The 55,236-nt window shown below is 68.8% G+C and carries 61 protein-coding genes (1 of these 61 only partly in view); 17 read left to right on the top strand and 44 right to left on the bottom strand.

The features are described 5' to 3' along the window. The 4 genes from VH571_RS13790 to VH571_RS13775 all read right to left on the bottom strand — a co-directional run. Window positions 1-993, bottom strand: the 5' portion of a protein-coding gene (locus VH571_RS13790; RefSeq protein ID WP_423265049.1) for a sensor histidine kinase. Its footprint begins 294 nt before the window's first position; only the first 993 of its 1,287 coding nucleotides appear in the window; the start codon lies at window positions 991-993; its stop codon lies beyond the left edge, outside the window. A gap of 216 nt (window positions 994-1,209) precedes the next feature. Next, complete coding sequence (locus tag VH571_RS13785; RefSeq protein ID WP_423265048.1) at window positions 1,210-1,899, bottom strand: response regulator; 690 nt, start codon at window positions 1,897-1,899, stop codon at window positions 1,210-1,212. Then, entirely contained in the window at window positions 1,896-3,086 is a 1,191-nt protein-coding gene (locus VH571_RS13780; RefSeq protein WP_423265047.1) for a sensor histidine kinase, read from the bottom strand. The genes VH571_RS13785 and VH571_RS13780 overlap by 4 nt, the downstream gene beginning before the upstream one ends. Window positions 3,087-3,093: 7 nt before the next feature. Further along, window positions 3,094-3,591, bottom strand: a complete 498-nt coding sequence (locus VH571_RS13775) for a hypothetical protein (RefSeq protein ID WP_123939636.1) — start codon at window positions 3,589-3,591, stop codon at window positions 3,094-3,096. A gap of 132 nt (window positions 3,592-3,723) precedes the next feature. On the opposite strand from VH571_RS13775, the gene VH571_RS13770 reads away from it, so the two are divergent. Beyond that, on the top strand, window positions 3,724-4,590 hold the full coding sequence (locus VH571_RS13770) for a spermidine synthase (protein WP_423265046.1): 867 nt from the start codon (window positions 3,724-3,726) through the stop codon (window positions 4,588-4,590). Window positions 4,591-4,701: 111 nt separating this feature from the next. On the opposite strand, the gene csrA is transcribed toward VH571_RS13770, so the two are convergent. The 13 genes from csrA to VH571_RS13705 all read right to left on the bottom strand — a co-directional run bounded on the left by csrA (window position 4,702) and on the right by VH571_RS13705 (window position 15,811). Then, window positions 4,702-4,968 (bottom strand): carbon storage regulator CsrA, encoded by a 267-nt coding sequence (gene csrA, locus VH571_RS13765; protein ID WP_055964882.1) that lies wholly within the window; start codon window positions 4,966-4,968, stop codon window positions 4,702-4,704. A 107-nt stretch (window positions 4,969-5,075) separates the two neighbouring features. Beyond that, window positions 5,076-6,134 (bottom strand): hypothetical protein, encoded by a 1,059-nt coding sequence (locus VH571_RS13760; protein WP_423265045.1) that lies wholly within the window; start codon window positions 6,132-6,134, stop codon window positions 5,076-5,078. 44 nt (window positions 6,135-6,178) lie between these two features. Further along, a complete protein-coding gene (locus VH571_RS13755) occupies window positions 6,179-8,173 on the bottom strand; it encodes a flagellar biosynthesis protein FlhA (RefSeq protein WP_233573023.1) in 1,995 nt (664 codons plus the stop codon). 47 nt (window positions 8,174-8,220) lie between these two features. Beyond that, window positions 8,221-9,366: an EscU/YscU/HrcU family type III secretion system export apparatus switch protein gene (locus tag VH571_RS13750; RefSeq protein ID WP_423265044.1), complete on the bottom strand. Its 1,146-nt coding sequence runs from the start codon at window positions 9,364-9,366 to the stop codon at window positions 8,221-8,223. Next, window positions 9,366-10,127, bottom strand: a complete 762-nt coding sequence (locus VH571_RS13745; protein WP_194600764.1) for a flagellar biosynthetic protein FliR — start codon at window positions 10,125-10,127, stop codon at window positions 9,366-9,368. The genes VH571_RS13750 and VH571_RS13745 overlap by 1 nt, the downstream gene beginning before the upstream one ends. Beyond that, window positions 10,127-10,402, bottom strand: a complete 276-nt coding sequence (gene fliQ / locus VH571_RS13740; protein WP_055964871.1) for a flagellar biosynthesis protein FliQ — start codon at window positions 10,400-10,402, stop codon at window positions 10,127-10,129. Before fliQ ends, VH571_RS13745 begins: the two co-directional genes overlap by 1 nt. After that, a complete protein-coding gene (gene fliP, locus VH571_RS13735) occupies window positions 10,402-11,439 on the bottom strand; it encodes a flagellar type III secretion system pore protein FliP (protein WP_423265043.1) in 1,038 nt (345 codons plus the stop codon). Before fliP ends, fliQ begins: the two co-directional genes overlap by 1 nt. After that, window positions 11,436-11,936 (bottom strand): FliO/MopB family protein, encoded by a 501-nt coding sequence (locus VH571_RS13730; RefSeq protein WP_055964869.1) that lies wholly within the window; start codon window positions 11,934-11,936, stop codon window positions 11,436-11,438. The genes fliP and VH571_RS13730 overlap by 4 nt, the downstream gene beginning before the upstream one ends. Before the next feature lie 3 nt (window positions 11,937-11,939). After that, complete coding sequence (fliN, locus tag VH571_RS13725; RefSeq protein WP_123939645.1) at window positions 11,940-12,638, bottom strand: flagellar motor switch protein FliN; 699 nt, start codon at window positions 12,636-12,638, stop codon at window positions 11,940-11,942. Continuing rightward, window positions 12,635-13,567: a flagellar motor switch protein FliM gene (locus VH571_RS13720; protein WP_233572919.1), complete on the bottom strand. Its 933-nt coding sequence runs from the start codon at window positions 13,565-13,567 to the stop codon at window positions 12,635-12,637. Before VH571_RS13720 ends, fliN begins: the two co-directional genes overlap by 4 nt. A 66-nt stretch (window positions 13,568-13,633) precedes the next feature. Then, entirely contained in the window at window positions 13,634-14,659 is a 1,026-nt protein-coding gene (locus VH571_RS13715; protein WP_423265042.1) for an OmpA/MotB family protein, read from the bottom strand. Beyond that, window positions 14,656-15,468, bottom strand: coding sequence for a motility protein A (locus VH571_RS13710; protein WP_423265041.1), 813 nt, complete (start codon window positions 15,466-15,468; stop codon window positions 14,656-14,658). The genes VH571_RS13715 and VH571_RS13710 overlap by 4 nt, the downstream gene beginning before the upstream one ends. Window position 15,469: 1 nt before the next feature. After that, window positions 15,470-15,811, bottom strand: a complete 342-nt coding sequence (locus VH571_RS13705; RefSeq protein WP_084816335.1) for a flagellar FlbD family protein — start codon at window positions 15,809-15,811, stop codon at window positions 15,470-15,472. 308 nt (window positions 15,812-16,119) lie between these two features. Between VH571_RS13705 and VH571_RS13700 the strand changes: the two genes are divergently transcribed. Together VH571_RS13700 and VH571_RS13695 are read left to right on the top strand one after the other, a co-directional pair. After that, window positions 16,120-16,668, top strand: a complete 549-nt coding sequence (locus VH571_RS13700; protein WP_423265040.1) for a hypothetical protein — start codon at window positions 16,120-16,122, stop codon at window positions 16,666-16,668. 38 nt (window positions 16,669-16,706) lie between these two features. Continuing rightward, window positions 16,707-16,883, top strand: a complete 177-nt coding sequence (locus tag VH571_RS13695; RefSeq protein WP_194600780.1) for a hypothetical protein — start codon at window positions 16,707-16,709, stop codon at window positions 16,881-16,883. Window positions 16,884-17,031: 148 nt separating this feature from the next. Here VH571_RS13695 and VH571_RS13690 read toward each other — a convergent pair whose 3' ends face one another. From VH571_RS13690 to VH571_RS13635, 12 genes are all read right to left on the bottom strand, one after another. Beyond that, entirely contained in the window at window positions 17,032-18,204 is a 1,173-nt protein-coding gene (locus VH571_RS13690) for a flagellar hook protein FlgE (RefSeq protein ID WP_055964861.1), read from the bottom strand. A 182-nt stretch (window positions 18,205-18,386) separates the two neighbouring features. Continuing rightward, window positions 18,387-18,833: a flagellar hook assembly protein FlgD gene (locus VH571_RS13685; RefSeq protein WP_055964859.1), complete on the bottom strand. Its 447-nt coding sequence runs from the start codon at window positions 18,831-18,833 to the stop codon at window positions 18,387-18,389. Between the two features lie 13 nt (window positions 18,834-18,846). Further along, a complete protein-coding gene (locus VH571_RS13680; protein WP_423265039.1) occupies window positions 18,847-20,580 on the bottom strand; it encodes a flagellar hook-length control protein FliK in 1,734 nt (577 codons plus the stop codon). Continuing rightward, a complete protein-coding gene (locus VH571_RS13675; protein ID WP_123939654.1) occupies window positions 20,577-21,320 on the bottom strand; it encodes a C40 family peptidase in 744 nt (247 codons plus the stop codon). Before VH571_RS13675 ends, VH571_RS13680 begins: the two co-directional genes overlap by 4 nt. After that, on the bottom strand, window positions 21,317-21,769 hold the full coding sequence (locus VH571_RS13670; RefSeq protein WP_423265038.1) for a flagellar FliJ family protein: 453 nt from the start codon (window positions 21,767-21,769) through the stop codon (window positions 21,317-21,319). Before VH571_RS13670 ends, VH571_RS13675 begins: the two co-directional genes overlap by 4 nt. Beyond that, entirely contained in the window at window positions 21,766-23,139 is a 1,374-nt protein-coding gene (locus VH571_RS13665) for a FliI/YscN family ATPase (protein WP_370275140.1), read from the bottom strand. The genes VH571_RS13670 and VH571_RS13665 overlap by 4 nt, the downstream gene beginning before the upstream one ends. Next, a complete protein-coding gene (locus VH571_RS13660; protein WP_423265037.1) occupies window positions 23,136-23,744 on the bottom strand; it encodes a FliH/SctL family protein in 609 nt (202 codons plus the stop codon). Before VH571_RS13660 ends, VH571_RS13665 begins: the two co-directional genes overlap by 4 nt. Continuing rightward, entirely contained in the window at window positions 23,737-24,762 is a 1,026-nt protein-coding gene (fliG, locus tag VH571_RS13655) for a flagellar motor switch protein FliG (RefSeq protein WP_423265036.1), read from the bottom strand. Before fliG ends, VH571_RS13660 begins: the two co-directional genes overlap by 8 nt. Continuing rightward, window positions 24,759-26,423: a flagellar basal-body MS-ring/collar protein FliF gene (gene fliF / locus VH571_RS13650; protein WP_123939662.1), complete on the bottom strand. Its 1,665-nt coding sequence runs from the start codon at window positions 26,421-26,423 to the stop codon at window positions 24,759-24,761. The genes fliG and fliF overlap by 4 nt, the downstream gene beginning before the upstream one ends. Continuing rightward, complete coding sequence (gene fliE, locus VH571_RS13645) at window positions 26,423-26,761, bottom strand: flagellar hook-basal body complex protein FliE (RefSeq protein ID WP_055964842.1); 339 nt, start codon at window positions 26,759-26,761, stop codon at window positions 26,423-26,425. Before fliE ends, fliF begins: the two co-directional genes overlap by 1 nt. Then, window positions 26,761-27,156: a flagellar basal body rod protein FlgC gene (locus tag VH571_RS13640; RefSeq protein ID WP_194600804.1), complete on the bottom strand. Its 396-nt coding sequence runs from the start codon at window positions 27,154-27,156 to the stop codon at window positions 26,761-26,763. Before VH571_RS13640 ends, fliE begins: the two co-directional genes overlap by 1 nt. After that, on the bottom strand, window positions 27,156-27,497 hold the full coding sequence (locus VH571_RS13635; RefSeq protein WP_055964838.1) for a flagellar basal body rod protein FlgB: 342 nt from the start codon (window positions 27,495-27,497) through the stop codon (window positions 27,156-27,158). The genes VH571_RS13640 and VH571_RS13635 overlap by 1 nt, the downstream gene beginning before the upstream one ends. A gap of 262 nt (window positions 27,498-27,759) precedes the next feature. On the opposite strand from VH571_RS13635, the gene VH571_RS13630 reads away from it, so the two are divergent. Further along, complete coding sequence (locus VH571_RS13630) at window positions 27,760-28,146, top strand: DoxX family protein (RefSeq protein ID WP_423265035.1); 387 nt, start codon at window positions 27,760-27,762, stop codon at window positions 28,144-28,146. 154 nt (window positions 28,147-28,300) lie between these two features. Here VH571_RS13630 and VH571_RS13625 read toward each other — a convergent pair whose 3' ends face one another. The 6 genes from VH571_RS13625 to VH571_RS13600 all read right to left on the bottom strand — a co-directional run bounded on the left by VH571_RS13625 (window position 28,301) and on the right by VH571_RS13600 (window position 32,774). Then, window positions 28,301-28,516, bottom strand: coding sequence for a hypothetical protein (locus VH571_RS13625; RefSeq protein ID WP_423265034.1), 216 nt, complete (start codon window positions 28,514-28,516; stop codon window positions 28,301-28,303). 214 nt (window positions 28,517-28,730) lie between these two features. Then, window positions 28,731-29,036, bottom strand: coding sequence for a hypothetical protein (locus VH571_RS13620; protein WP_123939668.1), 306 nt, complete (start codon window positions 29,034-29,036; stop codon window positions 28,731-28,733). Then, window positions 29,029-29,457, bottom strand: a complete 429-nt coding sequence (gene fliS, locus VH571_RS13615; RefSeq protein WP_055964824.1) for a flagellar export chaperone FliS — start codon at window positions 29,455-29,457, stop codon at window positions 29,029-29,031. Before fliS ends, VH571_RS13620 begins: the two co-directional genes overlap by 8 nt. A gap of 7 nt (window positions 29,458-29,464) precedes the next feature. Continuing rightward, window positions 29,465-30,847, bottom strand: a complete 1,383-nt coding sequence (gene fliD / locus VH571_RS13610; RefSeq protein ID WP_423265033.1) for a flagellar filament capping protein FliD — start codon at window positions 30,845-30,847, stop codon at window positions 29,465-29,467. A 128-nt stretch (window positions 30,848-30,975) separates the two neighbouring features. Next, window positions 30,976-31,824, bottom strand: coding sequence for a flagellin (locus VH571_RS13605; protein ID WP_194600811.1), 849 nt, complete (start codon window positions 31,822-31,824; stop codon window positions 30,976-30,978). 116 nt (window positions 31,825-31,940) lie between these two features. Beyond that, window positions 31,941-32,774 carry a sigma-70 family RNA polymerase sigma factor gene (locus tag VH571_RS13600; protein ID WP_423265032.1) on the bottom strand — a complete coding sequence of 278 codons (834 nt, stop codon included), beginning with the start codon at window positions 32,772-32,774 and terminating at the stop codon, window positions 31,941-31,943. Between the two features lie 539 nt (window positions 32,775-33,313). Here VH571_RS13600 and VH571_RS13595 point away from each other — a divergent pair. From VH571_RS13595 to VH571_RS13565, 7 genes are all read left to right on the top strand, one after another. Beyond that, entirely contained in the window at window positions 33,314-33,802 is a 489-nt protein-coding gene (locus VH571_RS13595; protein ID WP_055964810.1) for a flagellar protein FlgN, read from the top strand. Beyond that, window positions 33,802-35,220, top strand: a complete 1,419-nt coding sequence (gene flgK, locus VH571_RS13590; protein WP_423265031.1) for a flagellar hook-associated protein FlgK — start codon at window positions 33,802-33,804, stop codon at window positions 35,218-35,220. The genes VH571_RS13595 and flgK overlap by 1 nt, the downstream gene beginning before the upstream one ends. Next, complete coding sequence (gene flgL / locus VH571_RS13585; protein ID WP_055964804.1) at window positions 35,220-36,110, top strand: flagellar hook-associated protein FlgL; 891 nt, start codon at window positions 35,220-35,222, stop codon at window positions 36,108-36,110. The genes flgK and flgL overlap by 1 nt, the downstream gene beginning before the upstream one ends. Next, the gene (locus VH571_RS13580; protein ID WP_423265030.1) at window positions 36,107-36,538 is read left to right on the top strand and encodes a flagellar assembly protein FliW; all 432 of its coding nucleotides are present in this window, start codon (window positions 36,107-36,109) and stop codon (window positions 36,536-36,538) included. Before flgL ends, VH571_RS13580 begins: the two co-directional genes overlap by 4 nt. Window positions 36,539-36,599: 61 nt before the next feature. Then, complete coding sequence (locus VH571_RS13575) at window positions 36,600-37,760, top strand: hypothetical protein (protein ID WP_423265029.1); 1,161 nt, start codon at window positions 36,600-36,602, stop codon at window positions 37,758-37,760. Between the two features lie 3 nt (window positions 37,761-37,763). Beyond that, complete coding sequence (locus VH571_RS13570; protein WP_055964798.1) at window positions 37,764-38,219, top strand: SprT-like domain-containing protein; 456 nt, start codon at window positions 37,764-37,766, stop codon at window positions 38,217-38,219. Window positions 38,220-38,264: 45 nt separating this feature from the next. Next, on the top strand, window positions 38,265-38,918 hold the full coding sequence (locus VH571_RS13565; RefSeq protein ID WP_423265028.1) for a CGNR zinc finger domain-containing protein: 654 nt from the start codon (window positions 38,265-38,267) through the stop codon (window positions 38,916-38,918). Window positions 38,919-38,980: 62 nt separating this feature from the next. On the opposite strand, the gene VH571_RS13560 is transcribed toward VH571_RS13565, so the two are convergent. From VH571_RS13560 to VH571_RS13545, 4 genes are all read right to left on the bottom strand, one after another. Further along, window positions 38,981-39,274 (bottom strand): DUF427 domain-containing protein, encoded by a 294-nt coding sequence (locus VH571_RS13560; protein ID WP_055964793.1) that lies wholly within the window; start codon window positions 39,272-39,274, stop codon window positions 38,981-38,983. A 38-nt stretch (window positions 39,275-39,312) separates the two neighbouring features. Further along, the gene (locus tag VH571_RS13555; RefSeq protein ID WP_423265027.1) at window positions 39,313-39,858 is read right to left on the bottom strand and encodes a hypothetical protein; all 546 of its coding nucleotides are present in this window, start codon (window positions 39,856-39,858) and stop codon (window positions 39,313-39,315) included. Between the two features lie 110 nt (window positions 39,859-39,968). Continuing rightward, complete coding sequence (locus tag VH571_RS13550) at window positions 39,969-40,616, bottom strand: DUF1684 domain-containing protein (RefSeq protein ID WP_423265026.1); 648 nt, start codon at window positions 40,614-40,616, stop codon at window positions 39,969-39,971. Further along, window positions 40,613-41,140, bottom strand: coding sequence for a hypothetical protein (locus tag VH571_RS13545; protein WP_423265025.1), 528 nt, complete (start codon window positions 41,138-41,140; stop codon window positions 40,613-40,615). Before VH571_RS13545 ends, VH571_RS13550 begins: the two co-directional genes overlap by 4 nt. A gap of 1,150 nt (window positions 41,141-42,290) precedes the next feature. Between VH571_RS13545 and VH571_RS13540 the strand changes: the two genes are divergently transcribed. Together VH571_RS13540 and VH571_RS13535 are read left to right on the top strand one after the other, a co-directional pair. Next, window positions 42,291-44,714: a glycoside hydrolase domain-containing protein gene (locus VH571_RS13540; RefSeq protein WP_423265024.1), complete on the top strand. Its 2,424-nt coding sequence runs from the start codon at window positions 42,291-42,293 to the stop codon at window positions 44,712-44,714. A 68-nt stretch (window positions 44,715-44,782) separates the two neighbouring features. Further along, window positions 44,783-45,277, top strand: a complete 495-nt coding sequence (locus VH571_RS13535) for a hypothetical protein (protein ID WP_423265023.1) — start codon at window positions 44,783-44,785, stop codon at window positions 45,275-45,277. 411 nt (window positions 45,278-45,688) lie between these two features. On the opposite strand, the gene VH571_RS13530 is transcribed toward VH571_RS13535, so the two are convergent. Next, window positions 45,689-46,297, bottom strand: coding sequence for a hypothetical protein (locus VH571_RS13530; RefSeq protein WP_423265022.1), 609 nt, complete (start codon window positions 46,295-46,297; stop codon window positions 45,689-45,691). A gap of 292 nt (window positions 46,298-46,589) precedes the next feature. Here VH571_RS13530 and VH571_RS13525 point away from each other — a divergent pair, with 292 nt between their 5' ends. Next, window positions 46,590-48,422: a DEAD/DEAH box helicase gene (locus VH571_RS13525; RefSeq protein ID WP_423265021.1), complete on the top strand. Its 1,833-nt coding sequence runs from the start codon at window positions 46,590-46,592 to the stop codon at window positions 48,420-48,422. 176 nt (window positions 48,423-48,598) lie between these two features. Beyond that, the gene (locus VH571_RS13520) at window positions 48,599-49,537 is read left to right on the top strand and encodes an alpha/beta fold hydrolase (RefSeq protein ID WP_423265020.1); all 939 of its coding nucleotides are present in this window, start codon (window positions 48,599-48,601) and stop codon (window positions 49,535-49,537) included. 136 nt (window positions 49,538-49,673) lie between these two features. On the opposite strand, the gene VH571_RS13515 is transcribed toward VH571_RS13520, so the two are convergent. Continuing rightward, window positions 49,674-50,435, bottom strand: a complete 762-nt coding sequence (locus VH571_RS13515) for a GDSL-type esterase/lipase family protein (protein WP_423265019.1) — start codon at window positions 50,433-50,435, stop codon at window positions 49,674-49,676. A gap of 264 nt (window positions 50,436-50,699) precedes the next feature. Between VH571_RS13515 and VH571_RS13510 the strand changes: the two genes are divergently transcribed. Further along, complete coding sequence (locus VH571_RS13510; RefSeq protein WP_157510221.1) at window positions 50,700-50,882, top strand: hypothetical protein; 183 nt, start codon at window positions 50,700-50,702, stop codon at window positions 50,880-50,882. A gap of 43 nt (window positions 50,883-50,925) precedes the next feature. On the opposite strand, the gene VH571_RS13505 is transcribed toward VH571_RS13510, so the two are convergent. After that, window positions 50,926-51,573, bottom strand: a complete 648-nt coding sequence (locus VH571_RS13505; protein ID WP_423265018.1) for a TetR/AcrR family transcriptional regulator — start codon at window positions 51,571-51,573, stop codon at window positions 50,926-50,928. 73 nt (window positions 51,574-51,646) lie between these two features. On the opposite strand from VH571_RS13505, the gene VH571_RS13500 reads away from it, so the two are divergent. Continuing rightward, window positions 51,647-51,832: a multidrug transporter gene (locus VH571_RS13500; RefSeq protein WP_194600846.1), complete on the top strand. Its 186-nt coding sequence runs from the start codon at window positions 51,647-51,649 to the stop codon at window positions 51,830-51,832. Between the two features lie 214 nt (window positions 51,833-52,046). Here VH571_RS13500 and VH571_RS13495 read toward each other — a convergent pair whose 3' ends face one another. Together VH571_RS13495 and VH571_RS13490 are read right to left on the bottom strand one after the other, a co-directional pair. Then, a complete protein-coding gene (locus VH571_RS13495; protein WP_423265017.1) occupies window positions 52,047-53,597 on the bottom strand; it encodes a GMC family oxidoreductase in 1,551 nt (516 codons plus the stop codon). Beyond that, window positions 53,594-55,045 carry an alpha/beta fold hydrolase gene (locus VH571_RS13490; RefSeq protein ID WP_423265016.1) on the bottom strand — a complete coding sequence of 484 codons (1,452 nt, stop codon included), beginning with the start codon at window positions 55,043-55,045 and terminating at the stop codon, window positions 53,594-53,596. The genes VH571_RS13495 and VH571_RS13490 overlap by 4 nt, the downstream gene beginning before the upstream one ends. Between the last annotated feature and the right edge of the window lie 191 nt (window positions 55,046-55,236).

The following is a 55,236-nucleotide window of genomic DNA, read 5'->3' as shown; positions in this document are numbered from 1 at the left end:
GACGACATCGGCCGGCAGCAGCACAGCCGGGATCTCGTCGACGGGCGTGAGCTCCGCCGTCGGGTCGAGCGTCATCAGTGTGGCGGCGAGGCGATTGCGCACCTCGGCGAGGAGGACGGGCCGATCCCCGGTGGGCGTCTCGGCAGTGAGCGACGTCAGCCGGGCCATGCTCGCTCGCGCCATCGAGGCAGCGAGCCCGCGTGCGGCCGTCGTGTCGGCCTTGGCCGCGGACAGCAGCGTCGTGAGCACCCCGTCGTGCACGATCGCGTCGACCTCGACGCGCTCCACCTCGGTCGCGTGCTGCCGGACGGCATCGCCGTATCGGAGAACGGCCGCAGACTGGGCGGAATCGACGGCAGCCGCTGCACGCCGGAGCAGGGTGACGAGGATCAGGATGGCCGCACCGAGCAGGAACGCGTAGAAGCTCTCGAGGAGGGCGTGGTCGGCGGCGCCGTTACCCCCCGACGGCGTCTGCCGCACGACGAAGAAGATGGCCGGCACCACGACCACGTAGACCGCGGCGATCCACGTCACGAATGCCGACACGGCGGCGGCCATGACCAGGTTGCAGACGTACCAGAGCCAGGGCACGGAACTCTGCACCACGCTGTGGTCGAGAGTCGCGAACGGCCAGGTGATGAGAGCGGCGAGGTAGGCGATCGACACGAAGGTCGAGGCGAGGACGATGCTGCGGCCCAGAAGGCCGATCACGGCCATCACGGCGAACGAACCGTACAGCGCGACGACGAGCACGATCGTCCACACCGGTTCGAGCTCGTCTCGCTGCTGAAGCACGAAGGGGATCGCCTGCCCGCCGAACACGAGACAGAAGATCGCGAGGCTGCGACTCAGGATGCGCTCGATCAGCAGGCCCGTAACAGGCTTGGGCCCCCGGCGCGCGGACGGGCGCTCGAGCGTCGGCTCGCCGAGCGCGAGCGCGGTCGGAGGCGCTATCTGCGGCGCAGTCACAGGCGCGGACACGGGGACGGTCATGCGGTTCTCACGGGAATCGGTGGCGGGGAGCGGGTCGAGCTGACTGGCCGGTCAGATTACCGGACGGTTCGAACACTAATCGGCGAGAGGACTGGTGAGGAGCCCGAGGCGCAAAACGCACGTCTATTGGGGGTACGTGGGGCGTGTCGTCTCGGCGATCGATGCTCAGGCGAGAGCGAGAGCGAGAGCGAGCACGAGCACGAGCACGATCGACCCTCAGGCGAGAGCGAGCGCGATCGCCTGTGCCCTGGTCGAGACGCCGAGCTTGGCGAAGATCGTGTTGACGTGGGCCTTCACGGTGGCGACGCTCACGAACAGGCGTGCCGCAATCTCCGGATTCGACGCTCCCTCGGCGATCAGCGCGAAGACCTCTGCCTCGCGGGCGGTGAGAGCAGGGTGCCGGGTGCGGAGCGCGTCGGGAGAAGCACGCGGGGTCGCTGCGGGCGCCGAGTCGGTGACCCGGGTGGGCACGTCGGATCCTCGAGTCAGCTTGTCGACCAGAAGAGCCCCGACCGACGCGTCGAACGTCGCCTGCCCGGCCGCGACCGCGCGAATCGCACTGCTGAGCTCGACTCGACCCGCGTCTTTCGTGAGGTAGCCGCGGGCACCGGCGCGGAGGGCTCCGACGATCGACTCGTCGTCGGCGAAGGTCGTGAGCACGAGCACGGCGATCTCGGGGTGGGAGCGGACGATGAGCGCGGTGGCCTCGGCACCCGAGAGTCCGGGCATGCGGAGGTCCATCAGCACGACGTCGGGGCGCACCGTGTCGGCGAGGCCGACCGCCGCAGACCCGTCGGCGGCCTCCCCCACGATCTCGAAGCCCTCGACGAGCGACAGCAGTGTGACGAGGCCGTCGCGGACGATTGCCTGGTCGTCGGCGACGAGGATCCGGATGGCGGCGCTCACCGACCGACCCCCGCGGGCAGTTCGGCCACGACCAGAAACGAGTCGCCCTGTCGGCCTGCCTCGAGGTGAGAGCCGTCGCCCAGCTCGGCAAGGCGGGAGCGCATGCCAGGGAGTCCGGCACCGCCCCCCGGGCTCGCGGAGGCTCCGTGGCTCTCGTCCACCGTGTTCTCGATGACCGCGCGCAGGATCCCATCGCCTGCCTCGACCGAGAACGTCACCTGCACGGCACGACCCGGCGCATGCCGACGTGCATTGCTGAGGGCCTCCCGCAGCACCCCGGCCAGCGCCCTCCGGTGGGTCTCGTCGAGGAGGTCGAGGTGGCCTTCCCCCGCAACGATGATGTGGCCGCCGAGTTCGACGTGGGTTTCGAGAAGTCGTTCGATCGCCTTCGGATCGGCGGCGGCAGCCGCGGCACCCGCGTCCGTGGCGCCCCCGTCTGCGCTGGGGTCGCGCAGGGTGGCGACGGCGCGACGCGCCTCTCCGAGCCCCTCCGCCGCGAGAGTGCGGGCGGCCGCGACCCGGGTTGCGGCCTCGTCGGTGCGGCCGTTCTCGAGGAGCGCCTCGACGGCGTCGAGCTGGATGACGAGGCCACCGAGGCTGTGCGCCAAGAGATCGTGGATGTCACGGGCGATGGTGGCCCGATCGGTGAGGAATGCCGACCGGTTCCGCTGGCGTTCGAGTTCGAGCTCGCGCTCGGCCAAGGCGCGGTCCCGATCGACCGCGAGAGCGTTCTGGCGACGACTCACGCCCACGACGACACCGAGGGCGTACCCGGCCAGGATGCCGAGGAAGAAGGCGAGCGGTCGTTCGGCGGTGAGCCCCGCCACGACGGCGATCGTGAAGCCCGCCGCCCCGAGCAGCGGACCGGTGACGAACCGGTGCCTCGTCGTCGCCGTGACGCCGGCGATCGCGACGATCGCCGGCGTGATGAGGAGCGCATCCGTCGGCTGGACCATCGCCGAGCCCCCGGCGACCATGACCAACGATGCGACGTCGGCGACGACCTCGGACCGGGTGATCGCCCGAACCAGCCAGGCCACGACAGCGAGGAGGCTGACCCCGAGCACCACGGGCGAAGCGGACGCGTCGAGCGTCACGACCCAGAAGCCGACGACCACAGCCCCGACGCAGTTGAGCGCGGGGCTGAATCCCCGGGCATCGGGGTGGATCGGCGGGGCAGTCGTCACGCTGCCATCATGCCCTGCTGGCGACGGCGCGCGGCAGGCGGGCGTCGACCACGAAGGCGGCGGCGGCGCGGTTGGCCGCGACCGTGAGAAGGATCACGCCGGTGGCGGTGAGCAGGTGCGCGCCCAGCAGCCCGCCGACGACGTCGAGACCGATGCGGAAGGCGATGAGTCCGATCCACAGGGCCATTCCCGCACCGCCGGTCTTGGCCTCGATCGTGGTGCCCTTCGCGTCGGGTGCCGCAGCGCGGAACGTCGTGATGCGCCCCATGACGAGGCCGACCGCGACCGCGAGGACGAGCTCGACTGCGATGAGCGCCACGTCGACCGGACCGGCCGCCAGCGTCGTGGCCGCCGACGACAGATTGACGAGGCCGAGGATCCCGAGGATCGCCGGCAGACGCCAGACGCTCGTCCGGTCGACCCGGCGCCAGCGGAGCTGCTTCGAGCCGACATAGACGACGAGCGCGATTCCGAGGAGGACGTTGGTGAGCAGGTGAAGCGACATGGGGAGCCTTTCTGACGGGGCCGGTGGGGAGGTGATTCCAGCCTCGCCGCGTCGGGCCGTCGACCCCACCACCCCAGGGTGGAGACACCGGTGACCAGGGTGGAGATTCGCACCGCGTGGCAGGCTAGGCACATGGCCTCCCCCTCCTCGCCCGACTCCGACGCGCCCTCCGAGATCACGATCGGTGCGGGCCAGGCGAGGATCGACCCCGACAAGTACAGCCCCGGCTCGTTCACGCTGATAGTCGACGGAACGCCGCAGTCGCACGTCGACCTCGAGGATCCCACCCACCTCGTCTTCGAATACGTCCGCCGCATCGGTCACGCCATCGATACGCTGCCGGACGGCCCGATCACCGCCCTCCATCTCGGCGGCGGCGCTCTCACGCTGCCGCGCTACGTCGAGGCGATGCGGCCGGGCTCCCGCCAGCAGGTGATCGAGCTCGAGCAGGATCTCATCGAGCTGGTGCGCGCCGAGCTGCCCTTTCCGCGCGGAGCCTCGATCCGGGTCCGGTACGGCGACGCCCGTGCCGTGATGGAGAAGCTCCCGGCCGGCCTGCGCGGCACCGTCGACCTGCTCGTCGTCGACGTCTTCGGCGGATCGAGGATCCCCGCCCACGTCACCTCGCTCGAGTTCTACACGGCGGCTGCGGCTTTTCTGTCTCCGCGTGGGATCCTCGTGGTCAATTCGGCCGACGGAGCCGGCCTCGCGTTCGCTCGCGGCCAGGCGTCGACGCTCGCGACGGTGTTCGAGCACGTCGCGGCCGTCGCCGATCCGGGCACGCTCAAGGGGCGCCGGTTCGGCAACGTCGTACTCATCGGGTCACACGCCGAACTGCCGCTGGGCGAGATGCCGCGGGTGTATTCGGCGGATCCGCTGCCGGCGAAGGTCGTGGCCGGGCGCGAGCTGCGCGACTTCATCGCGGGGGCGCCGGTCGTGACGGATGCGACCGCCGTGCCGTCGCCGGAGCCGTCGCGGTCGGTGTTCGGAGGGCGCTAGCGGCGGGGGCCGATGCAAATTCGAAGGAAAAACGCGCGCCTGCAGGCTCGGATCCGCGAGAGTTCGTCGGCCGAGCGAGGTTTTTCCTTCAAATTTGAAGGAGAGGCGGGGCTACTTCGAGTCGGGCGCGGGCGGAGCGTCGGGGGCCGGCTTGTCGCCCAGCAGGTCGAGCAGGCGCGCCTCGGCGTCGTCGGAAGCGGCGGCCGCCTCGGCGTTGGCCTCGGTCACCGCCCGGACGACCTCTTCGCGCTGCACCTTGATGCCGCGAGGGGCGTCGATGCCGACGCGGATGCCGTCGCCTCGGGAATCGAGGATGGTGAGGACGATGTCGTCACCGATGAGGATCCTCTCCCCGACCTTGCGCGTAAGCACCAGCATCCCGCAAGACTACCGGCGCGGGGCGCTGCCGCAAGACGCCGTGCGGACTGAGCGACGGGCCGCGGCACGAGCGGTAGTCCGTACGACGCCGCGCGGCAGCACAGCGGCTACGCGTCGGCCCACCCGACCGGCAGGCCGAGCGCGCGCACCGTGTCGGGGCTCGACGTCTCGGCGATCCCCGTCACGGCGAGACCGTCGGCATCGATCACGGCCGTGACCGCGGCGACGAACCGCTCGGTGTCGGCGTGTTTGCGGGCGGCGTCGACGACGACCCAGATCTGATCGGGCGCCAGATCGCGGACGATGTCGGCGGCGCGGGAATCCCACCCCACGGCGACGAGGGTGGCCCGGTCGAGCTCGACCCCGGAGGCGCGCGCGTCGAGAGCACCCCGACGATCCGAGACGGCGACGAATCGGCCGTCGGCGCAGGTGCCGGCCACTCGCACCGCCGCCCGGGTGCGGCTCGACCCCTCGGCCATCGCCTGCACGGTGGCGGAGGTGTCGGGGCGCTCGCCGACGACGACCACGAGGTCGCCCGGGCCCTCGAGCAGCGACGGGGCGAGCGGGCCCGCGGCAGCAGCGGCGGCACGACGGCCGCGGCCGGTCGGCGCGGGCCTGATCGGAACGGCGAACAGAGGATCCGCCGGGGCCGGCCCGGCGGAAGCGCTCGGCTCAGTGATCGCGGGGGCGACGCCGTTGAAGGCGAGATCGTCCATGAGGTCGGCGAACGCTCCCGACCGGGTCGAGACCGCGGGCTCGGGCTCCGGAGCGGCGAACGCGGGCGACCCGGCAGCGGCGGGCGCACCCGTGCCCGCCGAGGAGCCCGACGTGGACTCCTGCGCGAAACCCTCCTCGGCCTCTTCGGCGTCGGCCAGCAGAGCGGCGAGCCCGACGCGCTGGGCCGGGGTCGGCGTGAAAGCGCGTTCGGCGTCGGGACCGGTGAGGGGTCGGGCTGGATCCTTCGCCGGTGCCGCCCGGCGGCCGCGCTCGGGAAGTTCGACCGTCGCCTCGACGTAGCGCTTCGAGAACAGCCCGGCGATGCCGAGACCGCCCGAGGTGACCCGTTCGGCCGCGACGATCCGGGCCCTCGGGCCGTGCTCGCTGCGGACGCGAGCGGCGATCTCGTCGAGGGTCTTGCCCTTCAGGACGATGCGCTGGCCGGTCATGGAGTCAGCCTCTCACGACCTCCGCGACCCCGGAAGCCCACCGGTCAGGCCGCGAGCGAGTCGGCGCCGCGCACGACGCCGACGGTCTCGATCGTGACGTGGCCGGCCGTGGCCTCCTGGTACGACAGGACCGGCAGACCGCCGGTCTGGGCCGAGACGAGACGGCGGATCGCGGGGCGGAGGGCCGGCGCGCAGACCAGCACGGCCGAGAGCCCCGAGGCCTCGACGTTCTGCACCTGCGCCTTGAGCGAGCCGAGGATCATCTCGATGCGGTTCGCGTCGAGGAGGATCTGGGTGCCGTTCTCGGACGGACGCAGCCCCTCGAGCAGCGACTGCTCGAGCACGGGGTCGATCATGATGACGCGGAGGATGGCGCCGTCGAGGTACTGGGCGGCGAGCGCCGGGCCGAGCGCCGCACGAGCCGCCTCGATCAGACCCTCGGGGTCGCTCGACACCTTGGCGCGGAGGGTCAGCGCCTCGCAGATGCGGCCGAGGTCGTTGATGGGGATCTGCTCCTGCAGGAGGCCCTGGAGCACGCGCTGCAGTTCGGCCATGCTCAGCATCGACGGGATGAGCTCGTCGACGGCCGGCGCGTTGACCGTCTTCACGCCCTCGACCAGCACGCGCACGTCTTCGCGGCTGAGCAGGCGGGCGGCGTTGTCGGAGATCATCGACGACAGGTGGGTGACCAGCACCGAGACGCGGTCGATCACGGTCGCGCCGGTCATCTCGGCGGAGTGGCGCATCTCGGCGGGGATCCACTTGCCGGCGAGGCCGAAGACCGGCTCGACGGTCGAGACGCCGGGGAGCGCGTCGAGGTAGTCGCCGAGAGCGAGCACTTTGCCGGCGGGAGCGATGCCGCGGCCCGCCTCGACACCGGCGATCCGGATGGCGTAGGTCGACGGCGGCAGCTCGACGCTGTCGCGGGTGCGCACCGGCGGCACGACGACTCCGAGCTCCATCGCGATCTTGCGGCGCAGCGCCTTGACGCGGCCGAGGAGGTCGTCGGAGGCGCCCGAGACCATGTCGACGAGGTCGGGGGCGAGCTGGATCTCGAGGGCGTGCACGCGCATCTGCTCGAGCAGGTCGTCGGTCGTCTCGGCGGGCGCGATCGCCGCGGTCTGCGCGGCGAGCTCGGCGCTGGCCTGCTCGGCGGCGGTGCGGGCCTTGATGCGCTGACCGATGACGAGCAGCATGACTCCGACGATGATGAAGGGGATCTTCGGCATGCCGGGGATGAACGCCATGGCGAGGGCTGCGACGCCGGCGATGGTGATCGCGACGCGCGACTGGGTGAGCTGAGTCGACGCCGTCGAGCCGAGGTCCGACTCGGCGTTCGAGCGGGTGACGATCATGCCGGTCGAGACGGCCATGAGCAGCGCGGGGATCTGGGTGACGAGACCGTCGCCGATGGTGAGGATGCCGTACTTCTGCACGGCGTCGCCGATGGCGAGACCGCCCGTGGTGACGCCCATCGCGATGCCGCCGATGAGGTTGATGATGATGATCAGGATCCCGGCGATCGCGTCGCCCTTCACGAACTTCGAGGCGCCGTCCATCGCGCCGTAGAAGTCGGCCTCGCCGGCGACCTCGGCCCGGCGCTGCTTGGCGATCTCGTCGGTGATGAGGCCGGCGTTGAGGTCGGCGTCGATCGCCATCTGCTTGCCGGGCATCGCGTCGAGGGTGAAGCGCGCGCCGACCTCGGCGACGCGCTCGGCGCCCTTCGTGACGACGACGAACTGGATGACCACGAGGATAAGGAAGATGACCGCGCCGATGATGACGCTGCCGGCGACGGCGACGTGGCCGAACGCCTGGATGACGTCGCCGGCGAAGCCCTGGCTGAGCACGAGGCGGGTCGACGCGACGTTGAGGCCGAGACGGAAGAGCGTCGCGATGAGCAGCAGCGACGGGAACACCGAGAAGTCCATCGGCTTCTTCACGAACATCGTCGTGAGCAGGATCACCAGCGCGAGCAGGATGTTCACGATGATCAGCACGTCGAGCAGGATGCTCGGCACCGGGACGACGAGCAGCATCACGATGCCGACGACGCCGACCGGGACTGCGAGTTTCGGCAAATTCTTCACGGGGTGGCTCCAACGAGGGTGGTGGGTGCTGCTGCGGGAGGTTCGGGTGCGGCGGCGATGGTGCCGCCCGGCATGGTGTGGACGCCGTGCGCTGCGCGGGATCCTCGTGCCTTGAGGGCCATGACGAAAGTGAGGACGCGGGCGACGGGTGAGTAGAGGTCGACCGGGATCTCGTCGTTCAGCTCGCAGGCGGCGTGGAGGGCCCGGGCGAGCGGGATGTCTTTGACCATGGGCACGCCCTCGGCCTCGGCCTTCTCGCGGATGCGGCGGGCGACCTCGCCGGAGCCCTTTGCCACGACGCGAGGAGCGGATCGGCCCGGCTCGTACTTCAGGGCGACGGCGACGTGGGTCGGGTTGATCATGACGACGTCGGCGTCGGCGATGGTCGACATCATCCGGTTGCGGCTCATTGCGAGGGCCCGCGAGCGACGCTGCTGCTTGATCAGCGGGTCGCCGTCCTGCGACTTGCTCTCGTCTTTGATCTCTTTCTTGGTCATGCGCGTCTTCTTCCGGTTGCGACGCATGACCACGATCATGTCGAGGCCGCCGAGTGCGAGACCGGCGACGACCGCGGCGACGACGAGCGACGACACTCCCCCGCCGGCGGCCGACATCAGCGACGCCAGCGGAAGGTTGGCCGTCATGAGCACGGGCATGAGGTTCTGGATGACCATCCAGAGCACGAGCGCGACGACGCCGGTCTTGAGGAGCACCTTGGCTCCCTGCCAGAGCGCCTGCAGGCCGAACATGTTCTTGATGCCGGCGAGCAGGTTGAAGTGCTCGAACTTCATGATCGACTTCTTGAAGTGGATGCCGCCCTGGACGACGGCGGTGACGAGCACCGCGATGCCGACGATGGCGAGCATCGGGGCGACGATCCCGCCGATCGACGAGAAGGCGTCCATCATGGCGATGCTGGCGCGCGCGGGCGTCGGGTCGTCGATGACGTCCTGCAGGGTCATGAGCTGGTGGAGGCCCGCGACGGTCGAGCGGTCGATCGCGCCGGGGATGGCGATGACGGCCGCGCCGACGCCGACCCACGCGCTCAGGTCGGTCGATTTGGAGAGTTGGCCCTTGTCGTGGACCTCCTTCATCCGCTTCTCGGTGGCGTCCTCTGTCTTTTCGCCGCTGTCGTCGGCCATCAGCTCACCGCCCCCATCATCGCGTCGACGGCCTGCTTCGAGAGGCTGTTGACGATCTGCGGAAGAGCGACGAAGACCATGCCGGCGAGGCCGAGCGTGATCATGATCTTGAGCGGGTAGCCGAGCTGGAACGCATTCAGGGCCGGGGCCACGCGAGTGAGCAGGCCGAGGCCGGCATCGGCGAGGAAGAGCACCACGATGAGCGGCCCGGCGATCTGCAGGGTGGAGAGGAACATCTGCGTGGTGGTCGACACCAGCAGCTGCACGGGGTGGGCGAGATCGAGGCCGACGCCGACGGGGATGGCGTCGAAGGTGCGGGTGAGGCCGCCGATGATCAGCTGGTAGCCGCCCGAGGTGAACATGAGCACGAGGGCGGTCATCTGGAAGAGGCGGGTGAACTGGGCGCCGTTGACCTGCGAGCCGGGGTCGTAGCCCATGGCGAGCTGGAACCCGCCGAAGAGGTCGACCGCACTGCCGGCCGCCTGGACGGCCGCGAAGACGAGCCACACCAGGAAGCCGAGGACGGCCCCGGCGACGACCTCGAGCACCAGTGAGACGAAGAAGGATCCCGTCGTCTGCAGCTGGTAGCCGGGGACTACCGCCGGGGAGACCGCGATGGCGAGACCGACCGACAGCATCGCCTTCACGCGCGCCGGAATGGCCTTGTAGGAGAACGGCGGGGCGATGACGAGGAACGCCACCATGCGCACGCCGGCGAGCATGATCGCCTCGACCGCGCCCATCGAGAAGTCGAAGCCCATCAGCCACCGCCGAGCAGACCGGGGATCCGGTCGAACAGCGCCGTGGTGAAGCTCACCATGGTCGAGATCATCCAGTTGCCGCAGACGACGAGGGCGATGGCGACGGCGATGGCCTTCGGCACGAACGCGAGAGTCGGCTCCTGGATCTGGGTGATCGACTGCAGCAGCGAGATCGCGAACCCGACCACGAGCGCCGTGATGAGCACGGGCGCGGCGAGCTTGCCGGCGACGAGCAGGGCCTGCACGCCGATGTCGAGGACTCCGGTGGTGTTCATCAGTTGTAGCTCTCGATCAGGCTCTTGATGATGAGGCCCCAGCCGTCGACGAGCACGAACAGGAGGATCTTGAAGGGCAGCGAGATCATCACCGGCGGGAGCATCATCATGCCCATCGACATCAGGGCGGCCGAGACGACGAGGTCGATCACGAGGAACGGCAGGAAGATCACGAAGCCGATGATGAAAGCGGCGCGGAGCTCCGAGATCATGAACGACGGGATGAGGGTGAGCATCGGCACCGACTGGATGTTCTCCGGGTTGGCCTTCTTGGCGGCCCGGGTCATCAGGGCGATGTCTTCTTCGCGGGTGTGCGCCGTCATGAAGGTGCGGAGCGGCCCCTCGGCGAGCTCGATCGCCTTCTGGAAGTCGATCTTGCCGCTCAGGTAGGGCTGCAGCGCGAGGTCGTTGATGTGGATCAGCACCGGCCCCATGATGAACAGGCTGAGAAAGAGCGCGAGGCCCGCGATGACCTGGTTCGGCGGGATCGACTGGAGGCTGAGGGCGTTCCGCGTCATGGCGAGCACGACGAAGATCTTGGTGAAACTCGTCATCATCAGCAGCAGCGCGGGGGCGACGCTGAGCAGCGTCAGGCCGAGAAGCGTGACGACGGCGGAGGAGGGCGTGCCGTCGGGGCCGTTGATGTTGACCGACATGCCGCCGGTGCCGGTCGTCGCAGGAGCGGTCGGCGTGGTCGGGGTGACGGGCGCGGTCGGCTCGACCGGCGCGGCATGGCCGGCGTTCGCGGTGATCAGCAGGATGCCGACGACGAGGGCGAGGACGGCGATGACGATGGCGACGATGCGCAGCACGCGAGCGAGGCGCTCGCGGCGGTCGCGGGCGGTGACGACACGGCTCGTGAGCGCGGCGGGCTTGGCGGCACCGACGAGGCGGCCGGCGAGCGAGTGCTCGAAGCCGAGGCGGAGGGCCTCGGCCAGGCTGGCCGGGCGGCGGCGAGGAGTGCCGAAAAGGACGACGGCGGGCGCGCCGAACGGAGCCGCGGCCCACGAGGAGCGGCGGAGGGGCGGGGGCGTCATGCCCTCTTCTGCGTTCGCATGGCTGCCGCCGCCTGCTTCCAGGTGCTGGCGGAGAGAATCGAACCGGCGATCGGCGAGGCGGCGACCGGCGTTGCGGCGGCGGCGCGGGCGGCCCGCCGCGGACTCAATACGACGGGCTCAGGATCCGGCTGCACCGCGATCGGCGCCGGCGTCTGCTCGAGCACCGCAGCGAATGCACTCCCCGCGGCCGGAGCCGCCGAGATCGCCGTGACCGTCGCGTCGACCGGCGCGACGGTCGACCCGATGACGCTGACCGACTGCTCGGTCACGCCCAGGACGTAGCGGACACCCTCGACGTCGACGACCGCGACGGACGCCTTGCCCGAGATGCCCTGACGGGCGACCACGGTGACGTGCTTGGCCTGCTTCGCGCCACGACCCGTCTTGGTGGCGACCTTCTTCTGGATAGCCCAGAGGAGGCCCAGCACCGCGGCGAGGGAGATGACGACCCGAAGGGCCAGGAAGAGGGTGTCCACGGGTCAGTTCTGCCCGTCCGCGAGGTCGAGGATCTGGGTGATGCGGACGGCGTAGTCCTGGTCGACGACGACGACCTCGCCGTGGGCGATGAGGCGGCCGTTGAGGAGCACGTCGGCCGGGGCGCCCGCGGAGCGGTCGAGCTCGATGACGGCACCGGGCTCGAGGCCGAGCACGTCGCGGACCGACATGCGGGTGCGACCGATCTCGACGGTCAACGCCATCTCGACGTTGTTGATGCGGCCGAGCTTGTCGGCGACCGATCCCTGGAACGGGACCGCTGTGGATCCTTGCCCCGGGTTGACGGCGCCGAACTCGCGGATGCGGACGACGAACCAGCCGGCCGGGCGACCGGCGTCGGTGAGCTCGAAGAGGATGCTGTCGGGGTCGGCGGCGAGCGCCTGCGCGTCTTCCTGGCGGACGTCGCCGAGCACGCCGGCGCCGAGGGCGTTCGCGGCTCCCTCGAGGGCGGGACGGAGCAGGTCGCTGGCGTTCAGGCCTGCCGGGGCGATGCCCGAGGCGTCGGTGTGGACGAGGGCGAAGTCGGCCGACACGTCGCCGACGAACGTCGCGGTGACGGCCTCGGCGAGGGCACCGTAGGGGGCGGACTGGACGATCTGCGTCGTGAGCGGAACGCTCGAGGGCAGGAGGCCGGCGAGGGCCTTCGCCGCGCTGGCGTGCAGGGCGGTGACGGTCGGGGTCATGCGAGTCTCTCTTCGGTGGTGACGATGATGCCGGCGAGGCGCGAGCCGTTGGCGCCGACGGCCGCGCGACCGACGGAGATGCCGCCGACGGTCATGTCGAGCGGGCGGTGCGCGGGGTGCGGCAGGGAGATGAGGTCGCCGACCGCGAGGTCGAGGACGGCGGTCGGGCGCATCTGCGCCGGGAGGAACTGGAGGGCGACGTCGACCGGCACGGAAGCCAGCTGGGCGTCGATGAGCTCGCTGGAGTTCTGCGCCGTCGAGGTCGGGTTCGTCTCGCCGAGCTGCGGGAGGAGGATCTCGGCGGGCAGTGCGAGGGTGGCCGGGGTGGCGAGCTCGCCGACGCGGATCTCGAACGAGGCGACGATCATGAGGTCGCTCTTCGCGGCGGCCTGGGCGAACTGCGAGTTGTACTGGAACCCGCCCACCGAGATCGGGGTGACGAGGAGGGATCCGAGCGAGTAGCGGAGGTCTTCGAGCGCGTCGTCCATCAGGCGGCGCACGAGGGCCTGCTCGATAGGCGTGAACTTGCGCTCGGGCAGCACGGTCGAGGCGTGCGTGTTGCCGCCCAGCATGTGAGTGACCCAGCCGAGGGCGGCCGCCGATGAGAACTGGATGACGGCTTTCGCGCTGACGCCCTCGAGGGGGCAGAGCACCATCGCCGTGGTCGCCGGGAGCGACGCGGCGAAGTCGTCGTAGGTCGTCATCTCGACCTGGTCGCAGGTGACCTGCGAGAGCACGCGCACCTTGGCGGTGAGCTGCGTGCCCCACTGGCGGGCGAACGTCTCGAAGCCGAGCTCGAGCACGCGCGAGTGCTCACGGGCCAGCGTCGTCGGTCGACGGAAGTCGTACACCTCGATCGAACGGGCGGAGCCGGTGCGCGTGGGCGCAGGCTTGAGCACGCTCGGGGCGGTCTGATCGAGGAGGGTCACGTAAACCCTTATCGGCCGGACCGCGCCGGGCGTTAGCCACGATTGTGAATTATCTCGCCGAGTGAGCTAATGACCGCCCTCGGCCTCGGTGGACGTCGCCTTCTGCTCGGTGGTCGACTCCGTCGTCTTCGACGCCGTGGGCGCGGTTCCCGTGGCCGCCGCCTCGGCCGCTGCGATCTTCGGGATCAGCGCGTTGACCTCGTCTTTCTGGTTCGACAGGACCACGATGTCGACGCGCCGGTTCTTCGCCAGGTCGGCGTCCGAGTCACCCTTCGCGAGGGGCCTCGTGGATCCGAAGCCGACCGACTGGATCCTCTCGCCCGGCATCCCCCCGCGCTCGACGAGGTCGCGCAGCACCGCGGTGGCCCGTGACGCCGAGAGCTCCCAGTTGGTGGCATACGGCGCCGTCGACGCTCGCGAGTCGGCGTGGCCCTCGACCGAGACACTGTGGCTCGCGGTCTTCAAGACCGGTGCGATCGCGTCCATCACCCGCTTGGCGGTGCCCGAGAGGTCGGCCGAGTTCGAGCCGAAGAACGTCTCCGAGCCGACGAGCCGGACGGTGAGGCCTCGCGAGGTGATCGCGAACTCGACGTCTTTCGACAGGCCCTTCTGCGCGAGCTTCGCGGCGATCGCCTTCTTGATCACGGTCAGGTCGTCGACCTCGGCGGTGGCGGCTTTCGTGTTGGCCTTCTGCTGAGCCTTGGTCTGAGGGATGGCGGCGGCGGCCTTCGCGGCGGCCTGGCCGGATCCTGCGGCATCGCTGTTCGTGGAGTCGGTGCCGCTCGCCGCCGTCGCCGTCTTGGCGTCGGTCTTGGAGGCGGAGTAGCCCTCGCCCTCCTTGGTGGCGTCGGCGGCCTTGACGATCGTGCCGGAGGCGGTGTCGACCGTCTCGGACTTGGTCTGGCCGAAGCCGGTGGCGAGCGACTCCTTGAGGGCGGCGAACTTGTTGGCATCGACGCTCGACATCGCGAACAGCACGATGAACAGGCACATGAGCACGGTGATCATGTCCATGTACGAGGCCATCCAGCGCTCGTCGGGATGATCGTCGCCGTGCTCCTCAGCGTGAGCCTTCTTGCGGCGGGCACTCATGCCGCGATGTCTTCCTTGTCGCCGACCTTCGTCGACTTGACGGTCTTGCCCTCGGCGGGCAGGTCGACCTTCGGCACCATCGCGCGGAGACGGGCACCGAGGAGGCGGGGCTGCGTGCCCTCCTGGATGGCGAGGACGCCCTCCATGAGCAGGGTCATGCGGGTGACCTCGAGCTCCATCATGCGCTTGACGCGGCCGGCCAGGGGCAGCCACATCAGGTTGGCGCTGATGAGGCCCCACAGGGTCGCGATGAACGCCGAGGCGATCAGCGGGCCGAGTTCATCGGGCGAGGAGAGGTTCTCGAGCACGTGGGTCAGCGAGACGACCGTGCCGATGATTCCGACGGTGGGGGCGTAACCGCCCATGCTCATGAAGAACTTCGCACCCTGGCGGGCCTGAGCCGTGCGGCCCTGGATCTCGTCTTCGAGCAGCTCGCGCAGCTCGTCGGCGTCGGTGCCGTCGGCCACGCTCTGCAGCGCGCCCTTGAGGAAGGGATCATCGACGCCCTCCGCCTCCTGCTCGAGAGCGAGGAGGCCGTTTGCCCTGGCCTTCTCCGAGATGGCGACGAGCTCGTCGATCGACTTCGCCGGGTTCGCCTTCTTGGCGAGGATCGACGGGAGGATGATCTTGAACGAGTTGATGGCGTCTTTGAGGGCGCCCGAGGCGATGCCGACGCCGAGCGTCGTGCCGAAGACCAGCAGCAGCGGCCCCGGCAAGAAGATCGACATGATCGAGACGTGCTCGATCGTCATCATGCCGACGAGGGCGCCGAACGCGAGAACCGCGCCGATGAGGAGTGCGGGATCCATGTCAGCGACCGCCGTTCTGCTCGAACGCGCCGGCGGTCACGAGGCCGAGGGCGGGGCGGGTGGCGGAGCTCCTGGCGGCTGCGGCCTGTGCGACCGGGCGGGCGACAGGCTGCGCGGCTTGGCGGGCGACAGGTTGCGCGACGGGCTGGTCGTCGTAGGCGAGGGCGACGATGCGCGAGCGGTACCGGGCGACCAGGTCGATGACCTCGGCCATCGTCTCGGTCACGATGAACTTCGCGCCGTCCACCATCACGAGGGTGGTGTCGGGGGTTTCGTGGATTCGCTCGATCAAGTCGGGATTGATCGCGAACTGACTGTCATTGAGTCGTGTGACGACGATCATCGGCCCGTCCTAGGTCTGTGTCTCCCGGCGCATCCGTGCTCCGGGGAGCGCACGTCCTGTGCTGCTCACTACCCACTATCGGCCGGGGGCGGGGGTGCGTTAGGTGGTCGTGCGGGTTTTGCAGATCGTTTCGGCGAAATTAAGGAAAAATCTGAACCGGGGCACCCGGATACAGATGTTCCCGTCGCGCGGAGGCCGCTTTTCCTTCGTACTGATCCGCATCCAAACCCAGAGGGCTCAGCTGAGGCTTGCGACGGTCACACTCTTAATGCGACCCTCGAAATGTCAGTATTTCAAAGGAGAAAAACATGATTGTCCGTAGAAGAGCCTTGAGCGTCTGTGTAGTCACGCTGAGTGTTGCAGCCAGCGTCAGCCTCCCTTCCATGGCCCAGGCAAGTGCCCCCGCTCGTTCTGCCCGGACCACCTCAACCATGCAGGAGGTGCAGCTGAGCCGCAGTCAGATGCGTGAAGGTGTCGAGCAGTTGAAGGCATCCGGCATCATCACCGAGCAACGTCGCGATAGCGACGGTCGCTTGGTAAGCACCTTGCAGCTAGGCGGAGGATCAGACGTCAAAATTGCCGAGCCGACGGAAGCGGAGTCCCGCATCTGGGCCGGTTCGGACAAGTACGGACTCTGGGTCAAGTTCAATAACTGGGACCAGAGCCTGATTATCGGCGGTGGAGTAGCTGCCGTCGTCACTGGTATCTGCTTCGCAACGGGGCCTGCTGGATGCGTCGTGGCCTCGGCGGTCGGGCTCGTCGCGGCGACTTCGTTGACCAAATACGGCGTCTGCTCGAACAACCGCGCCCTCAAGGTATGGGTGTTCGAAACAAAATGTGGTGCCAAGTGCGTCTGATGGCACGTTTTTTCAAGCACCCGCTTGTTCCGTTCCCAATGACAATCGTGTGGCTCGGCGCGTGGTCTGCGGTCTACCTCGCCGATGTTCCGGGCTGGCTCGAAGTGACTGCACGCGGCCTCTGGGCCGCCGGTTTCGTCGCCGGTGGTCTCTGGACCGGAGCCAACGTGCGACGTCGACGCCGGGCCCAGTCCGCGGGCACACGACCAACCTGACTTTCCAGACGTGCCCTGCCAAGTCGGATCCTGAGGTTCGAAGTCCGAAACGCGTGCTGCGGGTATCCGCCATTTGCGGGTGACCGAGCCGAAACACCCGCAATCCTTGAACACTCGGTGCCCGCAGGATCCACCCGAGCGGAAGCGGCTAGCGCTTCAGGTTCGTGAGCTCCTGGAGCACCTCGTCGGAGGTGGTGATGATGCGGGCGTTCGCCTGGAAGCCGCGCTGGGCGACGATCAGGTTCGTGAACTCCTGCGACAGGTCGACGTTCGACATCTCGAGGGTGCCGCCGGCGAGCGCACCGCGACCGGGCTGCCCGGGGGCGCCGAGGGTGCGTGCTCCCGAGTTCGACGACACGACGTAGCCAGAGTTGCCGACCTTCTCGAGGCCGGCGGGGTTGGTGAAGGTGGCGAGGGCGAGCTGGCCGAGCTTCGAGGTGGTGCCATTCGAGAAGGATCCGATGAGCGTTCCGTCGGCCGAGATGGTGTAGCCGTTCAGCGTTCCGGCCTGGCGACCATCGACGTCGGAGATCGCGGCAGTCGAGAGGGTGGCGAAGCCGGTGAGGCTCGACATGTCGGCGGTGATGTCGCCGACCGTCAGCGAGCCGGAGGTGGTCTGCTTGCCGTTGACGAAGGCGAGGTTCGTGGTGCCGGTGTTGCCCTGGCCGTCGGTTCCGGCAACGCTCCACCCGGCCGTCGTCTTCGTGTAGTCGAGCGTCAGCGTGTGCTTCGTGCCCTTCTTGTCGTAGATGTCGACGTCGCGGGTGATGACGGTGCCGTTGGCCGCGTCGCCCGGGAGGTTGCCGGCGACCTTCGCGGTGGTCGTCTCCTGCGCGGCCGACGTCGCGCCGACCGGGAGCATGATGTCGGCGAGACCGCCGTTGGTGTTGACGACGCCGTCGGTCGCCGGGTAACCCTGCACGATCTTGCCGTCGGTGGTGGTGAGGCGGCCCTGGCTGTCGAAGTCGAACGAGCCGGCCCGGGTGTAGACGCTCTCGTTGCCGTTGCGGGTGACGAAGAATCCGTCGCCCGAGATCATCAGGTCGGTCGCCTTGCCGGTGGCCTGGGCAGAACCCTGCGAGAAGTTGGTGGTGATGCCGGCGACCTGAACGCCGAGGCCGACCTGCGCCGGGTTCGTGCCGCCGAGGCCCTCCTGGGCGCCGCCGGCGCCGTGGGTGATCTGCGACAGGGTGTCTTGGAACACCGTCGACGACGCCTTGAAGCCGACCGTGTTGACGTTGGCGATGTTGTTGCCGGTGACGTCGAGCATGGTCTGGTGTGCGCGGAGGCCGGCGATGCCGGAGTAGAGCGAGCGGAGCATGGCGGATGCCTTTCGAGAAGAAAGAGGGAGGAAGGAAGTGTGAAGTGGTGCGGCCTTCCGTGGCCGTGAAGCCGGTCGCCATCCGTGGCAGCCGTCGTGTTCGGTGTCTGTGGCGCCGGGGCCCTGAGGCCGCCGGTCGCGCGTCGCTGGTCGAGGTCGTCGCTCGCGACTGAGAAGGGGGTCTACGGCGTGGTGGCCGCCGCGGAGGTCTTGTCGACGATGCCCGAGATCGAGTCGAGCGGGATGTCTTTGCCGCCGACGCTGACGGTCGGAACCGTGCCCGTGAACGAGACCGACGAGGCCGTGCCCGACACCTGCGTGCCGGTCCCGTCGTCGTAGGTGACCTGCTTGCCGACGAGGTTCGCCGCCGAGATGCGCATCTGCAGCGAGAAGTTCTCGTTGCCGGTGGTCGTGTTGTTGGTGACCTGCTCCATCATCGCCAGCTGAGTGGTCTGGCTGATCATGGCGTTGGTGTCCATCGGGCTGGAGGGATCCTGGTTCTTCAGCTGCGAGACCAGCAGCTGCAGGAACATCTCGCTGTCCATCGACTGCTTGGGCGCACGGGACGTCGCGGTGGTGGAGGCGGGCACGCTTGTCGTAACCGTGCCGGTGATGCCTTCGAGTGCCATTCGTTCAGTCCTTTCAGGCCATCACGTCGATGGAGGTGGCGGAGGTCGAGTGCACACGAGGTGCGCTCGACGGAGACTCTTCGTTCTCACTATCGGCAGGTGTCGCCGATCCGTCAGTGCGCGGGACGCGGCCGGCCTGGCTCTGGCCCTGACCCTGCCCGAGGGCGCTCTGACCCTGCTGCGGCTGGTTCTGGCTCGACAGGTCGACGGTCGACGAGACACCGGCGGACTGCAGGTCGCGGCGGAGGTCGCCGAGGATCCCGCGGACCGCCTCTCGACCGGCGTCCGACTGCGCGAACAGCTCGACCCTCATCCCCTCCGCACCCACGTGGGCTCGGACGGTGACCGGCCCGAGGGCGTCGGGGCTGACCTGCACGGTCACGACGTGCTCGCCGTGACCCGCGGCCGCGAGCGTGAAGACCGGCCGGGCGAGCTGGGTGTGCAGAGGGGTCGCCGGTTGGGCCGGGGCTGCGGCGACCGGGGTGGCGGTCGTGGTCGCGGCCGGGGCGGGGGCCTGCGGCGCCTGGACAGCGGCGAAGGCCGCGGCAGTGTCGGGGACGGTCGGCTGCGCCGCGGTCGCGGTAGCACCGGACGGTGCGGCGGCAGGCGGCTCGGTGTCGAGGGCGGGTGCGACGACGGTGCGAACGATCGGCGTGGTGGCCGCCGTCGGAGCACTCGCCGCGCCCGACGCCGCTGCGACGGATGACGCGAGGGCCGGGGAAGCGGGCTGAGTGGCAGCCGGCTGGACGGCGGCTGCCGGGCCGGTGGTCGTCGCTGCGGTGGTCGGGACTGCAGTAGTCGGCGCTGCGGTGGCAGGCGCTGCGGTGGCAGGCGCTGCGGTGGCCTGCCCCGGAGTAGTCGGCGCAGCGGCGGTCGCGCCCGCCGCGAGCCCGGTGGCCGAGCTGGACTTCGCGTCACCGCTGGCGGCCGCGGTCGTCGACTCCGATGTGGGGCGCATGCTCGAGCTAGGGGGCGTCGTGCCGGCGACCAGCGCGGCTGGCAGCTGCGACGCCGAGGGCAGGGCCGTGGCGGGCGCGGCCGGGTCGACCGGCGCCGCGGCGATGGCAGCCGGGGCGAGGCCGGCAGTTGGTGCTACTGCCGATGGTGCCACCGGAGCGGACGCCGCCGACGAGGTGGCCGTCGGCGTCGGTGCGACCAGGGATGGCGACACGGCCACGGCGGAGGCGGGTTCGGCCAGCGCGCCGCCGAGCTGTGCTGCGGCCGTGGCCGTGGCAGTGGCAGTGGCAGTGGCAGTGGCAGTGACAGTGACGAGCGAGGACTGAGCTGTCAGCATGGCCGGTAGGGTCGCGCCCGGCGCGGTCGCAGCCGACGTGGTCGCGGCAGAACAGGGCACGGCCGACGGCTGAAGTGCCGCGACGAGCGAAAGCGCGGGAAGGGGCAGGCCGGTCAGGGGCACGGCAGACAGGGACACGCCAGACACGGGCGAGGCCGGGGCCGCCGAGGCATCCACCACCGGAGCGGCGGCAGCGGCAGGGCTCGCAGCGTCGGCAGGCGTCGTGTCGGAACCGGAGCCGCCCTGCGACGACGGGTCGCGGGTGTCGCGCTGCGGCGAACGCGCGGCAGCGGTGCGGGGCGCGACGGGCTCGCGGGCGGGAGCCGTGGGATCCTGCGCGTGCATCGCGTCGCCGAAGGCGGACGCCGAGGCGGGCGAACCGGACGACCGCGAGGGCATGGACGGCGACGAGGCGGGGCGCGCTCCGAGCAGGTCGGCGACGGCGGGGCTCACGCGGAGGCTCCGGATGCCATGAGCTGCTGGAGGGCCGCCGTGACGAGGTCGGACTGCGAACCGGTCGCCTTCGCGGTCGACGCCGCCGACACCGACGCCGATGCGGTCGACGGCACGATGCGCCGGATTTCGCCGATGTCGCTGTCTTTGAGGTAGTTGTCGATGATGCGGACGTCCTTGCCGGGTCGGGGCGCGTGCAGGATCTTGCCGTCGCCGAGATAGATGACGATGTGGCCGCCGTCTTTGGTGCTGATGAGGTCGCCGGCCTTGGCGTGGGCGAGATCGGGGATTTTGACGCCCATCTCGGCCTGGTCGGGCACCACGCGCGGCATGGTGATTCCGAGGTCTTTGAAGACGGTCTGGACGAGGCCCGAGCAGTCCATGCCGGAGGTCGTGGTGCCGCCGAAGACGTAGGGCACGCCGAGGTACTTTTTGGCGTCGGCGACGATGTCGTCGCCGGTGACGCCGTTGTCGACGAGGCCGCCGGTCGGGCTGGCAGGGGTCGCCTTCGTGCCAGCTGTCGAATCGAGGCCGGTCGTGGAGGCCGCGGACGTCGCTGCTGCCGCTCCGGTTGCACCCGTCGTGCCGGTGGTGGCGTTGGCCGACGCCAGCGCCGACGCGAACGTCGACGCGCTGTCGGTCGACGACGTGCTCGACGAGGTGGAGAACTCCCCCGACTGGATCTGGGCGATGGTGCTCTGGATCTGCGAGATCCGGGTCATCACGTCCGTGACGCTCATGACTGCTCCCCCTCACGGGCGGTGAACTGACTAGGACTGTGGTTGTTCGAGGCGATCTCGTCGAGCGCGAGCTGCTCGTCGCGGAGCTCCTCGGCGAGGGCGAGCGCGTTGTGTCGCTCCTCGAGCTTCTCCAGGGCGATCGACCGGGCCCGGGCCCCGTTGAACTCGGACTGCGCCTCGGCCGCCTCGATCCGGTGCGCGTCGGCGACGGCGTCGAGCTCGGCGATCATGCTGCGGGTCGAGGCGCGTGCCGCGGCCACCGCGATGAGGGTGGCCGCATCGGTGACGATGGATTTGGAGCCGGCGGCGTCGACGAGAGTGCGCTCCACACGGGCACGGCGTTCGGCGACGTCGCGGATCCTTCGGTTCGCCTCCGACAGCTCGGCGAGCGCCTTCTGCTGCTGGGCGTGACGGACGCGGAGCAGCCCGGCGAGAGAGAACTGCTTCACAGGGCACCGCCGAGGATCCGAGCGAGCCGTTCCAGCCTCGCCCACGCGTCTGCCGCGGGCGTCTGGTCGTCCATGCTCTGCTGCAGGAACGCGTCGATCTCGCCCTGGTGGGCCACCGCCGCATCGACGAGCGGGTTGGTGCCCGGCTGGTACGCGCCGACGTCGATGAGATCCTGCGCCGACTTGCGAGCGGCCATGACGGTGCGGAGGTGCTTGGCGGCGGCGGACTGCTCGCGCGAGATGACCTTCGACGCGACGCGCGAGATCGAGCCGAGCACATCGATCGACGGGAAGTGCCCGGTGACGGCCAGCTTCCGGTCGAGCACGACGTGGCCGTCGAGGATCGAGCGGGCGGCATCGGCGATGGGCTCGTTGTGGTCGTCGCCGTCGACGAGCACCGTGTAGAGGCCGGTGACCGAGCCGGTGACGTCGGTGCCGGCGCGCTCCAGGAGGTTCGCGAGCGTCGAGAACGTCGACGGCGGGTAGCCCCGGGTGGCGGGAGGTTCGCCGACGGAGAGTCCGATCTCGCGCTGAGCCATGGCGACGCGGGTCAGCGAGTCCATCATCAGAACGACGTCGGAGCCGCCGTCGCGGAACGACTCGGCGATGCGGGTGGCGGCGAACGCGGCGCGAAGGCGCATGAGGGCGGGCTCGTCGGAGGTCGACACGACGACGACGGAGCGGGCGAGCCCTTCGGGGCCGAGGTCGTCTTCGAGGAACTCGCGCACCTCACGGCCGCGCTCGCCGATGAGGGCGATGACACTGACCTCGGCGTCGGTGCCGCGGGCGATCATCGACAGGAGCGACGACTTGCCGACGCCGGAGCCCGCGAAGAGACCGAGGCGCTGTCCGCGACCGGCCGTGGTGAGGGTGTCGAGCGCGCGGACGCCGAGCTGGAGGGGCGTGTCGATGCGGGCGCGCTGCATCGAGTTCGGGGTCGCGTGGTCGATCGAGACGAGCTCGTCGAAGTCGAGCGGGCCCTTGCCGTCGAGAGGACGGCCGAGTCCGTCGATCACGCGACCGAAGAGGCCGCGGCCGGTGGGGACGAGGATCGGGCGACCCGTCGGGCGCACGGCCATTCCGGCGCGAACACCCGTGAGCGGACCGAGCGGCATGCAGCGCACCCCGTCGGCCGTCGCTGCGACGACCTCGGCCAGGCGCTCGACACGCTGGCCGGACGCATCGACGAACGGTTCGCCCACCGCGACGACCTCGCCGAGAGCGGAGTCGAGGCCCGTCACGCCGAGGCCCAGGCCGACGACGCTCGACACGACGCCGACGCGCAGCGGGCGCGCCGCACGCGAGGCCGCACGCACCTGGGCGGCGACGTCGAGCGAGGGGGCGAGGAGGGTCGACGCGGCGAAGGTCACGCGGCGCCCCCGAGCAGTTCGTGGCGGGCACGGTCGAGCGCCGAGCCGAGCGTGGCGTCGATGAACCCGGCGGTGAGGTCGGCGCGGGCGTCACCGCGAGCGAGAGAGGCGTCTGCCACGAGGTGCACGCCGAGCGCATCGCCCTGCCCGTCGAGGAGTGAGAGGTCGGCGGGGTTGAGGCGCACCGAGACGACATCGGCCGGGTCGACCTCGGCGAGCGCGCGGGTGAGCGCGGCGACGACGGTCGACTCGGGGTTCGTCTCGAGCTCGTAGCCGATCACGGCGGTGGCGAGCTGGAGGGAGGTGGCGAGGAGGGTCTGCTGCACCTCGGTGCGGAGGGCCGCCTGACGCGCGTCGATGGCGCCGGTGGCCGCGTGGAGCACGGCGATGGCGGCATCGGCGCGGGCGTTCGCGTGGGCGATCACGGCGGCCTGCTCGGCGGCGAGCGCCTCGCGGAGGGCGGCGGTCTCGGCCGCGGCGGCACGGAGCCCCGCCGCGTACCCGGCGGCCTCGCCGCGCTGGGCGGCCTCGTCTTCGCGGGCCGCCGAGAGCGGGTTGCGGAGCACGGGGAACGCGACGCGGGTGAACAGGGTGTCGCTACTCAACGAGGGCCTCCTCGTCGCCGCGCTGCACGGTGATCGCGCCCTGGGCCTCGAGTTCGCGGATCGCGCTGACCACCGAGGCGCGGGCCTCTTCGACCTGCGACAGACGGACGGGGCCGGCGGCGCGGATCTCGTCGTCGAGCAGCTCCCGGTTGCGCTCCGAGACGTTGCCGCGGATGACCTCGGTGACGGCCTCGGGCGCGCCCTTCATGGCGATCGCGAGCACGGCGGCGTCGATGCCGCGCAGCACCTGCTGAACGTCGCGCGGGTCGAGCTTGACGATGTCGACAAAGGTGAGCATGCGCGAGCGCACCTCTTCGGCGAGCGCAGGATCCCGCGCCTCCAGACCCTCGAGGAGGATCCGTTCGGTCGCGGCGTCGGAGCGGTTGATGATCTCGACCAGCGGCTGGATGCCGCCGACGGCCTCGACCTGCTCGCGAGGCGCGACGACCGCGCCGGCGCGCACCTTCAGCGTCTGGGCGACGATGCCGACGGCCTCCGGGGTCGCGGTGCCCATGGTGGCGATGGCCTGGGCGACGTCGGTGCGGAGCGAGACGTCGAGCCCGACGAGCACCGCGGAGGCCTGGTCGGCCTTCAGGTGCGCGAGCACGAGCGCGATGGTCTGCGGCAGCTCGCTGTCGAGCAGGGTGAGCAGCTGACCGGAGTCGGCGGCGTCGAGGAACTCGAACGACTTGCCCGCCATCGACGAGGCGAGACGCTCCATGACGCCGGCGGCGCGCTCCGATCCGAACGAGGCCTCGAGCAGCCCGACCGCGAAGTCGCGGCCGCCACGACGGGTCACGCGGCCCTGTGTCGACAGCTCGTGGAATTCGCCCACGGCCGTATCGGCGACGCTCGACTCGACGCGACGCATCTTGACCAGCTCGGCGGTGATCTCGTCGGCCTCGGTCTCGTTGAACTTCTGCATGACCGTGGCGGCACGCGTCTGATCCATCTGCATGAGGATCACGGCGACCTTCTGCGCCCCGGTCAGCTCGACCGGCTTGACTGCGGAGCTCATACGGTCTGCTTGTCTTCGAGCATGCCGCGGAGGAGCTCGGCCGTGCGGTCGGGGTCGCTGGCCGCGAGGGCGTCGATCTCGGCGCGCTTGCGCTCCATCGTGGCGCCCTCGGGGGCGAGTGAGGGCAGCTGCACGGTCGGGGCGTTGCTCGCCGAGAGGGCTTCGAGACGGCGGCGCTCGGCGTCGGCGAGAGCCATCGACTGGGTCTCGGCCTCGCCCGGCCAGGTGCCGGCGACCGACGAGATCTCGCCGAGGTCGATGTCTTCGCGCTCCTGCTTGCGGCCCTTGCGGGTCAGCAGGAACAGCGCGATGAGCAGCGGGATCGCGATGGCGGCGATCGTTCCGACGGTGCGGATGGTCGCCCACATGCTGTCGCTGGCGGCCTGCGCGTCGGCGGCCTTCAGCGCGGCGGCGGCGGCCTTCGCGCCCGAGGTGTCGAACGACACGGCCTGCACGCTGACCGAGTCGCCGCGCTTGGTGTCGACGCCCGCGGCCTTCGACACGAGGTCCGAGATCGCGGTGAGGTTCTGCGAGCCGGCGATCGAGCTGTTCAGGGCAACCGAGATGGTCTGCTTGTTCAGCTGACCGGCGGGGATGTTCGTGGTCTCGGTGGTCTTGTCGACGGCGTTGTTCTTGGTGGCCGACTCGTTGACGTAGCCGTTGCCGCTGGCCGACGAGGTTCCCGACGTGGCCGACCCGCTCGGGACGGCGATGTTGTCGGGTCCGAGCACACCGGTCGTCCCCGAGGATCCGGCAGCGCCGTCTCCCGCATACGACTCCTTGGTGCTCGACTCGCTGAGGGGCTGCGCCCCGCCCGTCGGGTCGGCGTACGACTCCGACACCTTCGTGCCCGATGACTGGTTCATGTCGGCCGCGACGACGACCGTCGAGTTGCCGGCGCCCAGCACCTTGTCGAGCATCGCCTGGACGCTCGCCTGCACGCGGCTCTCGTAGTCGCTCGACTGCTGCGACGAGTTGCCCGTGGTGCCCGTGCCGACCGCCGAGAGAACGACGCCCTTCGAGTCGACGACCGAGACGTCGGTCGGCTTCATGCCCTCGATGGAGGCACTGGTCAGGTGGACGATCGCGTCGACCTGGTCGGTCGACAGGGTGACACCCGACTTGGCCTGGACGAACACGGAAGCGGTGGGATCCTTGGTGTTCTCCGCGAAGACGGTCTCCTGCGGGATCGCGAGCTGCACGCTCGCCGCCTGGACGCCGTCCATGGCGCCGATCGTCTTGGCGAGCTCGCCCTCGATCGCGCGCTTGTAGGTGACGTTCTGCTGGAACTCCGACGAGGTGACGCCCATGGTGTCGAGCAGCGAGTAACCGCCGGTGTTGTCGGCGGGGAGGCCTGCCGACGCGGCCTTAAGGCGCTCCGAGTAGACCTGCGACTGCGGCACGAGGATCGTGGATCCGCCGTCGGTGAGCTGGTACGGAACGCCGTCGGTGGTGAGCTGGTCGACCACGGCCGAGGCGTCGGTCGCGGCGAGGCCGGTGAACAGCGGCGTGTACGACGGCTTCGTGAGGAACGACGTGAGGGCGACGGAGCCGAGCACGAGCACGGCGACGCCGATGATCGCGAGCGTGCGCTGGGCGACGGTGAACGCCTTGATCCGGTCGGAGAGGCCGGTGAGCATGGAGCGGAGAGCGGGGGGCATCAGGCCTGCATCCTCATGATCTCGTTGAACGCGTCGACGCCCTTGTTACGGACGGCCGCGACGAGTTCCATCGTGACCTGGGCACGCGTGGCGGCGATCGTGGCGGTGTGGACGTCGTCGAGCGACCCGGTGACGGCCTTGACCGCGAGATCCTGCGACTGGCCCTGCAGCGACTGCAGGCCGTCGATGACGTTGCCGAAGCTCGAGGCGCCCGTGGTGGGGGTGGCGTCGAGGCCGTTGATCGCCGAGGCGTCCTGCGTGGCGCCGACGGAGCCGACACCGGAGTTGAGGGCGGTCGAGCCGGTCGGGAAAGTCCCGGAGACGGGGTAGATGGGCATTAGTTGCGTCCGATCTGGAGAGCTGCTTCGTAGCTCGTCTTGGCGCGGTCGACGACCGCTGCATTCGCTTGGTAGCCGCGCTGGGCCATGATCAGGTCGGCCATCTGCGTGCCGAGGTCGATGTCGGGCATGCGCACATAGCCGTCTTTGTCCGCCTGCGGGTCGTCGGGCGAGTACGTGACCCGGCCCTCGGCCGAACCGAACGCGGCCGCCTTGACGTAGACGCCCGAGACGCCCTCGCCCTCCTGCACCTCGACGTAGCGCGCCTGGAAAGCGGCGCCCGACATCGGTTTGACGGTGTTGACGTTGGCGATGTTGTCGGAGATGGCGTCCATCCACTTGCGGTGGACGGTGAGGCCGGTGCTCGCGATACCGATCGCGTCGAACATGCCCATCAGCTGGTCCTCAGGGCGGCGCGGACGCTGGTGATGACGTTGTTCTCGGCCTGCGCGGCGAACTGGTACTGCAGCACGGTGGTCGTGTTGCTGAGGGTCTCGGTGTCGAGATTGACGTTGTTGCCGTTCTCGTTGGTGGGCTCGAGCGAGCGGGCCATCGTGGCGGTCGTCGCTCCGTTGCCCTTCTCGACGCTGGCCTTCAACGCGTCCTCGAACGACACCCGCTCGGCCGTGTAGCCGGGGGTATTGATGTTGGCGATGTTGTTCGAGATCGCCTTCTGGCGCATCGAAAGGCCGTCGAGGGCACTTTCGAGAGCTCGGGAGGTCACGGATTCCAGCACGTCTGCTCGCTTCGCAAGTAGCAGGGAGAGGCGGCCGATCCGTGGCCTGAGGAGTGAGCGATCCGTGCTCACGTTGCTCTATCGACTCGGGCCGGGGCGGCGTTAGGAGGTCTGCGGATTCAGACGCCCCCGTCTTCGGGGGTCAGGGTGGTCGGGGGCCGGGTTGGCTGGGGCTCGATGGGCCGGGGCTAGATGGCCGGGGCTGGGCTGGCAGCGCGCGCGGTTTGCTAGGCGTCGCGTGGTGTGCGGCAGAATTGTCTGCATGTCTGTTCCCCGCACCCTCGCCCGTCTCGCCCTCGGTGGCGCCCTCGTCTTCGCCGGCACCACCCACCTCACTTCGGCGCGCGAGGCGTTCCGCGCCCAGGTGCCCACCTGGCTCACCGCCAAGACGCCCCTCACCGAAGACCAGGTCGTGCTGGCCTCCGGCGTCGTCGAGATCGCGCTCGGCGCAGCGCTCGTCTCCGGCGTCAAGCGCAACACCGTCGGCAACCTCGCGGCGACCTTCTTCACCGCGATCTTCCCTGGCAACATCTCGCAGCTCGTCACGCGCACCGACGCGTTCGGGCTCGACACCGACCGCAAGCGCGCCGTGCGCCTCGTCTTCCAACCCGTGCTGGTGGCCGTGTCGCTCTGGTCGACGCGCCGCTAGTTCTCGCTCGGGCCGGGCCTCCTGGGTCGCTCGCCTGCCGCCCCCGGCCGCTAATTTGAGAGCGATCCGGCCGCTCAGTCCCACCTGTTGCCGCGATTGCGGGCGCGTCGCCGCACATCACTCTCAAATTTGCAGGCGGACGCTAACCGGCTAGTCACCTAGCCGACTTCGACCAGCCCGCCCGCAGCGCCTGAAAGTAGCTCTGCCGTGGGCGCGGCCACACCAGAATGAGCACGGTCGCCAGCAGCCCAAGCGGGAGTGACACGAAGAACCAGACGATGCCGGAACGGCCCTTACTGCGGGCGAGCTGCGAATTGATGAGGGCGATCGCGAGCGACACGATCTGCATCCACAGCGTCGTCCAGTCCATGCGTCCATCCTATTTGCCGAGTCGCCCTGCCAATTTGAGAGCGATCCGGCCTCTCAGTCACACCCGTTGCACGCAGATATAGCGGCCCGCTTCGGATCGCTCTCAAATTTGCCGGCCGGGTCGCCACAGAGGCGGGCGCGGCGCGGGTCGCAAAGCCGGACGGCCGGAGCTTGTCGCAGGCCCGGCTCTGCGACCCGCGTCGCGCCAAAAGGGGCTAGCCGGTTGCGTCGAGGTAGACAGCCCGATCGGTCTCGCGCGCAGGCGGCACCGACCGCAGCGCCGCCAGGTGCTTCGACACCGATCGGCGCGCCTCGAGCACGCGCTCGATGGCCGACTTCTGCGCCCGCTGCACCTCGCGGGCACGGTCGGCGAGCTCGGCCGGGAGGGGTCCGAGGTCGGCGACGGGCCGGGCCAGGGTGCGAGGGGGCACGAAGGTACCGTCACCCGAAGCGCCGGCGACGGCTTCCATCTCGGCGAGCGCCTCGAGCCAGGCGGCGCGGGTCTCGTCCGACCTAGGCAACGCCGAGGCTCCCGCCGAAGGCGGCCGGTGCGGCGGGAACGAGCGCGGCGGCTTCGTGCCAGGCCTGCCGGAGCGGCTCGAGCAGCACGATGCTCTCGCGCGTGAGCGCGACGTCGCGGTGGACGTTGGCATTGACGAGGGCGACCGAGACGTAGGTGTAGAGCGCCTGGAGCTCGACGCCGCCCTCCCACAGCTCGACGCGGAGCGACGTGGTGAGCTCGGAGACGATGGCCTGGGCGTGGACGAGGTTCTCAGAGGCGGTGGCCCAGGATCCTTGGTTCTGTGCCGCTTCGGCACGACCGAGGTCGAGCAGGAGGCGGTCGTACAGCATCGTGAGGAGCCGGATGGGCGTAGCCGAGAGGACTGCCTCGCGGCCGTAGGCGTTGCGCTGCTTGGCTGCGGCGCCGAAGGTCATGGTCATGGCGTGCCTAGCTGTAGGTCGGCAGGTTCGCGAGCGACGACGTGAGCGACGACGACTGCGACTGGAGGTTGGAGAGCTGCACCTCGAGAGCGGAGTAGAGCTTCTCGAGCGAGGCGCGGCGGTCGGTGAGGCGGAGATCCCACTCGTCGACCTGTTTGCTCATCGAGGTGACGAGCGACTGCTGGCCGGTGATCACGCTGGTCAGCTGGCCGTTGTATTTGTCGGAGACCTGATTCGCCGCCGTGGCGACACGGGCGGTCAACGTCGAGAACATCGCCTGGGTGCCGGCGGGGTCGGCGGCCATGGCTGCGGCGAACTTGTCGGCGTCGAACTCGAGCGTGCCCGAGCGGGTGATGCTGATGCCGATCTGCGACGGCGATTTTCCGTCGATCGGCAGGGAGGCGGCGTCCATGAGCGACTGGTTGGCGCTCCGGATCGTGCTGTTGCCGGTGAACGGTCCGCCCGACACGATGGCCTTGCCTGCCGAGTCGGTGCTGTTGACGATGGCGCTCTTGGTCGAAATGAGGCCGAAGACGCCGTTGAGACCGTCGACGAGACTCGAGGCCACTTTCGACGCGGCGGCGGTGTCTTGCCCGATCGTGATCGTGACCGGATCGGCGGAGATCTTGCTGACCGTGACGGCGACCCCGGGAAGCAGGTCGCTGAAGGTGTTGGTGCTCGACGTGACCGTCTGCTCGGCGCTGGTGCCGGCCCAGAGGGTGACGCTGGCGTCCTGCGCGGGCTTGGTAACGGCGGCGCCCGGCGCGGTGAGGAGGTTGGTGGCCGTGCCCGACGCGACGTCGGCGGCGGTGCCCTGGTAGACGTCGAATCCGCCGGAGACACCGGTGGTCTGCGACGTGAACTGGAGGCGGTACTGCGCGGTGCCGTCGGCGGCGGTGCCCGACGAGACCTTGACGGCCTTGACTCCCGAACCCGAGCCATTGACGGCGGTGACGACGTCGTCGAGCGATGTCGATGCGGCCGAGATGTTGAACGACTTGCCCGAGGCCGAGACGATGGTGAGCTTCGCAGGATCCGCGGGCCACGTCGAGAGGGCCGCCGTGACCCCCGTCTTCGCCTGCGCCACGGACCCGACCGTGAACTCGATCGAACCGGCGGCCGCGGAGGTTCCGGCTATTGCCGTCGCGGCGGTCGACGAGCTCGTCGCCGTGAAGAGGGAGAGCGAGGTGGCCGACTTGGCCGACGTCGCGGCGGTCGCGAGTGCCGCCACCTGAGAGTTGAGACCCTGGAGCGCCGTGATGGTGCTCTGGGTGGAGGTGACCTTGGCTTTGAGGAGGGTCTGGGGCTGCGACTCAGCGGTCATCAGCGAGTTGATGAGCGACGTCGTGTCGAGGCCGGAGACGAGGCCGTCGACGGCGAGTCCTGCCATGACCTGCTCCTAGGCGATGAGGGCGAAAAGGGGTGGTCCGCGGCGGGGGTGGGGAGAAGACCCGAACTTCCTCTCCTCACCGCCTGCCGCGGATGGGTGGTGCTGTGGTGCTACCGGCTCGCTAGGGACTAGCGGAGGAGGCTCAGCACACCCTGCGTGCTCTGGTTCGCCTGAGCGAGCATCGCGGTGCCGGCCTGGCTGAGGATGTTGGCTCGTGTGTACTTGACCATCTCCTGTGCCATGTCGGTGTCGGTGATGCGCGAGGAGGCGGCCGTGAGGTTCTCCTTGGCGACGTTGGTGTTGTTGATGGCGTGCTCGAAGCGGTTCTGGACCGCACCGAGGCTGGCGCGAGCGGTCGAGATCTTGGTGATCTCGTCGTCGATCGTCTTGATCGCAGCCGACGAACCGGCAGCGGTCGAGAGGTCGATTGCTCCGACAGCGGTCGCGGTCTTCGACACGTCGGCCGGCGCGAGGTCGACGGTGATCGTGTTCGAGGCCGCGTCCGAACCAGCACCGACCTGGAAGCTCAGCTTGCCGTCGGCGCCCGTGCCACCCTTGCCGTCCAGCAGCTGGATGCCGTTGAAGTTGGTGGAGGCGGAGATGCGAGTGAGCTCCGTCGTGAGGGAGTCGGTCTCGGTCTTGATCGCAGCACGCGAGGTCGCGTTGTTCGAGTCGTTACCGGACTGAACAGCGAGGTCGCGCATGCGCTGGAGGATCGACTGCGTTTCGGTCAGTCCACCTTCAGCCGTCTGGACGACGGAGATGCCGTCCTGAGCGTTGCGAGCGGCGACCGTGAGGCCACCGACCTGCGACTTGAGGCCCTCGGAGATGGCGAGACCCGCAGCATCGTCAGCGGCACGGTTGATGCGGAGACCCGACGAGAGCTTCTCGAGGGACTTCGACAGGTCGCCCTGCGTGCTGTTGAGGTTGCGGTAGGTGTTGTTCGCCGCGAGGTTGTTGTTGATCTGGAAACCCATGATGGTTCTCTCTTCCGTGATTTATGGGGTGTGGTGCTGCCGCCCATCCGTGGGCTGACATGGATAGCTATCGGCGGGGGTGTCCGGTCCGTTAGCGGAACGGTGAAAAAGTTTTTTTACGAGGCTGCCGCGGTCTGCTGCACGGGCACGCTGTCGCGCATGGCCGTACCGATGCCGACGACCGCGTTGCTGGCGACGCGGGCCAGGTAGGCGGCGCGGCGAGCGGGAGCAGTGCGCGACTCGTACGACACCTCGGCGGTTTCGTCGGCGGCTGCGCCGGCATAGTGCGTGTTGAGGCCGTCGCGGAGGAGGCGGATGGCCTCGGTGCGCTGCTGCGACACCGCGGAGTGGGTGATGCCGAGCTCGTCGGCGACCTCGGTGACGCTGCGGTCGCCGAAGTAGACGTTGTCGATGATGAAGCGCATCTTCTCGGGCAGAGCGTCGACCGCGGCACGCAGGTAGCGGGTGCGCTCTTGCTCGAGCAGCGTCTCCTCGGGGAGGATGATGTCGGCGGCGAGCTGGTCGGCGACGGTCTCGTCGATGGCCGTAACGGTGCGGGCGGCATCGGTCAGAGCGTCGGTCGCCGTCTTGCGGTCGACGCCGAGCGACGACGCGATCTCATCGACGTTGGGGGTGCGGCCGAGGGCGGCGGTCAGGGTCTCCTGCGTGGCGAGCGTCTCTTTGATGCGCTTGCGAGTGCCGCGGCTGGCCCAGTCGCTCGAACGCATGTCGTCAGCGAAGGCACCCATGATGCGTGTGCGGGCGTAGGCGCCGAACGGCACACCCTGGGTGGGATCGAAGGCGTCGGCCGCCTGGACGAGAGCGAGGGCACCGGCCGAGGCCAGGTCGTCGCGGCTGAGGTGCGTCGCCTTGGCGCACACCTCCGAGACGAGGTAGCCCACGAGCGGGAGGTTCTGAACCACCATCGTGTTGCGCTCTGTCTTGTTCATCGCGGTAACCCTGTCGTTGTCGGCCGAGTGGAAATCGGCATGGCGAAGCACCCCGGCATGACGGCGCGCCGGAGTGAATCGAAAGAAGTGATGGGCTGACCGCTGAGCCGATGGCCCTGTCGGTCGGTGCCGCCGGTGATCTCGGCGACACCCTCAACGCTAGTGAGAGCAGGGGGCCGAAAACTAGGCGTAAAAGACCCCACTCCGGGGGTTTGGGGTGTCATCATTTCGGGGGACAGCCAGCGTTTTTCCCGAATTTTCACCCCCGGACGGGGTGTTGTGAGCCCTCCGCCAACCACCTGGTTCGGTCTCCTTTGCAAATTCGAAGGAGAAACTCGCGCTGGCCCGCCCCGATCCGCATGAATCCGTTCGGCCCGGTGCGTTTCTCCTTCAAATTCGGAGAAAACAGGGCGAAGGATCCCGGTGCTCACCTAACGAGGCCGGGCTACCGGCCGATAGTGGCCGGTGAGAGCAAAACAGCTCCCTGCGGCGGCCACTCGAAAAGGCGGCCGGCACCGCAGCCGACACTTGGAGGGACCGTGGGCGTGAACGAATTGTCCGCCGTGCTCTGGCGTGAGAGAGAGCTCCTCGAGCTGCTCACGTTCAAGCTGGAAGAGGAGCAGCTGCTCCTCACCGCCGGAAAATCCCGGTGGATCGAGCACGCCACTCGCGAGGTCGAGCAGGTCCTCGACCGCCTCCGCACCGCCGGCCTCGAGCGGACCGTCGAGGTCGCCGTCGTCGCCGAGGAGTGGGGCACCTCGTCCGAGGCACCTCTGCGCGAGCTCGTCGACCACGCTCCCGAGGGCCCCTGGGCCGATATCTTCTCGTCGCACCTGCGAGCGATGACCGAGCTCACGCGTCAGATCAAGCAGCTTCGCGACGAGAACGAGCAGTTCTTGAGGGCGGCCGCGCGCTCGACGCAAGAGACTCTCGCGACGGTGTCGTCGGATCCTTCGCTCTATGACTCGCACGGCGCCGGTCGCGCTGCGACGGTCTCGTCGAGCCACCTCTTCGACGGGCGGCTGTAGTGAGCACGTTCTCCGGGCTGAACACCGCGTACCGGGGCCTCACTGCCGCTCGCGCCGGCCTCGACGTCGTCGGCCAGAACATCGCCAACGCCACGACCGAGGGCTACACCCGACAGCGCGTGACGACGTCGTCGATCTCGGCGGTGCAGCCGGGCCTCTTCTCGACGGGCACGGCCATCGGCCAGGGCGTCTCGATCGACGGCTATTCGCGCATCGGTGACGCTACCCTCGACGCGCAAGTGCGCGGCACCGCCTCGTCGGCCGGATACGGCTCGGTCCGGGCCGGCGTGCTCTCGACTCTCGAGACCTCCCTCAACGAACCCGGCAAGAACGGCCTCTCGACGCAGCTCTCGAACTTCTGGGCCGGCTGGGGCGACGTCTCGAACGATCCGACCGACACCTCTGCGGCGGCGAACCTGCTCGGCCAAGCGCAGGGCATCGCCAGCACGATCGCCACCGGCTACCAGGGTGTCAGCAACCAGTGGAGCGCCGCGCGCAGCAGCGTGGCGACCATGGCCAGCGACCTCAACGCAGCTGCCAAGCAGGTCGCCGACCTCAACGGGCAGATCCAGCAGGGCCTGACCACCGGCGGCAGCGTCAACGAGCTCGTCGACCAGCGCAACCTCCTGACCGAGAAGATCTCGTCGCTCGCCGGCGGCTCGGTCCACGCCAACTCCGACGGCACGGTCGACGTGCTCATCGGAGGCAATGCGATCGTCAGCGGCACGACCGCGCGCACCGTCCAGGTCTCGGGGTCGACGACTCTCGAGGGTGCCGCCGCAGCTCCCGTGACGCTCGAATGGACGCACCGACCGGGTGCCTCCGTCGGCCTCGACGGCGGACAGTTGGCCGGTACGCTCTCGGTTCTCGCCCCCGCCGACGGCTCGGGCTCGGGTGGCGTCCTCGCCGAGGCGGCCGCCAGTTACAACGCCTTCGCGACCAAGCTCGCGACGAGTGTCAACGCGGTGTACTCCGGTGGATCCTCGCCGAGCGGTACGACCGGCGCCGATTTCTTCTCCGTCTCGTCGACCGGGCCCGCCGCCCTCGGCCTCGGCGTGATTCCGACCTCCGCCTCGGGTATCCAGGCGAGCGCACCCGGCTCGGGCAACACCGGTGGGGTCGCCGACAAGCTCTCCACCCTCGGCGTCGGAGCAGCTTCCCCCGACCGCGTCTGGGCCTCGTTCGTCACGTCCACCGGGGCTGCAGCAAAGGCCGAGATCGCCTCGTCCGACCGCGCGACGCTGGCCGCCACCGCCGCCAAGACGCAGCAGACCTCGACCGCCGGCGTCGACCTCGACGAGGAGAACGTCAACATGCTGACGTTCCAGCACGCCTACCAGGGCGCCGCCCGCGTCATGACGGCCATCGACGAAATGCTCGACACCCTGATCAACCGCACCGGACGGGTGGGCCTGTAATGCTCGGACGCGTCACCAACCAGACCGCCGCCCTCGCGTCATCGCGGATGCTGCAGGCCAATGCTGCTCGACTCGCGCAGCTGCAGGGCCAGGCCTCATCGCTCAAGGCGATCTCGGTGCCGTCGGACGACCCGACCGCCACCGGTCAGTCGCTGCTGGTCCGCGGTCAGCAGGCCGCCAACGCGCAGTACTCCCGCAACGCCGACAACGGCGTGGGCTGGCTCGCGACGACCGACTCCGCCCTCAGCGACACCAAGAACATCCTCGATCGGGTGCGGTTCCTCACCGTGCAGGGAGCCAACGACGGAGCCATGTCGGCCACCGCCAAAGAAGCGATCGCGACCGAGCTCGACGGCCTCAAGACCGACCTGCTGGCCACCGCGAACACGTCGTTCCAGGGCCGATCCGTGTTCGCCGGTTCGTCCGACGCGGGCGCCGCCTTCACCCCGGGCACGCCGCCGGCGTTCACCGGAATCGCCGGCAGCTCGGTGCAGCGTCGGATCGCCGACGGCACGACAGTCCAGGTCGACACCGACGGTGCAGCGGTCTTCGGCACGGGAGCCGACTCGGTCTTCTCGATGATCGACTCGATCTCGGCCGATCTGCGCGCCGGCGTCAACATCGGCGGCAAGCTCGCCGACATCGACACCCGCCTCACCGCCGTGCGCGGAGCCTGGGGCGACGTCGGAACCCGCCAGGCGCAGCTCGAGCGCGCCCAGGACACCCTGAAGAACACCTCCGTCTCGCTCGAGAACCAGCGATCCGGAATCGAGGATCTCGACCTCGCCAAGGTCGCCCTCGACCTCCAGACCCAGCAAGTCACCTACCAAGCCGCCCTCGCTGTCACCGCCAAGGTGATCCAGCCGACCCTGATGGACTTCCTCCGATGAGCGCTTCTCTCTCCTTCGTCACTCCTCCGCCCGGGCTCGACCCCGTCGTCGACTTCTCCCTCGACGAGGTCAAGGGCGCCAACGGCCTGTATGCCCTGCACGCGGTCGCCGGGCCGTCGACGCGCATGTTCGTCGTGGACGCCGCGATCCACCTCCCCGACTACGCCCCCGAGATCAGCGACGAACAGGGCGAGGCCCTCGGCCTCTCCGGCCCCGAGAACGCGCTGCTCCTCGTCGTCGCGAACCCGGCCGCGTCGGGCACCACCGTCAACCTCATGGCGCCGATCGTCGTCAACTCGGTCTCGGGTGCCGCCGCGCAGGTGATCCTCGAGAACCAGGACTTCCCGCTGCGGGCCGCTCTCATGCCGGTGTCGGCCGCTCCGGTCGCCAAGCCCATCGCTCCGGCCCGCGTAGCTGTTCCGGCCTAGCTCGGGCTCGTTCGCGCGCCGATCAGGCCAAAAGCCCCGCGCTCGACTACCCTCGACACCGATGACCGAGCACGACCGTACCGACGACGCCCAAGGCGGCACCACGAGCCACCCTGTGCCCTCGAGCCTGACCGCACCGATCGTGCCGACGGGCCCTTCGGGCACCTCGCACTTCGATCCCGTCAGCCTCCGACCCGCCATCGACGCCTCGGCGCTCGAAGACCGCCTGGCCGAGCTCGGGGCGAGCCGCAGCACCGCCGCCCTCGGCGAACGCGCCGACCTGCTTCGCATGCTGGGCCGCCTCGACGAGGCGCTCGCGATCAGCGAGGAGGCCTTCCGGCTCGCGCACTTCACCGGCGATCGGGCCGACTCGACTGCCGCGCGCATCCGCCGCGCCTACGTCTTCAAAGAGCAGGGCCGCCTCGAGCGTGCTCTGAGCGACCTCCACACCAGCCGCCTCAGCGCCTCGACCGAAGAGTGGCACGAGCTCGAGGCCGCGGCCGCCGAGCTCGAGGGCTACACGCTCTACGACCTCCAGCGCTACGAAGAGGCCCGTCAGTCTCTGGCCGCTGCGCTCGAGGCCTACGAGAAGGCCGGTGCGCCCGCCGAGCGCACCAACGGCCTCCGCGTCGCCATCGAGGGCGTCATGCGCGCTGTGCTGCAGGGGTCCGCTCCCGCCGCACCCGAGCCGATCGTCGAAACCGAGCCCGAGCCCGCCGCCGAGCCGATGGTCTCGACCGTCGTCGTCGACGCTCCCGTCTTCGCTGACGAGGTGGCCGGCGAGACCTCTGCCGTAGCCTCCGAAGACGACACCGACGCTCGCGTCACCGACGACCGCGACGACGCTGACGCCGCCGGCGACACCAACCCGGCCCCGCTCTTCCGCACCACCGGCTCCCCCGCGTTCCTCGTCTCGCCGTCCGAGCAGGGCTCCCCCGCCCGACTCGACCCGTCGGCCCCGCGCCTCGACCCGTCGGCCCCGACCTCCGAGTCGATCACCGATGCCGCGTCGATCGGAGTCGAGACCCAGGCGATCGCGATCCCGCACGCCACGGCTCCCGGTCGCACCCGCCGCGACATCGACGACGAAGACCGCAACGAAGACGACGAGCCGGCCAACGGCTTCGACGCCGAGGTGAATCGCGCCCGTAAGGCCGCGCGCAGCATCTGGGGCGCCTTCGACGCCTCGCAGTCGAAGACGCCGCCGAGCGACCGCTCCTAGCGAGTGGCCGATCTGGCCAAGGTCCGCCACTGGGCCTCGTCTCTGATCGCGCTCCACCTCGACCCCGGGGTCTGGACGTTCGACTTCGACCGCGCGACCACCCGCGCCGGACTCTGCAACTACACGAAGCACCGCATCACGGTTTCGCGTCACCTGGCCGAACGCTACGACGACGATGAGATCCACCAGGTGCTGCTGCACGAGGTCGCGCACGCGATCGCAGGATCCGCAGCGGGTCACGGCCCCAAATGGCGCACCGTCGCGGAGGGCCTCGGCTATGCCGGGGGCCGCCTGCACGACGGCGCCATCGCCTCCGAGCTCGCCCCCTGGGTGGGACTCTGCCCGCAGGGCCACGAGCACTTCCGCTACCGGGCGCCGCGGAAGCCGCTCGCGTGCGGCCGGTGCGCGCGCCGCTTCGACCTCGCGAACCTCATCGTCTGGCAGAAGCGCGAGGTCTGAGCACTAGCGAGGCCGATGCCTTTCGTCACCGGCTACGCTGGTTACATGACGGTCGAGACGTGGTTCCGCTCCGATGCCGGAGTCCGCTGGCAGTTCGAGACCGGCGCCCTGTGCCTCGACTTCGCCTACCTCGGCGGGTTTCCCGAAGGCGCATTCGGCCCCGCCTCCGGCCTCCCCGGAGCCACCGCAGCACCCGGCTCACCCCGGTGGGACGGCCTGCTCGTGCCCGCCGACCTCGGCGACTGGCTCGGCGAGCGCTACCCGGGCCTCGGTCAGGCGCCGAGTGACCGTGAGCTGCACGACGCCCGCTCGTTCCGCGACGCCGTCGCACGCCTGGCGCTCTGCGCCGCCGACGGCCACACTCCCGACGCCGACGACATCGACGTCGTCAACTTGTTCGCGGCGCTCCCCGATGTTCCTCCGTCGCTCGCGGGTGGTCGCCGTCAGGCGGGTGCGGGTCGGCTGCGCACGGGGCAGGCGCTGGCCTCGGTGGCGCGGGATGCAGTGACGCTGTTCGCGGGGGTGGGGTTTGTCGGGGAGCCGGGCCGCCGGATCCTTCGGTGTTCTGCAGACGACTGCGGGCTCGTCTTCTACGACGACTCCCGCGCCGGAACCCGTCGCTGGTGCTCGATGCCGAAGTGCGGCAATCGCTCGAAGGTGCGGGCCCACCGCGCGCGTGTTGCGGCCGCACACGCCTGAGACCTCAAAAACGACCGCTGATCTCGGGGATCAGCGGTCGTTTTTGAGGTCTCGCAAGGTGTCTACTCGACGACCTTGACCTCTTTCCAGAACGCGACGTAGTTCGAGAAGTCTTTGCCGACGCGGTCGAACGCGGTCGGGAACGGCGTCGGGTAGCTGAACGCGCGGTCGGGCAGGCCGTTCACCGAGAAGTACTGGCACTCGCCCTTCCACGGGCAGGTGTATGGGGTGTCGGTCTTCTCGAGCAGCGCGTCGTTGACGCTGGCCGGCGGGAAGTACCAGTTGCCCTCGATCTTGATGAGGTCGGCTTCGGGGGCCTCGGCCACCACTGTTCCGTCGTCGAGTACTGCCTTCATGTTGTCCTCCAGGGGATCGGGATCTACTGCACCGAACGCTACGCGCGCGAGGTGAATTCCCGCAGGACGACCGCCGACGCGGGGCGCGACTCACGCTGGGCCATCGGATCGTCCGCTCCCCCGAGGGTCGCCGACACCGACGCGGTGAGCAGGTGTGCCGTCGCCCTCTGCAGCCCCTGCCAGGCAGCGCAGGCGGCGGCCGCCTCGGGAGACGAGGAGTCGAGGCCTCGGGCGGCGAGCGCGTCGATCACGGCCCCGGCAGCGAGGTGGTCTTCGACGGCGGTGCGAAACCCGTCGGGGTCGAGTGAGCCCGCGCCGATCACTGCGACGACAGCCCGGTCACCGAGCTGCGCTTGAAGGCGAAGGATCCACTCGGCCGCGTCACCCGCACTGGCCTCGGTGACGCAGAGAACGGCCGGGCCACCGGGGCACGCCTCGGCGATGGCTGCGACGAGCTGCGCTCCCGATGCCTCGCCGTGCCCGTCGAGCTCATCCGCGACGACGATGACGTGCGCTCCCGGCGCGATGCGCCGGGCGCCCGCCTCGCCCCACTCGAACCGGACCTGGTAGCGCTGTTGATGCATTGATCCAGGGTAGCGGCGGCTCGACCCTTCAGAACTCTGGCAGAACCGGCTGTAGCCGGCGCATCCGGGCACCTGCAGCTCACTTTTGCCAGAGTTCTGAACCGCCGGCGTCAGTGCGCGCCCGAGTACCGCTCCCCCACCGGGATGTCGACGGCGACCGTGTTGCCCGGCTGAGCCAGCGGGCACGCCCAGGCCGGGTCGTAGGCACAGCTCGGGTTGTAGGCGAAGTTGAAGTCGAGCACGAGCGAGGTCGGCGCGGATCCTGGTCCGAGGTCGGCGCCCTTGACCGTATCGAGCAGGTAGCGACCGCCGCCGTAGGTGCCACCGGGCTTGCCCGCGAGTGCGTCTTTCACGGGCACGAAGATGCCGCCACCGTAGGTCGCGAGTCGCCACACGTCGAGCGAGCCGACGCCGGGCACGTCGACGAGGCCGACCCGGTCGAAGAGCACGTCGCCGTCGGTGCCGGTGGGCACGACCATGCGGTACTCGTCGGCCGGCTGGATCTCGACCTCGAAGCGCCAGTCACGGTCGTACGGCTTGGTCGGGAGGCCGGTGAAGTCGGGGCGATCCTCGGGCAGCAGCGGCGTCGAGGGGTGGTTCGCGAACAGGTCGTCGCGGGTGCGGCGCCACAGGTCGTGCGCCGCCTCGAGGTCGGTCGCCTCGCGGATCGCGCGGTACGTCTCGTGGATCGTGCGCCGCCACGACGCGATGTCGAGGGCGTACTGGGCCTGCTGGGCGGTGGTGCGGGCGTCGGTCACTTCGTCTCTCCTGCCGCAGCGGCGGGCGCGGTCGCCGAGTCGGCGGGCGCACTCCAGGTCGGGGCGAGCTGCCGCATCCGCCAGCCTCGCCACTGCCAAACCACCCACAGTCCGGGCCACAGCACCGGGGTGAGCAGCCCCGCGTCGAACTCGAGCCGGTCGCGCAAGAGGGTTCCCCGAGCCAAGCCGCTCGAATGCGGTGCGCGCGAGATCGCCATGCGGTGTCGGATCCTCAAGCGGGAGAACTGCCCCGTGACCCCGCGGCCCGTGTCTTCTTGGATTCGTGCGCCCTCGACCTCGTACCAGCGCAGGTCGACGTGGGTGGTGCCCAACGACACGAGCCCAAGGATCCGGGCGCTCACCCGCCTCGGCACGTCGTCCCAGCGCCTCGGGAACCCGCTCGCCTCCTCCGACCGATAGACCACCAGTGGCTTGGTGACCGCGACCATGACCTCGGGGTTGGCGAGAGCGTCGGCTGCGGCTTCGGGCGAGCAGGCGAGGAGGAGTTTGAGCTGCACGTGCATGAGGCCAGTCTGCTCCCGGTGTGATGGGAGGCGTCCCCGGGCTGATTGCGTTAATATTTCTCATCTGGAACAATGCAGACATGAACCGCAGCGTTGCTCCCCTCGTGACACGTCGAGCAGTGGTGCTGGGGGGCCTCGCAGCAGCAGGCCTGTCGGCGCTGCAACTCGGCGGCCCGGCAGATCCCGCTGACGCTGCCCCCGATAAAGGGAGCCTCACGCTCAGGCCCGTTGAGTCTGTTGCCCGCCCGTTCTTCGGCACCGACCTCCTCACAGAGCAACTCGTTGATGCGCCTCTCGTCTTGCAGCTCTCGGGACTCTCTGCCGACGACATAAAGTTGGTCGTCGATATCACATTCGACGAGCGCGCGTGGATCGCCTCGGAGCGGCTAGTCGCCATTGGCGGAGGCGCCATCGTCGTTCTCCAACGTCTCGGTACGGGGCGGAGCCCCGCCCGATATACAGGCCCCCTTCACGCCGAAGCACGAGCCCCGATGACATTCGACATTCCCCTGCGACTTCGCTCCCTCTATCCCAACGAGGGCGTCGCTCCAGTGAGCGCGACAGCCGTCACGGCCTCCACGGGGTTCGGCCGCACGACGACCTATGGATCGCGGCCCGGTACCGCCATGAACGCCATAACGACCTGGGGTGCCGAATTACACGTTGCTTGGGCGACGACGGAGGTTCGAGATCAGGGGGCGAAAGCGCAATACAGGGTTCCCCGCCGCGTGCAATGCCTCAGCACAGGCCCCTTCGCGATACCGGCTGGATCACATCTCATTCTGACCACCGATTCCCGTCTTGCTACATTGCCTATCCCGGAATCGGTGCGCATCGGGGACCAACCGTTCGACCTTAAATCGTTGTCGGCCTCTCGGTCGGCCGAAGGCAACGCCACCCGGACAGCACTTACTCTCCCGGCGCCGGTCCCAGCCGGCGAGCGCTTTGACATCGCGCTCGTTGCCCCTCGCACCACGCGAACACCCCCGAACGTGACAGGCATCTCTTTCGCGCGAGTCGCTCTGGAGGCCTCGGCCGATTCGCGATCTCGCCGACGAAGCACTGGTCGTGACACCATTGTCGACCTCTCATCATCGGGCACCCCGTCCAAGCCCGGCATCGCCGTCGGCACGATCTAAAGAGCTGCGACATGGACGCGTGGGTCAAAAAGTCTCAGGAGTATCTGAATGCCAGCTATGTCGGCATAAGCGGAGTCCCCTCGGTGGTGGCAGACGGCCAACCGGGCTGGCAAACTATGTTCGCATTGACCCGCGCGCTGCAACACGAGCTGGGAATTCCTTCGAAGTCCGACAGTTTCGGGCCCACGACTCTCTCAACCTTGACTGCCAAGATCGGCGACGTAGGCAAGGCAACTGCATCGAGCCACCATCGCGTTTTCGCGCTGCTCCAGTGCGCGCTGTGGTGCAAAGGGTATCCAGGCGGAAGCATCCTCGGCCGCTGGGACGCGTCGATTGACTCATCACTCGTCAACGTCCGGACCAATATGGGCCTCGCTGCCCTGCCCTCGGTGTCACCCAAGATGTTCAAGAGTCTCTTGACGATGGACGCCTACGTCGTGATCGCAAACGGCTCAAGTGCGGTCCGCGCCATTCAGCAATGGATGAATCACCGGTACGCCGGACGCACCGATTACTTCGTCGTGCCCTGCGACGGAATATTCTCCCGAGATGTCCAAAGAGGTCTCATGCTCGCGATCCAGTACGAGATCGGAATGGACGACGGTGTCGCGAACGGGAATTTTGGGCCCGGTACTCAAGCTGGGCTGAAGTCGAATGCCCACGTGGCTACTGGGTCGACTGATTCGTCGAAAGCCTTCGTTCGGCTTTTTCAGGCCGCGCTGACGTTCAATGGTCATGTCAGTCCGTTCGACGGGTCGTTTGGATCAACGACGCAATCGGTCGTAACGACATTTCAGTCATTTGCCGAGCTCCCCGTCACCGGTGCAGGCGACTACGCCACGTGGGCCTCTTTGCTGGTAAGCACCGGTGACCCAAACCGTCAGGGAAGGGCATGCGACACTTCCAAGCCCTTGACCACCGCCATGGTCGAGATGCTCAAGGCGGCTGGTTACGACACTGTCGGTCGCTATCTTTCCGTGGAGGGAAAGCGCCTCAACCCCGGAGAGCTAGACGTCATCCTGTTAAACGGCTTGTCGCTGTTCCCGATTTTTCAAGAGTGGAACAATGACGCAAGTTGTTTCACCGAGGCAGCCGGCTATTCGCAGGGAACAACTGCAATAAAACGGGCACGCAATCTCGGATTCAGGGCGGGAACGACAGTCTTCTTCGCCGTCGACTACGACGCCACCGCCGAAGAGATTCCCCAGCTCATCGTGCCTTATTTCAAAGGAGTAAAGCGCGCAGCCGAGGCCTCTCGCCTCGTCTCGTTCCGGATAGGCATCTACGGAACGAGGAACGTTTGCTCGCAGGTTTCCGCGGCGGGGCTCGCCGAGGCGTCATTCGTCGGAGGAATGTCGACGGGATACAGCGGCAATCTGGGTTTTCCACTACCCGAGAATTGGACGTACGACCAGGTCCAGGAATACATCCTGACTGCGGGATCCGAGTCCCTTCCGGTCGACAAAGACATCAAGTCCTCCAGGGCTAAACCTGTGACGTCCGTCCTGCCGACCCCTGTTATCGAATCGGGCGCGACAGCACGGTACGACGAAGAATTCCTGTGGCGGCTAGGTGATCGAACGTTCGTTGCCGAGAGCCACGGAAGTCGACTGTTTTCAACACCCCGATTCTACGATGACGTCGTTCTGCATGACATTCAGAAATCGAAGTACTGGACGCCGGCGTTCCGAGCCTTCACACCCCTTTTTGAGGAGACATCGGCCGGCGCGGGGGAATCAGGCCGAAGAGTTGCCCAATTACGTGAGGCCTACGTTAGCGACACGAATAAAGGCGCGGTGCCAAGCGGTAGGAATTATGGAGGCGATTTCACCCACTTCGCGGCTACTGCCCGCGGTTACGCGCAATGGGGATTGCCCCCGTCAGCGAACAAAACGTGGGAGAGCGATCTTGGCGGATGGGCGCTTGACCTCGTCACGTGCTTCGACGACTACGTGATTGCCCGAAAATCGGGTTACACGGCGGGAGCCCGAGCGTTCATAGCGTCGCGAGTTGGACATACCCGCGAAGGTTCTTTCAACCGCGAAGACCTTATCGCGGACATGGATGGCCACCTCACCGCTCGAATGATTCAAGTCGATGCATCGAGGAGCATCTGGGATTGCCTTCGAGAGATAACTCATGAGTCCCGAAACAGCACAACCTGGCGGCCCCGCGCTTTCTTCAAGGATCGATTCGGTTCCAGTCGCGCCAACGCCGAGGGTGCCTGTAAGCATCTCTTCGAGCCGAGCGTTTTCAATCTCTGGATAGCTCTGCCTGTCGGGGAATTCTCCGCCACGCGTCTTCCAGGCCAAGCGCCGATCGCCGGCGAACATCCTCTCGATGCGACGGAAAGAAACTCCGAGTTACCAGGCGTCGCCGCGGGATTTGCGGACGCACTAGTGAGATATTGCTCGGACGGCTTGCCGCTGTCATGACACGAGCGACCCGCCGTCTTCGATTCGCCGCAATCGGTGTCGTACCGCTCCTCTGGTTTGGTGCCATCGTGGCATCAAACACCCTCTTTAGCGGTGTGCTCATGACAGCGGTGAGCACTTACCCGCAGCGGGCGTCGGCAACCGACTGTCAGATGCTCATCGGAGTGTATTTCCTCCTCACAGCTCTCAGTCCGTTGACGGTTGCCCTCACAGACGTCGGAACGTCGTTCCGGCGGGCCATTGGCGTCGCAGTAGCTATAGCGACGGCCGCGGCGAGCCTCCACACAATGCTTACCGTTGGCGTCGTCATTGTCACTCAATCGTCTGCGGCCACGTCGGCCGTCATCGCGGACCGATTTGGCCCTCTCGCCCGCTACTGGCTTCTCTTTCCGCTTTTGTTCGGAACCCTTGCAGCGACTTATTCTTGCGCCGCCGCGGCATTCGCTTCGCAAAGACCAAATCGTGACAACCATCGAGCCCGCGCCCTTCTCGCCGGTATGGTTTGTGGCTCAATGGCCGTCGTCGCGTTGCTGATGGCCTTCTTCGTCACCCTTGGCAACTAACCGCAGTCGGGTCTACCGTCTCTGCCCCCGGTCGCCGCCATAATTATCGGGGAAGCCTTTGTCGGCCCCCGCGCCGCAAGACGTCCCGCGTAGCTCTACTCGCTCGGACGGGGCTCCGCGTCGCGCGAGGGCGGCTGTGCGCAGTCGACGTCGCAATCGGCCCAACCACCCCACTCAATGGCCGATTCGTCTGTAATCGCGCCCATGGGGTCGTCGGGATCCGGGCGAATTCCCGGCGGCCAGGACTCCGCTGTCAGTGGCACCCCCGGCACCTTCGGAGCGGGGGACTCTTCGGACGACGGCTCCGATGCGGCGCCGCCGTTCGCCAGCGCCCCCGCGGAGAGGGCGATCGAACCAGCGATGAGCACTCCCCCCGCTACCAACGAATAGACGAGTGTGCGCCCGGAACTTCTACTTGATCCGAACACCTACCACCTCCGGGCTGTGCTGGGGAGCACTGAACTGGTAGCACTTGTTCCAGTTAGCATGACCATCGCGCCATACGGACCATCGATACGCCTCGTTTATCCGCTGCCTGTAGTAGGAGGCACCGATGTTATTACCAGGGCAGAGAAACTTTGCGCCGAGAACAAGATACGTCTTGTAAATCTCGCCCTTATTACTGAAGCATTTTGTTCGCCCATCCCAATTGATGATGCGATACCAGTCCTTACGACCACCGCAAGTGGCGACGACGGTCTTTTTGTCGAATGGAATCGCACGCGGCTTCGGCGGCTTGCCGCTTGGCGCGGAGCCAGGATCGCTCTCCCATCCCACAACGTCGAGAGTGCTGGGGTCGGTCCATCCTTCTCCGACCACAACGGCGTGCCCGTCGGACGCCCCCGCGAACGCGGGCACGGAGCTACCAAAAACCGCGGAAGCCCCGAGGATTCCGACCATAACGCACGCGACAGTTCTTCGCATATGTTCTTTCCATTCACATTTCAGATTTCCCAAAGCTAGCGGGTTGACCACCAAGTCGGCAACCGCCTGCGGGCAACAGTTCGCGTTTGTGGCCAAGGCGCACCATTCAGCACCGGAAAGACCCGTGAGGCCCGGTTTCTGCAGGGTGAAGGCCCGCAAAACCACCCAAAATGCGCATGCTGTACGCTTGAACCACTTGCGAGTCGACCCGATCGGCTCCCTGCGTCGTAGTACGCCCCTCCCACACCCCGGCCAGACCGGGGTTCGCGAAGCTCACTCTGCGGCGAAACGATCGAGCAAAACTGCTCCGTCGCCACATCTCGAGTCCAGCTACGCCATCGACAGGCGTATGCCGAAGGGGCTCGAAACCGATGCCCGAAAGGCACCAGTGACTGACACCCTCACCACCCCCGACGTCGCCATCACCGACGACGAAAACCTCACCACGTTCGCCGAGCTCGGCGTTCCGGCCCCGATCGTCAAGGCGCTTCTCGCCGACGGCAAGTCCACCGCTTTCCCGATCCAGGTCGACACGCTCCCCGACACCCTCTCGGGCCGCGACGTCCTCGGCCGCGGAAAGACCGGCTCCGGCAAGACCCTCGCGTTCTCCATTCCGATGGCTGCGCGCCTCGGCGGCAAGCTCGCCGGTGGCAAGCGCCGCCCGGGCCGCCCGCTCGGCCTCGTGCTGGCCCCGACCCGCGAGCTCGCCACCCAGATCGACGCCGTCCTCGCGCCGATGGCCGCGGCCTACGGCATGAACACCACCACAATCTTCGGTGGCGTCTCGCAGAACCGCCAGGTCCAGGCGCTGAAGCAGGGCGTCGACATCGTCGTGGCCTGCCCCGGCCGCCTCGAAGACCTCATGAAGCAGGGCTTCATCAAGCTGGATGCGATCGAGATGACCGTGCTCGACGAAGCCGATCACATGGCCGACCTCGGGTTCCTGCCCGGCGTGACCCGGATCCTGAAGTCGACCCCCGAGAACGGCCAGCGCCTCCTGTTCAGCGCGACGCTCGACAACGGCGTAGACAAGCTGGTCAAGCAGTTCCTCCACAACGAGGTGCTGCACTCGGTCGACGAGGCGAACTCGCCCGTCGCGAAGATGACCCACCACGTGTTCGAGACCGAGTCGGTCGAGACCAAGAAGGCCCTGATCAACACGCTCGCCTCGGGCAAGGGTCGCCGCATCCTGTTCATGCGCACCAAGCACCACGCCAAGAAGCTCGCGAAGCAGCTGACCGAGTCGGGCATCCCCGCGGTCGACCTGCACGGCAACCTGTCGCAGCCGCAGCGTGACCGCAACCTGGCCGCGTTCCAAGACGGAACCGCCCGCGTGCTCGTCGCCACCGACGTCGCCGCCCGCGGTGTGCACGTCGACGACATCGAGCTCGTGATCCACGTCGACCCGCCGACCGAGCACAAGGCGTACCTGCACCGTTCGGGCCGCACGGCTCGCGCCGGCGCCGAGGGCGATGTCGTCACCCTGATCATCCCGAGCCAGCGTCGCGACGTCGCTCAGATGATGAAGAAGGCTGACATCAAGGCCACCCCGGTCGCCGTGAAGCCCGACTCGAAAGAGGTCAAGGCTCTCGTCGGCGAGGTCGCCGCGTACGTGAAGCCCGCCCCGAAGTCGGAGCGCGTGCACGAGCAGCAGGGCGGCGGTCGCTCGCAGGGCGCCAACGCTCAGCGCAAGCGCGCTGCTCGCCAGACGTCTGACGGCTCGCCGATCGCTCGCAAAGACCGCTCGGGTCGCCCCGCGTCCGACAACTCCGCAGGATCCGACGGCTCGGCTCGTCGCCAGGGCGCCGGCTCCGGTCGCGGCCAGTCCGCTGGCGGGCGCTCGGCGCAGGGTGGGCGCAACGGTGGCCGTGACGGCCGTCGCGACGACGCTCCCCGCAGCGGCAGCAAGAGCTTCTACTCGACCGAGTCCGGCTCCGTCTCGACCTCGTCGGCCCCGGCTCGCGACGAGCGTCGCGATGAGCGTCAGCCCCGCCGCGCTCAGAGCGACGGAGGCTCCAGCCGCACCAACGGCGTGCGCAACGACCAGGCGGCGTTCGCGGCCGAGCAGTCGGGCGGCGCTCCCCGCGGCGGTTCCGACCGCAACGGTGGCGGCTCGCGTCGTGCCTCGTCGGCCGGCGGTCGCCCCGCTTCGCTGAAGGTCGGCTCGCTCGTGCGCGGATCCTCGCCCCGTGGCGGCTCGGCCGGTGGCCGCGGCCGCTGACCCACCCGCACCTCAACGAACCCCCGTCGCTCACCGCGGCGGGGGTTCGTCGTCTGCGACGCCACTTCACGGCGTCGAGACCGGTTTTCGGCGAAACCGCCGCCGAAAACCGGTGCCTTTGCCGCAAAGCCGTGCCGAGCCGAACCGAACGAGGGCAAACGTGGTGACCTAGAGGCATGGCTGACAGACAATTCGTGCTCGAATCAGGCCGCGGCATCGGCATCTCGGCGGCGGGCGACCCCGGTGCCCGGCGACTCGTGGTGCTCTGCCACCCCACCCCGGGGGCGGGCGGGCTGGATCCTGATCCCCTCGTCACCGGCCCGTGGGGCGTGCACCTGCTCTCACTCGATCGCCCCGGCTACGGTGTCTCCGACCCGCTGAGCAGCGACTCCGAGGCGACGTTCGAGCACCGCGCCGACGACATCGCCGAATACGTGCGCCGCTCCGAAGACCAGGCGCACGAGACGCAGCGCGTCGACTTCGGCGCCGTCGGAGTCGTCGGCTGGGGCACCGGCGGTCGCGTCGCGCTGGCGTTCGCCGCCCGGCACCCCGACCTCGTCGACAGGGTCACCGTGGTCGGCACGTCGTCGCCCAAGCGGTCGAAACCCGAGAGCCGAGGATCCCACCCCCTCGAGTTCCTCCCCGTCAAATCGAACGCATCGATCGAGACTCTCTCCGCCGCCGTCGCAGACCGCTCGACCGCGGGTGGTCGCGCGGTCGACCGCGACTCGGCCGGGCAGACACTGTGGCGCCTTGCCGACCTCGGCATCGCCGACGACGACCCCACGCTCGCGGGCCTCGAAGGCTACGAGGCGCAGGGGCTCCGGTCGCGCCTGGAGCTGATGCTCGAGGAGGCCGTGCTGCAGGGCGATATCGGCGTGGCCACCGACCTCGCTGCGATCCACGACGACTCGTGGACGAAGTCGCTCGGGTCGATCACCGCATCGGTGCAGCTCGTCTACGGCGACGACGACCCCGTGGCGACCGTTGACGACGGGCACTGGTACGAGAGCCGGATCCCCGACGCCACGACGATCCACGTGCAGGGCGCCGGCCGTCTGGCGTTGGTGGCGTCGTGGCGGAACATCCTGTCGCACGTCGCGCCCCAGGCCTGACTCTTCTGTCGCCCCGGGGTGGCTCTTCTGTCGCCCCGGGGTCGGKGAGTGTCCACGATCTGCTGGTCTGACGCGCGCTGCATCAGCAGATCGTGGACACTCACCGGCCTGGGGCGAGACTTAGAGGCTTGGAGGCTCAGACCAGCGGCGCGGGTGCGGCGGGACGCGCGGGGCTGGCGGCCCGAACCATGGCCGGGGCGAGCGCCTGAGCCCACATGCGGTGCATGGTGCGGAACGAGAAGACCTGCTCGTGGAGCATCTCGCTGACGCGCCACGACGGGAAGGGGACGAACTCGGCGCCCAGCGCACTCGCCACCCGCTCCGATTCGCGGTTGAGACGGGCGATCTGGGCGACGATGACGGCGCGTCCGGCGGGGGCGATCGGCCGGAAATCCTGCATGGGTGGGATGCCGGCCAGAACGACGCGGGTGTCGGCGCCATAGCGTGAGCGGATCGCGGCGACGAGTCGTTCGAGGTCGTCACCCCAGTCGGTGCTGCGCGTGATGAGCAGAACATCGGGGATGCCGAGCATGACGACGGCGACGTCGAAGGCGTCGAGTTGCGGGAGGAGCCGTTGGGCCCGGACCGCCCGGAGACTCGGCGTGCCCACCGCGTGCCAGGAGGCACCCCGCGTGGTCTCGGAGGCGAAGTAGGCCGCTGCCTGTGCCGGAACGGCCATGCCGTCGTGCAGAACTCCGAACCCGCTGACCGCGATGTCGCCGACGAAGAGGAAGCGGACCGGGTCGGGCCCGGGTCGAGCCGGTGCAGGATCGCCGTCGGGGAAGATCCCCTTGCTTACCGTGTGCGAGTAGATCACGAAGTGGATGAACAGCAGCGGACGGGCCGCCAGGTAGAGAGCCTGGAGGATCCAAGCGGGGAGGTGCGGTGCGCGGGTCATGGGAGGTTCAAGCGATCATGTCGAGTGACGAGGCGGTTCTGCCCGGGGATGGGGGCCGAGCCGTGGTGCGGGTGTGACACCAGAGTGGCAGAAATGAGGACACCGTGCTGTCCCCCAATCCGGGTGTCGAGAGCGGCCGACTTTCAGACGACAACGGGTGTCGCCGAGTCGCCCGCCTGGAACGGGGTACGACCTGGGTCGACCACGATCGCGTCGGCCTACCGTTGTGCTCCAACCCGCTTTAACGGATCAGGACGGATCACCGTGACTTACCGAGCGACCATGCTCTACGAGGGCGACATCGGCGGCGTCCACCACGCCGAGGGCACGGCTGGCACGCGCGCGGGGGCATTGGCCGTCGCCGAACGTGAGGTCCCCGCCGGCACGCGCGTCGTGGGCGTCGTCGTGGCCGACGACGACTCGCGGTTCGAGACCCGACTCGACTGAAACGACCCGGCTGACGCGCCCAGCTGACCCGACTGGGCCTTCGTCAGGAGTCGAGGTTCCAGACCGGTGCCTCGTAGGCGCGTTTCCACCCGTGGCGGAGCCGCGTGACGGCACGATCGTAGGCGTCGAGCAGATCCATGCGGGGTCGCACCATCGACTGCAACTGCAGCCCCTCGTAGAGTGCGATGAGCTGTTCAGCTCCGCGCGTAGGATCCATCGTCTCGGGTTCGCGACCCATCTCGACGTCGCGGGCCAGGCTCGCCTGCACCATGCTGTGGAAGCGGTGCCAGTCCTGATGGAGTAGGGGCGCCATCGGGTGCCCGGGCGTCGCAGCGATGCCGAGCAGTGACGTGAGAAGCCGCATCAGCGCGGGGTCGTCGATGTTGGCCTGAACGATGCCGCGGAGGAACGCCACCGTCCCGTGCGAAGCCGAGACGCCCCGTAGCGGCGCCATCCGCTCGGCGTTCCACCGGTCGACTGTCGACAGCACGAGGCTGTCCCAGGTCGGAAACTGCGACTGGACTCTCTCGAGCGGCAACCCCGCGGCCTCCGCGACGACCTCGAGGGAGGCTTCGTGGAACGTGGTGACCCGGAAGACCTCCATCGCAGCGTGGATGATCGCGATGCGCAGTTCGGTGGCGGCGTTGAGGGGGTCGACGAAGGAGGTCGAGGGGGTGGAGAGTTCTGGCACGAGAACCAGATAACCAGGGCCGGGGTTCCGGCGATATGCCCCGTTCTGGGGCACCGCAGCGTAACGTCGAGGCATGACTTCCGACGACGAGATGACCTTCGACGAGAAGCGTCACGACCAGCTGACGCGGGCACCCAAATCCGACGAGAGCGATGCCGCGCCGCGCATCACGAAATCGGAGGCCCCCGACGGCACGACTCGCATCGACGTGGCCGACACGGCGAAGGTCGTCCCCGGCAAGGCGCCGCGCGCGAGCTGACGCGGCGCCGGTCGTTGCCGGACGCGGTCCGGGGCTGCGCCCCGCCGCCAGCGACCGCAAAAACGTCACCGGACCGCGTTTATTCGCGGTCGGGTGACGTTTTTGCGGTCGGGCGGGAGTGCTTAGGCGGTCTACACCGCTGAGGCCCACAATGCGGACTCGGCACCACAGACGAGCGTGGTGCGGAGTCCGCATCGTGGGCGCTGACGGGCGGTTAGGCCCCCGCAGCGACGAAGCGATCGGCCGTCCGCAGCGCCAAGGCCATGATCGCCAGCGCCGGGTTCGCGATGACGGCGCTCGGGAACACCGAGTTGTCGGCGATCCACAGGTTCGGAATGTCGAAGCTGCGACCATCGGCGTCGACCACGGCGCGGTCGGCCGACGTGCCCATGCGCGCGGTGCCGATCGTGTGGGCGGTGCGCGCCAGCACGGTCGTCGACGTGGCGCCGGCCGCTTCGACGATCGAGGTCATGGTGCGGATAGCGTGCTTCTCGATCGCATCTTCGTTGTCGTGCGCGGTGAACGAGATACGCGCCTTCGGAATGCCGAAGTCGTCGAGCTCGTCGGTGAGGGTGAGCCGGTTGTCTTCGTGCGGCAGGCACTCGGCGTTGATGCCCACGCCGGCCATGTACCGGTAGGAGTCCATCATGTCGACCATGTCGCGGCCCCACAGCCCGCCGCCACGCGCGAGGGTCGTCGACAGGGTCAGGGGTACGACGCCGAGGCTCTGAATGAGGTAGCCCCCGGCGAAGTCGGCGTCGGCCGGCCTCACGGTGTCTTCGGTGATGATCGACGACGGGTAGCCACGGTGGCTGCGCATCTCGGTGGGGAACTTGCCCCACACCTGCGTCGCGCCGTGCGCCATGTAGTTGCGGCCGACCTGGTCGCTCGAGTTGGCGAGGCCGGTGTGCAGCAGCAGTCGAGGCGTCTCGACCCCTCCGGCGCAGAGGAAGAGCGCCTTCGTGCGCTGGCGGTGCTCGATGCCATCGCGCGTGTAGACCACGGCGGACACGCGCCCGGACGCGTCGAGCTCGATCCCGTGCACCATCGAATCGGCGCGGATCTCGGCGCCCTTCGCGACGGCGAGCGGCAGATACGTGGTGTCCATGCTGACTTTGGCGCCCGAGCGGCAGCCCTGGTGGCAGCTTCCGCAGTTGGCGCAGGCGGGTCGCACACCGTGCTCGGGCTGATGCCAGTCGCGCGTGACGAGGGCTGCGGGTCCGTCGGTGGCAGTGATGCCGACGGCCTCGCAACCACGGATCATCATGTCGGACGACGCGTTCCGCGCAACCGGTGGCAAGTCGTAGCGGCGGGTGGGATCCCACGGATAGTGCGCGGGGCCGGCGACACCGACGAACTTCTCGACCTTCTCGATGTAGCCGGTCAGCTCGTCGGGGTCGATCGGCCAGTCTTCGCCCAGGCCGGAGTCGGTCTTGAGCTTGAGATCGCGGGCGTCGGGCCGGGGCGTGAACGCTCCCCAGTGCAACGTGGAGCCGCCGACGCCCTTGCCGCTGTTGTTCTGCCCGAACGCGGTCGGGTTCTCGCCGTCGCTGAGGCGCTCCTCCATCCAGTTGATGGCGACCGCCTCGGTTTCATCGGAGGTGTACTTCGACGCGTCGAAGTTGGCGCCCGCCTCGAGGGCGACAACTCGCAGCCCGCGCGACGCGAGCGAAGCGAGGATCGGCGCCCCGCCGGCACCGGTGCCGATCACGACGGCGTCGACGATCTCGGAGTCGTCGTAGGTGCGCATTCCGTCGAGCCTCATCGAACGGTCTCCATCTCGGTGTCGGTGATGCCGGTGTCGGTGGTCTCGGTGGTGCTGGCCCCGGTGTCGCGATCGGAAGGGCCCGGCATCGCCGGCTCCCAGGCCTCGCGGCGATCGGCGCCCAGCTCGCTGAATCCCTGGATGCGAATCACGTCGCCTCCGTTGGCGAATCCGTCGAAACCGATGCGCTCCATCGTGGCCGGGTGGGCCAGCCAGGTGCGGGTGAGGTCGACGCGGCAGTCTTCGAACCAGAGCGTCATCTGCTCGGCGGTGAGGGTGCCGGCCCGAGGCGCGTACTGCTGATCGACGATGGCCTGGATCCTCGAGTCTTTTGCCTCGTCGTCAAGGGCCGCGAAATCGTCGAGTGCGTCGAGCCCCAGCCGGTAGGCCTCCTGATCGGGCGGGAGAGCGGCATTGCGCCACCCGTCGCTCACGCCTCGCGCGAGCCCGGCGTCGACGCGGCCGGCGATGTCGAAGGGGGCGGGGCCTTGCGGCACCACCCGCTCGGCGACCAGGCGGAGCGTCGCGAGCTGCGCGGCGTCGAGCACCTGCGGGGCGTAGTCGGGGTCGTCGGGCAGGGCCCGTCCGGCCAGGATCGCGCGCGTCTGCGAGCTCGTGCGGCCTGACCCGATGACGCGGCCGAATCCTGGTGAGACGAACGGCCCCGAGCCCACGCGTTCGCGCCAGAACGCGCGGATCAGGTCGGCCACCTCGCTGGGTCGTTCGAGCGGCAGCAGGTGGCCCGCACCGGCCAGCACCTCGAGCGTTGCCCGTGGATAAACCGGCAGGTTGCGTTCGCGCTGGCCGGCCTCGCCGAGGGGCCCGTCAGACCCGCCGGCAACGATCAGGGCAGGAACATCGAGGATCCCGACCTCCGCCGCTCGGTCTTCCAGACTGCCGCGTTCGAACCAGGCCAGCCACGCCTCCGCCGCCGAGCGCAGCACATCGCTGAGGGCGCGGTCGTCGTTTTCGGGGCTCAGCGGTTCGCCGACATTGTCGTCGATGAACGTGCGTGCGTCGGCGGTCGCGAGGTGGCCGTCGCCCGCGATGCCCGCCCGGGCCCACGAGAGCATCTGCGCGCGGGCGTCGTCGCCCATCGGCTCGGGCGAGGGCGGTGAGCCCGCGAGGAGCACGACACCGGCGAGGCCGAAGAGCCCCGAGCTGCCGTCGAGAGTGCGCGCCGCGACAAGACTCGCGATCTTGCCACCCATGCTGTGCCCGACGAGAACGAAGCGCGTGGAGCCGTGGCGCCGGATCTTACGGACGACGTGGCCGACCATCTCGTCGACGCTCGTGCCGGTGGCGGCCGACGCCTCGCCGAAGCCGGGCAAGTCGATGCCGACGACGTCGAAGTCGTCGGCGAGCAGCTCTCTCAGAGCATCAAATTCATGAGCGCTGGAGCCGAGCGCGTGGAGGCAGAAGAGTGTGGGGCGGTCGTCGTGGGGCACGCCTTGGACAGTACGCCGAGCCGCCGACACCGAACCGGCTCGGGGTACGGGCGGTGGGCGGGTGCCGCCCGTGAGTCGGCGGGTGTTACGCGGAGTGGGCGGGTGCTGCCCGTGAGTCGGCGGGTGTTATGCGGAGTGGGCGGGTGCTGCCCGTGAGTCGGCGGGTGTTATGCGGAGTGGGGGGGGGGGCA

It is taken from the genome of Frondihabitans sp. 4ASC-45, from assembly GCF_049472575.1.
GTDB lineage: Bacteria > Actinomycetota > Actinomycetes > Actinomycetales > Microbacteriaceae > Frondihabitans.
The sequence above is the reverse complement of the archived record's forward strand: the minus strand, read 5'-3'. Positions and strand labels throughout refer to the sequence as shown.

What these genes read in the sequence shown, in the direction of transcription:
- VH571_RS13520 (WP_423265020.1), top strand. Translation starts at nt 48,599, where the DNA reads ATGGCTGACAGACAATTCGTGCTCGAATCAGGCCGCGGCATCGGCATC.
- fliG (WP_423265036.1), bottom strand. Translation starts at nt 24,762, where the DNA reads ATGAGCTCCGCAGTCAAGCCGGTCGAGCTGACCGGGGCGCAGAAGGTC.
- VH571_RS13750 (WP_423265044.1), bottom strand. Translation starts at nt 9,366, where the DNA reads ATGGCCGACGACAGCGGCGAAAAGACAGAGGACGCCACCGAGAAGCGG.
- VH571_RS13555 (WP_423265027.1), bottom strand. Translation starts at nt 39,858, where the DNA reads ATGCATCAACAGCGCTACCAGGTCCGGTTCGAGTGGGGCGAGGCGGGC.
- VH571_RS13760 (WP_423265045.1), bottom strand. Translation starts at nt 6,134, where the DNA reads ATGACCGGCCAGCGCATCGTCCTGAAGGGCAAGACCCTCGACGAGATC.
- VH571_RS13515 (WP_423265019.1), bottom strand. Translation starts at nt 50,435, where the DNA reads ATGACCCGCGCACCGCACCTCCCCGCTTGGATCCTCCAGGCTCTCTAC.
- VH571_RS13625 (WP_423265034.1), bottom strand. Translation starts at nt 28,516, where the DNA reads ATGGACTGGACGACGCTGTGGATGCAGATCGTGTCGCTCGCGATCGCC.
- csrA (WP_055964882.1), bottom strand. Translation starts at nt 4,968, where the DNA reads ATGCTGGTGCTTACGCGCAAGGTCGGGGAGAGGATCCTCATCGGTGAC.
- VH571_RS13640 (WP_194600804.1), bottom strand. Translation starts at nt 27,156, where the DNA reads ATGGGCATGTTCGACGCGATCGGTATCGCGAGCACCGGCCTCACCGTC.
- VH571_RS13540 (WP_423265024.1), top strand. Translation starts at nt 42,291, where the DNA reads ATGGACGCGTGGGTCAAAAAGTCTCAGGAGTATCTGAATGCCAGCTAT.
- flgL (WP_055964804.1), top strand. Translation starts at nt 35,220, where the DNA reads ATGCTCGGACGCGTCACCAACCAGACCGCCGCCCTCGCGTCATCGCGG.
- VH571_RS13700 (WP_423265040.1), top strand. Translation starts at nt 16,120, where the DNA reads ATGATTGTCCGTAGAAGAGCCTTGAGCGTCTGTGTAGTCACGCTGAGT.
- VH571_RS13500 (WP_194600846.1), top strand. Translation starts at nt 51,647, where the DNA reads ATGACTTCCGACGACGAGATGACCTTCGACGAGAAGCGTCACGACCAG.
- fliE (WP_055964842.1), bottom strand. Translation starts at nt 26,761, where the DNA reads ATGCCCATCTACCCCGTCTCCGGGACTTTCCCGACCGGCTCGACCGCC.
- VH571_RS13695 (WP_194600780.1), top strand. Translation starts at nt 16,707, where the DNA reads ATGACAATCGTGTGGCTCGGCGCGTGGTCTGCGGTCTACCTCGCCGAT.
- VH571_RS13630 (WP_423265035.1), top strand. Translation starts at nt 27,760, where the DNA reads ATGTCTGTTCCCCGCACCCTCGCCCGTCTCGCCCTCGGTGGCGCCCTC.
- VH571_RS13580 (WP_423265030.1), top strand. Translation starts at nt 36,107, where the DNA reads ATGAGCGCTTCTCTCTCCTTCGTCACTCCTCCGCCCGGGCTCGACCCC.
- VH571_RS13715 (WP_423265042.1), bottom strand. Translation starts at nt 14,659, where the DNA reads ATGAGTGCCCGCCGCAAGAAGGCTCACGCTGAGGAGCACGGCGACGAT.
- VH571_RS13755 (WP_233573023.1), bottom strand. Translation starts at nt 8,173, where the DNA reads ATGCTGCTCGTCGTCCCGGTGCCGAGCATCCTGCTCGACGTGCTGATC.
- VH571_RS13675 (WP_123939654.1), bottom strand. Translation starts at nt 21,320, where the DNA reads ATGAGCGTCACGGACGTGATGACCCGGATCTCGCAGATCCAGAGCACC.
- VH571_RS13600 (WP_423265032.1), bottom strand. Translation starts at nt 32,774, where the DNA reads ATGAACAAGACAGAGCGCAACACGATGGTGGTTCAGAACCTCCCGCTC.
- fliQ (WP_055964871.1), bottom strand. Translation starts at nt 10,402, where the DNA reads ATGAACACCACCGGAGTCCTCGACATCGGCGTGCAGGCCCTGCTCGTC.
- VH571_RS13705 (WP_084816335.1), bottom strand. Translation starts at nt 15,811, where the DNA reads ATGATCGTCGTCACACGACTCAATGACAGTCAGTTCGCGATCAATCCC.
- fliF (WP_123939662.1), bottom strand. Translation starts at nt 26,423, where the DNA reads ATGCCCCCCGCTCTCCGCTCCATGCTCACCGGCCTCTCCGACCGGATC.
- fliS (WP_055964824.1), bottom strand. Translation starts at nt 29,457, where the DNA reads ATGACCATGACCTTCGGCGCCGCAGCCAAGCAGCGCAACGCCTACGGC.
- VH571_RS13565 (WP_423265028.1), top strand. Translation starts at nt 38,265, where the DNA reads ATGACGGTCGAGACGTGGTTCCGCTCCGATGCCGGAGTCCGCTGGCAG.
- VH571_RS13690 (WP_055964861.1), bottom strand. Translation starts at nt 18,204, where the DNA reads ATGCTCCGCTCGCTCTACTCCGGCATCGCCGGCCTCCGCGCACACCAG.
- fliN (WP_123939645.1), bottom strand. Translation starts at nt 12,638, where the DNA reads ATGACCCCGACCGTCACCGCCCTGCACGCCAGCGCGGCGAAGGCCCTC.
- VH571_RS13710 (WP_423265041.1), bottom strand. Translation starts at nt 15,468, where the DNA reads ATGGATCCCGCACTCCTCATCGGCGCGGTTCTCGCGTTCGGCGCCCTC.
- VH571_RS13575 (WP_423265029.1), top strand. Translation starts at nt 36,600, where the DNA reads ATGACCGAGCACGACCGTACCGACGACGCCCAAGGCGGCACCACGAGC.
- fliD (WP_423265033.1), bottom strand. Translation starts at nt 30,847, where the DNA reads ATGGCAGGACTCGCCGTCGACGGCCTCGTCTCCGGCCTCGACACGACG.
- VH571_RS13560 (WP_055964793.1), bottom strand. Translation starts at nt 39,274, where the DNA reads ATGAAGGCAGTACTCGACGACGGAACAGTGGTGGCCGAGGCCCCCGAA.
- VH571_RS13775 (WP_123939636.1), bottom strand. Translation starts at nt 3,591, where the DNA reads ATGTCGCTTCACCTGCTCACCAACGTCCTCCTCGGAATCGCGCTCGTC.
- VH571_RS13770 (WP_423265046.1), top strand. Translation starts at nt 3,724, where the DNA reads ATGGCCTCCCCCTCCTCGCCCGACTCCGACGCGCCCTCCGAGATCACG.
- fliP (WP_423265043.1), bottom strand. Translation starts at nt 11,439, where the DNA reads ATGACGCCCCCGCCCCTCCGCCGCTCCTCGTGGGCCGCGGCTCCGTTC.
- VH571_RS13605 (WP_194600811.1), bottom strand. Translation starts at nt 31,824, where the DNA reads ATGGGTTTCCAGATCAACAACAACCTCGCGGCGAACAACACCTACCGC.
- VH571_RS13545 (WP_423265025.1), bottom strand. Translation starts at nt 41,140, where the DNA reads ATGCACGTGCAGCTCAAACTCCTCCTCGCCTGCTCGCCCGAAGCCGCA.
- VH571_RS13685 (WP_055964859.1), bottom strand. Translation starts at nt 18,833, where the DNA reads ATGGCACTCGAAGGCATCACCGGCACGGTTACGACAAGCGTGCCCGCC.
- VH571_RS13745 (WP_194600764.1), bottom strand. Translation starts at nt 10,127, where the DNA reads ATGGGCTTCGACTTCTCGATGGGCGCGGTCGAGGCGATCATGCTCGCC.
- VH571_RS13495 (WP_423265017.1), bottom strand. Translation starts at nt 53,597, where the DNA reads ATGAGGCTCGACGGAATGCGCACCTACGACGACTCCGAGATCGTCGAC.